This window comes from Chryseobacterium polytrichastri, from assembly GCF_900142445.1.
GTDB classification, from domain to species: Bacteria; Bacteroidota; Bacteroidia; order Flavobacteriales; family Weeksellaceae; genus Chryseobacterium; species Chryseobacterium polytrichastri.
Map to the genome: position 1 here is coordinate 1 of NZ_FRAV01000032.1, position 57,671 is coordinate 57,671.

Annotated in this window: 39 protein-coding genes (1 of these 39 running past the window's edge); 27 read left to right on the plus strand and 12 right to left on the minus strand. The window is 35.3% G+C overall.

Annotated features, from left to right (window positions below):
* Positions 1-430 precede the first annotated feature (430 nt).
* Together BUB80_RS17330 and BUB80_RS17335 are read left to right on the plus strand one after the other, a co-directional pair.
* Entirely contained in the window at positions 431-2,239 is a 1,809-nt protein-coding gene (locus tag BUB80_RS17330; protein ID WP_073295493.1) for a hypothetical protein, read from the plus strand.
* Positions 2,240-2,760: 521 nt separating this feature from the next.
* Entirely contained in the window at positions 2,761-3,291 is a 531-nt protein-coding gene (locus BUB80_RS17335) for a thermonuclease family protein (protein WP_228433876.1), read from the plus strand.
* Between the two features lie 66 nt (positions 3,292-3,357).
* Here BUB80_RS17335 and BUB80_RS17340 read toward each other — a convergent pair whose 3' ends face one another.
* From BUB80_RS17340 to BUB80_RS17370, 7 genes are all read right to left on the minus strand, one after another.
* Positions 3,358-4,395, minus strand: coding sequence for a heme-binding protein (locus BUB80_RS17340; protein ID WP_073295498.1), 1,038 nt, complete (start codon positions 4,393-4,395; stop codon positions 3,358-3,360).
* A gap of 18 nt (positions 4,396-4,413) precedes the next feature.
* Positions 4,414-5,940 (minus strand): GMC oxidoreductase, encoded by a 1,527-nt coding sequence (locus tag BUB80_RS17345; RefSeq protein ID WP_073295501.1) that lies wholly within the window; start codon positions 5,938-5,940, stop codon positions 4,414-4,416.
* Between the two features lie 11 nt (positions 5,941-5,951).
* A complete protein-coding gene (locus BUB80_RS17350) occupies positions 5,952-6,758 on the minus strand; it encodes a hypothetical protein (RefSeq protein ID WP_073295504.1) in 807 nt (268 codons plus the stop codon).
* Between the two features lie 387 nt (positions 6,759-7,145).
* Positions 7,146-8,696 carry a peroxidase, FMP-type gene (locus tag BUB80_RS17355; protein ID WP_073295508.1) on the minus strand — a complete coding sequence of 517 codons (1,551 nt, stop codon included), beginning with the start codon at positions 8,694-8,696 and terminating at the stop codon, positions 7,146-7,148.
* Between the two features lie 21 nt (positions 8,697-8,717).
* A complete protein-coding gene (locus tag BUB80_RS17360) occupies positions 8,718-10,208 on the minus strand; it encodes a ferritin-like domain-containing protein (protein WP_073295510.1) in 1,491 nt (496 codons plus the stop codon).
* Between the two features lie 4 nt (positions 10,209-10,212).
* Complete coding sequence (locus tag BUB80_RS17365) at positions 10,213-12,303, minus strand: GMC oxidoreductase (RefSeq protein ID WP_073295513.1); 2,091 nt, start codon at positions 12,301-12,303, stop codon at positions 10,213-10,215.
* The gene (locus BUB80_RS17370) at positions 12,300-12,743 is read right to left on the minus strand and encodes a hypothetical protein (protein ID WP_073295516.1); all 444 of its coding nucleotides are present in this window, start codon (positions 12,741-12,743) and stop codon (positions 12,300-12,302) included. Before BUB80_RS17370 ends, BUB80_RS17365 begins: the two co-directional genes overlap by 4 nt.
* A gap of 351 nt (positions 12,744-13,094) precedes the next feature.
* Between BUB80_RS17370 and BUB80_RS17375 the strand changes: the two genes are divergently transcribed.
* The 4 genes from BUB80_RS17375 (at position 13,095) to BUB80_RS17390 (ending at position 17,106) form a co-directional block, all read left to right on the plus strand.
* The gene (locus BUB80_RS17375; RefSeq protein WP_073295524.1) at positions 13,095-14,285 is read left to right on the plus strand and encodes a glycoside hydrolase family 88 protein; all 1,191 of its coding nucleotides are present in this window, start codon (positions 13,095-13,097) and stop codon (positions 14,283-14,285) included.
* Between the two features lie 324 nt (positions 14,286-14,609).
* Positions 14,610-15,209, plus strand: coding sequence for a TetR/AcrR family transcriptional regulator (locus BUB80_RS17380; protein WP_073295526.1), 600 nt, complete (start codon positions 14,610-14,612; stop codon positions 15,207-15,209).
* 54 nt (positions 15,210-15,263) lie between these two features.
* Positions 15,264-16,538, plus strand: coding sequence for an MFS transporter (locus BUB80_RS17385; protein WP_073295527.1), 1,275 nt, complete (start codon positions 15,264-15,266; stop codon positions 16,536-16,538).
* 7 nt (positions 16,539-16,545) lie between these two features.
* Complete coding sequence (locus BUB80_RS17390) at positions 16,546-17,106, plus strand: cysteine hydrolase family protein (protein ID WP_073295530.1); 561 nt, start codon at positions 16,546-16,548, stop codon at positions 17,104-17,106.
* A 93-nt stretch (positions 17,107-17,199) separates the two neighbouring features.
* Here BUB80_RS17390 and BUB80_RS17395 read toward each other — a convergent pair whose 3' ends face one another.
* The 3 genes from BUB80_RS17395 to BUB80_RS17405 form a co-directional block, all read right to left on the minus strand.
* Positions 17,200-17,943 carry a GLPGLI family protein gene (locus BUB80_RS17395; protein WP_073295533.1) on the minus strand — a complete coding sequence of 248 codons (744 nt, stop codon included), beginning with the start codon at positions 17,941-17,943 and terminating at the stop codon, positions 17,200-17,202.
* A gap of 164 nt (positions 17,944-18,107) precedes the next feature.
* Entirely contained in the window at positions 18,108-18,803 is a 696-nt protein-coding gene (locus tag BUB80_RS17400; RefSeq protein WP_073295536.1) for an AcvB/VirJ family lysyl-phosphatidylglycerol hydrolase, read from the minus strand.
* Positions 18,800-21,376 (minus strand): phosphatidylglycerol lysyltransferase domain-containing protein, encoded by a 2,577-nt coding sequence (locus BUB80_RS17405; RefSeq protein ID WP_073295539.1) that lies wholly within the window; start codon positions 21,374-21,376, stop codon positions 18,800-18,802. The genes BUB80_RS17400 and BUB80_RS17405 overlap by 4 nt, the downstream gene beginning before the upstream one ends.
* Before the next feature lie 103 nt (positions 21,377-21,479).
* On the opposite strand from BUB80_RS17405, the gene BUB80_RS17410 reads away from it, so the two are divergent.
* From BUB80_RS17410 to BUB80_RS17495, 18 genes are all read left to right on the plus strand, one after another.
* Positions 21,480-22,223: a polysaccharide deacetylase family protein gene (locus BUB80_RS17410; RefSeq protein ID WP_073295542.1), complete on the plus strand. Its 744-nt coding sequence runs from the start codon at positions 21,480-21,482 to the stop codon at positions 22,221-22,223.
* 558 nt (positions 22,224-22,781) lie between these two features.
* Entirely contained in the window at positions 22,782-23,507 is a 726-nt protein-coding gene (locus tag BUB80_RS17415; protein WP_073295545.1) for an NUDIX hydrolase, read from the plus strand.
* Between the two features lie 18 nt (positions 23,508-23,525).
* Positions 23,526-25,010 (plus strand): xylulokinase, encoded by a 1,485-nt coding sequence (locus tag BUB80_RS17420; protein ID WP_073295548.1) that lies wholly within the window; start codon positions 23,526-23,528, stop codon positions 25,008-25,010.
* Positions 25,011-25,121: 111 nt separating this feature from the next.
* The gene (gene xylA, locus BUB80_RS17425; protein WP_073295551.1) at positions 25,122-26,450 is read left to right on the plus strand and encodes a xylose isomerase; all 1,329 of its coding nucleotides are present in this window, start codon (positions 25,122-25,124) and stop codon (positions 26,448-26,450) included.
* A gap of 84 nt (positions 26,451-26,534) precedes the next feature.
* Positions 26,535-29,411, plus strand: coding sequence for a SusC/RagA family TonB-linked outer membrane protein (locus BUB80_RS17430; RefSeq protein WP_073295554.1), 2,877 nt, complete (start codon positions 26,535-26,537; stop codon positions 29,409-29,411).
* An 11-nt stretch (positions 29,412-29,422) separates the two neighbouring features.
* Positions 29,423-31,366, plus strand: a complete 1,944-nt coding sequence (locus BUB80_RS17435) for a RagB/SusD family nutrient uptake outer membrane protein (protein WP_073295557.1) — start codon at positions 29,423-29,425, stop codon at positions 31,364-31,366.
* 280 nt (positions 31,367-31,646) lie between these two features.
* Complete coding sequence (uxuA, locus tag BUB80_RS17440) at positions 31,647-32,822, plus strand: mannonate dehydratase (RefSeq protein ID WP_073295559.1); 1,176 nt, start codon at positions 31,647-31,649, stop codon at positions 32,820-32,822.
* Positions 32,823-32,858: 36 nt separating this feature from the next.
* Entirely contained in the window at positions 32,859-33,674 is an 816-nt protein-coding gene (locus tag BUB80_RS17445) for an SDR family oxidoreductase (RefSeq protein ID WP_073295562.1), read from the plus strand.
* Between the two features lie 378 nt (positions 33,675-34,052).
* Positions 34,053-35,342 (plus strand): MFS transporter, encoded by a 1,290-nt coding sequence (locus tag BUB80_RS17450; protein WP_073295564.1) that lies wholly within the window; start codon positions 34,053-34,055, stop codon positions 35,340-35,342.
* Between the two features lie 9 nt (positions 35,343-35,351).
* Entirely contained in the window at positions 35,352-37,061 is a 1,710-nt protein-coding gene (locus tag BUB80_RS17455) for a glycoside hydrolase family 43 protein (protein WP_073295569.1), read from the plus strand.
* A gap of 31 nt (positions 37,062-37,092) precedes the next feature.
* The gene (locus tag BUB80_RS17460; RefSeq protein ID WP_073295574.1) at positions 37,093-39,621 is read left to right on the plus strand and encodes a glycosyl hydrolase 115 family protein; all 2,529 of its coding nucleotides are present in this window, start codon (positions 37,093-37,095) and stop codon (positions 39,619-39,621) included.
* Between the two features lie 76 nt (positions 39,622-39,697).
* Entirely contained in the window at positions 39,698-40,750 is a 1,053-nt protein-coding gene (locus BUB80_RS17465) for an aldose epimerase family protein (RefSeq protein WP_073295578.1), read from the plus strand.
* Between the two features lie 685 nt (positions 40,751-41,435).
* Entirely contained in the window at positions 41,436-43,148 is a 1,713-nt protein-coding gene (locus BUB80_RS17470; protein ID WP_073295581.1) for a GH35 family beta-galactosidase, read from the plus strand.
* A 107-nt stretch (positions 43,149-43,255) separates the two neighbouring features.
* Positions 43,256-45,163, plus strand: a complete 1,908-nt coding sequence (locus tag BUB80_RS17475) for a sialate O-acetylesterase (RefSeq protein ID WP_083547230.1) — start codon at positions 43,256-43,258, stop codon at positions 45,161-45,163.
* Between the two features lie 145 nt (positions 45,164-45,308).
* Entirely contained in the window at positions 45,309-46,751 is a 1,443-nt protein-coding gene (locus tag BUB80_RS17480; protein ID WP_073295584.1) for an MFS transporter, read from the plus strand.
* A gap of 68 nt (positions 46,752-46,819) precedes the next feature.
* A complete protein-coding gene (locus tag BUB80_RS17485; protein WP_073295587.1) occupies positions 46,820-47,932 on the plus strand; it encodes an endo-1,4-beta-xylanase in 1,113 nt (370 codons plus the stop codon).
* A gap of 258 nt (positions 47,933-48,190) precedes the next feature.
* Positions 48,191-49,156 carry a glycoside hydrolase family 43 protein gene (locus BUB80_RS17490; protein ID WP_073295590.1) on the plus strand — a complete coding sequence of 322 codons (966 nt, stop codon included), beginning with the start codon at positions 48,191-48,193 and terminating at the stop codon, positions 49,154-49,156.
* 180 nt (positions 49,157-49,336) lie between these two features.
* On the plus strand, positions 49,337-51,373 hold the full coding sequence (locus tag BUB80_RS17495) for an alpha-glucuronidase (RefSeq protein ID WP_073295612.1): 2,037 nt from the start codon (positions 49,337-49,339) through the stop codon (positions 51,371-51,373).
* Between the two features lie 293 nt (positions 51,374-51,666).
* On the opposite strand, the gene BUB80_RS17500 is transcribed toward BUB80_RS17495, so the two are convergent.
* Positions 51,667-52,263, minus strand: a complete 597-nt coding sequence (locus BUB80_RS17500) for a hypothetical protein (RefSeq protein WP_073295593.1) — start codon at positions 52,261-52,263, stop codon at positions 51,667-51,669.
* A gap of 143 nt (positions 52,264-52,406) precedes the next feature.
* Here BUB80_RS17500 and BUB80_RS17505 point away from each other — a divergent pair, with 143 nt between their 5' ends.
* A complete protein-coding gene (locus tag BUB80_RS17505; RefSeq protein WP_073295596.1) occupies positions 52,407-53,279 on the plus strand; it encodes an AraC family transcriptional regulator in 873 nt (290 codons plus the stop codon).
* A 429-nt stretch (positions 53,280-53,708) separates the two neighbouring features.
* Complete coding sequence (locus tag BUB80_RS17510) at positions 53,709-54,509, plus strand: Cof-type HAD-IIB family hydrolase (protein ID WP_073295599.1); 801 nt, start codon at positions 53,709-53,711, stop codon at positions 54,507-54,509.
* 278 nt (positions 54,510-54,787) lie between these two features.
* Here the strand turns inward: BUB80_RS17510 and BUB80_RS17515 are convergent, their stop codons facing one another.
* On the minus strand, positions 54,788-55,651 hold the full coding sequence (locus BUB80_RS17515; protein WP_073295601.1) for an NAD(P)-dependent oxidoreductase: 864 nt from the start codon (positions 55,649-55,651) through the stop codon (positions 54,788-54,790).
* 546 nt (positions 55,652-56,197) lie between these two features.
* Between BUB80_RS17515 and BUB80_RS17520 the strand changes: the two genes are divergently transcribed.
* Positions 56,198-57,671, plus strand: partial view of an acyl-CoA dehydrogenase family protein gene (locus BUB80_RS17520; RefSeq protein WP_073295604.1) — the 5' portion only. 38 nt of this gene lie beyond the right edge of the window; only the first 1,474 of its 1,512 coding nucleotides appear in the window; the start codon lies at positions 56,198-56,200; its stop codon lies off the right edge, out of view.

The following is a 57,671-nucleotide window of genomic DNA, read 5'->3' on the forward strand; positions in this document are numbered from 1 at the left end:
TATATTTATAAAAATTACCTCTCACAAAATATTTCTGCTGCCTCATAGTTTTATTCTTTAAAGTAACTTATATTTATAAATACAAACATACGAGATACAAAAGCTATTATTGAATCATTTAAAGTTTAGCTCTTTTGAAAGCTTTGTTTTCAAAAGAATAATATTTCGACTCCGCTCAATATGCAAAGATTTCTTTAAGCTTATGGGTTCTTGTTTGCATTTCGTGATTAACCTAAATAAATAATATATCAATCTTTTGTCTCTTTTGTGGTTAAATTCTTAGTCTAAAAAATACTTATATCAATGATTTTAAGCATGTTTTAAAGAAAATTATATCCTATTTAGTGCATAATTAATCATAAACTGATACTTTTACAGTGAATTAGTTGATGGGAATTTAGAGGAACGAATTATTTTAATGAATATAAAAATGATCAAAAAGCCTTTACACAATTTCCATATTCCTGTAATGGGATTAGCGTATACGATAGATAGTCCTATCCGTGTCGCACAATACGGAATTTCTTCCGTTGTTTCTATAATTGATGATGAGATTATAGAGAAAATGAAAAACTTTTATAATGAGAAATTCAATTTGAATTATCTAAGTATTTCAACAAAAATAGAGGACTACCGAGCCAAAAGAATTACTGCTTATCTGGACATGGTAGATGATATCGTTAATGAAAAGTTTGATGCATTCAAAGAAGAGATTGCGAAGAATACCACCGCTTTGAAAAACTTTGCGGATATGCTTCCCAATACCTCAGAGCTGAAAAACGGGTTGCAAAATCTGCTGAATCAAAAGGAAAGTTTTGCGTCTTCCATTAAGCAATTTATTGAAAAAAATCTTGCTCCGGGGAGTATAGATGTCAATATCATGACGAAAGTGGATAAAGACAATTTCAAAAAAAATGAGCAATTACCTGTAATTTACAATGATGCTCATGCTTCTTTGCGTGGTTTTGCCAACAGTAAACTATCTTCCTCGGTTGTTCTTTCTGCTGGAATGAATCCTCGTTTATACAGTTATATCGAAGAGTTTAATGATTTTTTTCCTGATGAAAAAGGTTTTCTGAAAAAGAAGATTATTCTGAAAGTCAGTGATTTCCGTTCTGCGATGATTCAGGGTAATTTTTTGGCTAAAAAAGGACTTTGGGTTTCTGAATACAGAATAGAATCTGGTTTAAACTGTGGCGGTCACGCTTTTGCCACCGAAGGTTTATTGCTGGGCCCAATCATGGAAGAATTTAAACAGAAGAAAAACGAACTGATTGATTCTGCGCATTCTTTAATGACTAATTCCTTACAACAAAAAGGGAAAATGAATGTCTCTGAACCCTTGGAAATGAAAATTACCGTTCAGGGTGGAGTAGGTACCTCAGAAGAGCATGACTTTTTAGTGAAAACCTATAACGTAAACAGCGTGGGTTGGGGCTCTCCATTTTTACTGGTTCCGGAAGCTACTTCAGTAGATGATGAAACGAGAAATCTACTTTTACGTTCTAAAGAAAATGATTTTTATTTAAGTAATCTTTCGCCTTTGGGAGTGCCTTTTAACACCGTCAGAGGAACTTCTAACGATATTTTTAGACAAAACAAAAATAACAAAAACCGTTACGGAAGCTCGTGTCCTAAAAAATTATTGGCGTTGAGTAAAGAGTTTTCTGCTGAAGGAATTTGTACAGCTTCAAAAAAATATCAGGATATTAAACTTGAATATTTAGAAGCAGAGAAACAGGAGATTACACCAGAACAATTCCAAAAAAGAAAAGCAATCATCACAGAAAAAGCATGCTTATGTGTTGGATTGGTGAATGCTGCTTACATGGAACAAAAGTTGGAAATAAAAGGAGAAAAACAAGGCGTTGTGATTTGTCCGGGACCTAATCTAGCATTTTTCGATAAAGAAGTTTCTCTTTCGCAGATGGTACAGCATATTTATGGAAATGCAAATGTTCTTCCCAATAATGATCGCCCAAATATGTTCATTAATGAATTAAAAATGTATGTGGATCACCTGAAAAAAGAAATTGCTGATTTCTCGGGAACGCTCACCAAATCACAGGATAAGAAATGGAAAGCCTTTAAAGAAAATCTTTTCGAAGGGATTTCGTATTATGAAAATATGTTTGCTCAATCAAAATTCTTTCAATCAGAATTAAATACAATTAATAATCAGCTTCAACATTATAAAATGATGCTTTCAGGGATTGAAATTCCTGTATTTGAAAAATAAAACGACAAAAGAGTTTAATTTTCACATTGTCATTCTGAACGGAACAAAATGCAGTGAAGAATCTTTATTCACAAAAATAGATCAGACCATTTTTGGAGCATGTCAAAAATATAAACGACTTTATTAAGAGGCTGTGATAATTTCGCTCAGTAATCCTTATGTATTTGGTTATTAAGTATTTTTTTTGTTGACAAGACTCAATAGGTCATGTTTGAAATTATTTTTTGATTAAAAAGATTAATGCAAAGTTGATGAATAATTTTGCTTTATTCTATGTGAGCAAAGTGATGCGATTTCATCGCTGATAAAGCTGTGTGTTTATCCATACGCTTCGACGAATCAACTTTGTTGATTTTATTCTTTGCTCCCTGAAAATAGACATCATGAAGCTAAAGCTTTGCGTTAGAAAAACAAGCTATCAGTAGATTATCTTTTAAATCAAAAAATCCTTAAAGAATGTGATTTAGAAATTATCACAGGCTCTAAAAAGTAAAACCTTCAAATTAAAATCTGAAGGTTTTTTGAATTTTTCATTTAAAGTTCTTATCATTGCACCCATGAAAAAGATGATGTGTGTTGTACTGCTGTTTTTCACGTCTATGTGCGTGTTTTCTCAAATTAAAGCAAGAATTATTGGCATAAAAGACGGAGATACTGTTGTTGCTTTATTGGCAGATAAGACTCAGGAAACGTTACGTTTGGCGGAGGTAGATTGCCCCGAAAAGAAACAGCCTTTTGGCAACAACGCCAAACAATTTACAAGTTCACAAGTCTTTGGTAAAGAGGTTATATTTTACAGAGTGACTAAAGATCGATACCGAAGAACCATTGCCAAAATATTTTATGATGATAAATATCTTTCTGCGGAGATTATTAAATCCGGTTATGGATGGTGGTATTTTAAAGCGTCTAAAGATCTTCAGTTACAGGAATATGAAATGCTGGCAAAGAAAAAGAAACGAGGCTTATGGGCAGATAAAAACGCCATGTCTCCATGGGATTTCAGGAAAATGAAAAAAGAGGAATCAAAAGCTGCTAAATTAAAAGTATAAAACTTTTGCTTATCAAATTAAAAATAAAACCTCCGAAATAAATTCAGAGGTTTTGGTATTTTAAAATTAACTTTCTGTAAGCCCTTGCGTCACGTCTAAACCTTCCATGACATCTAAACTTTGGAACTTTTGTTGTAGTTGCATGGTTTCAGGTACTTTTACCATAGAATTGACCGTAACGTGAGGCCAGTTAATAGGTTGTGCAGATCCTGTAGCCGGGAAAACCAGATTGATCGTTTGTGAATATTGCAATATCTGACTTGGATTTCCTTCGCTGTCTACAATATCCTCAATCCAGAAGGTAGCATCCATTTTTGTGGCGTTTACATTGGTTTGGATGAATGGGATATTTAAGATTCCTCCGTTGGCATCGGGTGTGTCGGTAGACATTTGAATGACAGTCATATTACTTACACCGCCTGTTCCTACTAAACCTTGCAATGTAGATTCAAGGAAAGCATTGGGGTTGACCTGATTAAATGGTGCAAATTGCGGTTTTCCGGTAATCTGATCCGAATACCCCAACTGAACAATTCTTTCACCATTCAATAAAGTAGGAATTGAAGAAGCCGGACTAAAAAAATCTGTTCCCGGAGTACCCTTTTCAGATGAGCTTCCAAGGGCCAATAATGAATTTCCGTGAGGAATGGTAGACATTCGTGCAATGGTATATCCTCCGTTGGGCTGACCTAAATTTAAAAACAACCCGGTTTCCACATGAATCGTAGATCCTGCAGGAAAACCACGCTCATTGCAAAAACTACTCTCACATGCGCTTATAATTTGCTGTTCATACAAAAGACCGAAGATCATTTGTTCTACTTGCTGTCCTTTGACAACAGGACCACGATTTCCGGCCTGTATCACCACCGGATTAAAGGTCAATGTTTCGGTGTAAGGAATGACTTCAAAAACAAATCCTTTATCCTGTCCCGGAACTGAAATGGTATTCCAACCCGCTGATATATCCGATGCGGGAACGTCAACGTTTTTCCAGGTTCCTACAAGAGGTGCCAAAGCACCAAGATCCGAGGCAGAAACTCTTTCAAGAGGAAGGACTTGTGCGCCTAATGTTAATCCTCTCATTTTGCTTTCTAAATTCATGATTTTTAGTTTTTAGGGTTAAGAATTTTTAGAAAATTTTCTTGCTAGCCTGTAAGTCATTGCCATGGCGGTATACGTAGGATTCCAGCTACCACACGTTGGGAAAATAGCACCGCCTAAAACGTATAAATTGTCTGTCTCATGCATTTTTCCGTACGAATCTGTCACCGAATCTTTAGCGCTGTTGCCCATCCACATCACTCCGGCTTCATGAATGAGATTATAGTCTCTAATGCTTGCCATATCAGGCTTTTGAGAAGACCAGGTTTTATTGTCACTTTGTAAATATTCAGCTTCATTTCCATTGCCCATTACATCTGCTACCTGATAAATTACGCGGTCTACCTCATCCCAAACTTCGGATTCTACTTTGGGTAATGAAAAATTAATCTTGGTAATTCCTTTTTGTAAATCAATATAGTTGGTAGATGCAGCAGTTCTTTCGCCCTTAATTTCAGCCATACATTGTAAAAGGAAATAGACATAATGATCATCCATGTATAGATCAAGATTAGTAGGATCAGGAATTACTCGGTAAAGATCTTCTTCCTGCTCTTTGCCTTTCGGATTGTAAATACATGAAATATGGGTATGAAACTCTCTTCCCAACGTCATTCCTGAAAGATATAAAGCGGCAACCTGCAGCAGATCATTGCTTACTTCGGCTGCTTTTTTAGGAAAACGAACCAAGATCTGCGAACGCATATGTCCGATAAAGTTTCTTCCTAATAATTTATTTTCGGGGAAAGCAGGCTTCACTAAGGTTATAGGTTCTATTACTCCAAGGGACAAAATAACTTTTGCTTTTTTAGTGCTGATTTCTCCTTGCGTTGTGCCGATATGTGAGATTCCTTTCTTATCTCTTTTTAATGATGTTGCCTCACAATTAACAAGAACATCAATGTGATCTTCATGTTTTTGAATATCATCAACCAAAATATTAACAGGTGAAAAACGCTGCCATGATTTATTGGAATTTAAAGTGGCCATGGCTCCGTCCAAAGAAGAAGCTCTGTCGTAATAATCACTTGTTGGGATTTTATCTAAATTTTTAAACAATCGTTCACGCATTACTCTATGAAAATCTCCGGTATATCCATTGATCTCAATGGTAGTAGAACGGCCGATGAATTGATCTACAAGATTCCATTCCAGTTTTAATCCTTCAATCACGTCTTGAGGCCAATCAGGCATTTGTGCAGCAGAAGGTTGTGGAACCCAAGCATTCCAATACAAGGCTCTTCCACCTAAAAAAGGAATTTGCCCGTGAATATTGTATTTTTTATCAGACATCTCCCAAGGTTGGGCGGTGGTGTAGTTAAATACCGTTTGATAGGCTGGTGGTAAATTCTGATAATGCTCAGGAAGCAATAGGTTTCCCTTTTCCAATACAAGAATTTTACATTTTGGTTCTAGTTCCATCATACGATGAATAAAAGTTGTTCCGTAAGCACCGCCTCCTATGACAATATAATCATACGCTTTGCCTTTTATTTTTTCCAGATCAGTGAAATAAATGGCATCTAATTTTGATAAATAGCTCATTGCTTTTGTTTTTAAATGTAATAAGCTCTTGTTTGAATGGCTGCAGGAGCAGACATACTTGTACGTAAAGCAAAAGCTGGAGTATCTCCGATTAGGATTTCCATATCTTTTTTCATTTGGTGATCAGATTTTCCGTAGGTCATCTGCACCCGTTTTTTACTTTCCTTTTCATTTAAAAAGTGAAGGCAAGTCGGTTGTAAGATGTTCCAACGGCAACCAATTAATTTTCCTTCAAACTTTCCATATTCGGTGATAGGAGAGAAGGCTGCCATTTCAGGAATAAGATCTGCAACATCTGCCACACAAGTGAAAATTGATTCTTTAGCGTTTTTAGGATCGTTACAAGTTACTGTCCATTTATTTTGTCCGGGAACATTCAGTGAAGGAAGATTGGTGGTAAATGTTGTTTTGAATTTTGGTTCGCCAAACAATTCTATTCCGGCTTTAATGGCCATATCAGCATCACAAGGAACCCAAACGCGTTTGTGTCCCATTAATTTTGTTTGCTCTTCACCACGAAGATATTCTTCGGCTGTTACAAAGGCTACAGTATCTTTTTGAGATTCTGGATAAGAAACGATGTTGAGCTCGATTTCCTGTGTTGTACTTGCTCCGTCTGGAAACTGACCTGTATAGTTTTGGAAATTGAAACTAACCAAAGCTTTTCCTTTGAAATCAGCAGCAATCAGCCCAGTATTTTCAAGGTATTTTAATACTTTTTTTCGGTCTATAAGAAAGGCAACTTCAATGTTGAATAGGGTAGCGTAATAAAATGGTAATCCAAATCCTTTTGGAATTGGAGGTAATTGATTTTTCATGGGAATAAGTTTTTATGGTTTATTGTTATTTTTAACTTAATAATTCAGCTGTGTTTTCCAGTATGTTTGTCATGCTGGAAGCATCTAGGCTCGAATCTTTCTAAACTTTTCTAATACGATATTTAGATCCTTACAGGATGACAAGCTTCGTGGATATTCTTCAAATGTTTAAATGAAGGATTACAGCCCTAGCCCTGATTATAACGACATCCTTTTTGGTTGCGGCCGGAGCGAAGCGGAGGCCGTAACTAAAAAGATATAGTGGAAAGCAGGAATAAGCTTCTAATAAAAAAATAAAGTTTAATTTGTTGATTTAAAACCTTATAGGTTTCTGAAACCTATAAGGTTGAGTGTGTTTGTTTGAATTAATAAGATTAAATCAAAATTTTATTCTTTATGATAAGGACATCCAGAAGGCGGATTGGCAACGCGCTCAGAAACTGCAGCGGTTGTCGTCATATTCATTGCAGGAGGTGCATTGAAGAATTCCTGTTCAATTACTTTTCTCTGATCTGCAGGAATATCCTCTATTTTACGAAGCGTATTTACTTGAATATGAGGCCAGCTTGTGGTACCGCCATCATTTCCGAAATCAAATTCGAAAAATATAATTTGTTCGTATTGCAACTGAAGAATTTCTTTTCCATCTTCAATTACAGTTTCAATCCAAAGATTAAAATCTATTTCAACGGTGGGTACAAAACGATTAACAAAAGGAACGTTTAGAATTCCACCTTGCGCTCCAGTTTGCATTTTGGATGATAATTGAACAAGTACATAATTGGCAACATTTTGTCCGCTCAATGTGTCTCTTAATCTCATATCCGGTCTTACGCAATAAGGATATAGCTCATCTGCCAATATTCTCTGCGTATAGATTTTGTTTGAACCAGGGTCGTTTTTATCAGTTAAAGTCTCGTGTACCCAAGCCGGAGCCGGTTCGTCAAGGTTAATAGGACCTCCCGCACCTCCCATAGTTGGTGAGATAGCAAGATGAGGAGGATTCCAAGTTGCGATACCAGTAGGGAACTTTGGAGCACCGTTTCTAAGGTAATATACTTTATTATCTTTACTTTCAGGGGTAATATCTCCCAATACCGTAATCGTGCTTCCGTGAGGGATAACTCCACTTCTTGAGATCGAATAATCAGGAATAAAATAAGGACCTTTAATCCCATCCATTGGTTTTACTTCCTGTGCAGGAATGATTTCATAATATTGCTGTCCTTCTTTTAATTGACTCAAAAGAATGTATGAAGAGTTACCGTTTTCGTCTTTTACTTCAACCAAAGGTTCGTTTCTGTATTCTCCTTTGTATCCGTATTTTTCAAAATCCTCCTCAGAAAAAGCGTGAATTCCACGATCTCTTTTGATGGTTTCTTCAGTTGCAGCATAATTGTAGACATCACTCAGCCATAGATACATTCCGTTTTCTTCGTGAATTCCGGCGTATTGTAAATCTGGATTTCCTTCTACTTTATTTACACTTTTAATGGTTTGATCGTATTTTACAGCACCACAAAATAATTCCGTTGCACCACCACGATTACGAACACCACCAGGAACGATTTCAAATGTTAATTTTTCGATATATTCTTCAGTATCAAAACTGAATTTTCCTGGAATAGTACTTGGGTTTGTACCTGGAGAAGGCATAATAGTGGTATGGATACCGCTTCCTAATGATGGTCTGTCTATGTTTTTATTGTAATTGGCATTATAACTTACCCATGTTCCATTTAATGCTTCTAAAACACCGTAATCTACATTATTTGCTATTTCCTGTAATTTTTCTTCTCTAAAAGGTCTAACAGGATCATCGATCAAAAGTTTCGAGTAACCCTCCATAAGATTGGCGAGATAGCCTTTTTGACTTTCATCTGAACTCTTGCGGAATAATTGATTTCCTTCAAGACTTTCTTTTTTTCTTTTAAGCATGGTGTATTGTTTTTATGGTTATTAATTACTTGGATATTCGAACGTTGGACCTGCGTTGTATTGAGAGTCCAATGGCTGGCTCATCAGTCCCACAGCCTGCTCTTTCAGCGCATACATATACATGATCGATTTTTCTAATTCTTTTGCATCCCCTTCTACAGCTGCCTGAATGGCATCTAATAAATTTTTATAGGTTTGGTTAAATGCTTTTCCTTGCGCGTACAATTGCGGATTCAATTGATAATCTGCAATTTTAGGATTCGGCTTCATAGGATAAGCAGCGCTCCATTCTACAGGTAAAGCTTTTCCATTGGGTGGAGTAGTAACAGGCATCATTCCGTTTTCATCCATAAAGGGTTCGTATTTACCATTTAAATAATAATGTTCATGGAAGATTTCTTTAAATCTGAAATAATGGGCTAATTCCATTCCTTCTTCGAACTGAGAAGGATCTACATCAAAAATGGATTCATCTGCACCTTCTCCCTGGCCTTTAATTTCCTGGAAAACAGCAATTACGCCTGATAATGCCTCCACAGCGTGTAATTTTCCACCACTTCCGTAATATTGTTCCGGACGAATTTGTTTTGCTGGGTTTCCAGTAAAGATTCCTCCTGTATTCAATTCTTCAAATGTTTGTGGTAGTTTTCCGTTGGCTTTGTAATAAGCAATGATTTGGAAAACAACGATGTAAAAGAATAAAACATCATAATATTCACCAATCGTGTGAACATTTTCCATAATGAAAGCCTTCATATTCTCCAGCGTCCAGTGATTATTTTCCTGTACAGATGAACTTTTAAGGAATGATCTGTTTTCTTCAATATGATCATATACCGGCGCTTTTACGAAGGCACTGCTCGGACTTTCAATGGCAATAAATGTAGCAATGCTGTTCGTAGAAAATGTTTCTAAACCTACGAAGAAATCTACATTCATCGGTAATTTCATCGGGTAGGTAGGGTAGTTTTGAGGCTTGTTTACAGAAGGTTGAATACTTACTGCATTCATCACATTACAAACCATGATCATGTGAAGCATTTCTTCTACCGCAACACTTCTGATAATTTGTGAAGCCAATACATTCTTGCCATCTTTTATAGAATACAAAGCGGTAAGATAGGGTGGAATCGTTGAATGTTCAATAAGAATAGCGGTCTGCAAAAGATCTTGTAATGCAGTACGGTAATTCATATTTACTAATCCACCTTTTTTCGCTGAAGGAGCTTTTTTTGCCTCTAATTGGTCAACGCTTATTTCCTGAAAAGTAGGTGATCCAAACTGAGAACTTAGGTAATCATTAAATTCATTAATCTGATCATTCAGTAACAAGTTAGTAAGTGTTTTACTGTGGTATTTCAATCCTTCCAACCAATCTTCTTTATTTATTGTGGTGTCGAATAATAAAGTTTGTAAAGAAATGGCTTCTTCAACGATGGTGTTTTTGCTTAATAAAGAACCTTTTAATAGAGTTTGTTCAGGTTCTGCTTTAGTGATTAGTCTTTGTCTCATGGTTTCAGTTTTTAAATTTGTTTTCTAAATCACTCAAAATAGATTCTACCGAACGAATCGTGAATGCTGCTAAAGTTAAAGTTGGGTTTGATGTTCCCAGTGTCGTCATATTTCCTGCGCCAACGATGTATAAATTCGGGTGATCCCATGATTTACAATAGCTGTTGGTTACAGAGTCTTCTGCATTATCGCCCATTCTGTGAGTACCTACAATGTGGCCGGCTCCATTATAAGAATACCGTACGTTGTTGTACATAAAAGTATTTTTGTCTGCCTCAGTATACTTTGTGAAATCATCAATGCCTAATCTTTTAAACATCTGATCAGAAGCTAATTTAGCTTGCTCCATCGATTTCATTTCGTACTCCGTTAATTCATAATGAATAACAGGACGGGGAATTCCCAACGCATCCAGATACTGATCATTAATGGTCACTCTGTTGTTTGGGTTGGGTAATTGTTCAATCTCAAAATGAAATAAAACCTGTCTTGAAAGTCGGTACGCCAACGCTTCTTTTAATTCAGCTCCAAAAAGACCTTGTCCTAAAAATTCTGAAACATCTGATCCCGGAGAAAATGTAGGCCAGCTCCATCCCCAATTGTCTAGCGGAGAGATCCAGGCTGAAAACTCACTTCTGAAATTACCATCACGGAAAGACGAAATATTGGTGGTAGAACCTGGACCTCTGTACGAATAAATAGGTTCTGGGAATAGTCCCCAAGTCAACATTACCATGTGATCCATTAAGTTTCTTCCTACCTGATCGCTTCGGTTGGCAACGGTTTTTTCAACTTTTTGTCCGTTTTCGATAACGGTATATTTTGAATTCAATAAAATCTTTGGATTTTCAAAAGCATTGGCCGCAAGGATGACAATTGAATCTGATGTGTCAATTACTTCCTCAACAAAATCAGTCTTCTCTTTAGAAAAATATTTACGAAGGTGAATTTTTGAAATTTTCTCCTGATCGTTTTGGTCAACGCTTACTTTATATACAACACTTTGAGCCTGAACATCAATGTATTCGTGTTTTTTAAGATTTTCGTTTTTATTCACTTTATACAACGCTTTTTTCAATGTTTTCAACGCATTGTATTTTGCCTGAACCGGACAGATCGGAACACATGAAGCATTTCCTTCGCAACGCTCTCCCATGTAAGGATTCCAGACAGATCCTAACGCTTTATATTCTTCGTTTTCAATATTATTTAATGATAATTTGTATCCTGAATCTGTAGAATTAGCTTTAATGATTTTTGCTTTTCCATACGCCAGATTAGGAGTAGAATTTCTTCCCTGAGGAGACGGAACCATTGTTAAAGGAAAGTCTTCAAAATTTAACTGAACACTGGTTCCTTTAAGACCATTAATGATCTTCTGATCCATATAACTTTGAGGAATTTCATCCATCGGAAAAACATAGTCTTTGCCATAATAATCTTCCATGCTTTCTGAAATAGGATATTCCTGTGCCGCCACATTTCCTGAAACCCCGATCTCAAATTCAGCCATTTCATAATAAGGTTTTAAAGCATCATAATCAATGGGCCAGTTGATTCCCGTTTTTACATCAGAATCTGGTTTATTGATTTCGATACCATATTTTTCGGTAAGTCTGAAATCATTCGGAAGCATTCTTGGCGTGGTTCCCAACCAGTGAAGTGTTGTTCCACCACCAACTCTGATGGCATCACTTGCAAAAAGCATCGGACCAAACTGAACTAAATATCCATTCTTATCCGGAAATGGAAGCGTAATCTTTTCCATATCCAAAATGTCAGGTGATGGCGCCTGTTTTAAATTCGGGTAAGGAGAATTCGGAACTTTAGCCTCTTCCATATAAAACTTACGAATGTACTCGTTATAGGTGGTCAATGATGACGATGAATCCAGTTCTAATCCGGCTTCCAACCCAGCTTCATACATTAGAATAGATAGTTCTCTGGCATTATTAGGATTATCTATTTCTGCACGGTAAACCATTTTACCTTTTTCGGTATCAAAAACATGATCGGTCAAAAGTTTAGCGATCAATGATCCTGCGATCCCCGTTCCTACGATGATTACGTCTTTTTTGAATTCTATATTGCTCATGAGTTACTGTTTACAGGTTGAACGGCCCAAGATTTAAACCCAGGTTGTTTGGCTCCCGGCGGATGGGCATGCATGACATTCCAAACCAGACTTTCTTTATAGGATAAGTCATTCACATAAGCGCCTTCCCAAGTTCCCAAATACCACATCGTGATAATGCTGCTTGACATCTGCTGCATTCCCGGATCTGCCATGATTTCAGACTGAATAGCATTTCTTAATTGATCTTGACTGAAAGAATTTTCAAGGACAGATTTTGCAACATTCAGAAACTCTAAAAAGGTTGCGATTTCAATCTGCCCTAAGATATGTCTGTAATAAATTTCTGCTAAGCCGGTGGACTGCAACTCGTTCGCAGAAAATCCTGTGAGAGATCCTGAGATCGACATAAACACGTCATAATAGTAATCATCGACGTTAAGGATTTTGTTAATAATCATTTCGTTTAAATTTTGATGGTTGATGTTTTTTTAATGAGCAGCGTATCATTTTATAGCATGATATGTTGCTCATTGACTCTAGTTATCAATTTTTGTTTATTCAAAATTAGAATGTTCAAATCGTTTTAATTTCAGTATTTATACTTAATTTATATTTCAGAAATGTTATTTAAAATGAGTCTAGATAAGGCTTGTATTGAATTTTTAGAGTATTTATTAATGATAAATAACTGAGCAAAAAAGATGGTAAGAACTAACAAAAATTTTAGTCGTTGAAAGGTTTTTATGGCTGAGAATCTTTATTGTCTCATTTGTAGAAAATAAGTAAATTGGCTGAAAGAATATTTATATATGATTTTACAAAAACTAAGCATCATCATTATTACCACTTTTAGCTTTATTGCTACGGCACAGACAAGTAAAAAGGAAATGTCCAAATTGATTCATGATGAATTTCAGTTTGCAGACAAGCAGTATAAATATTTAATGAAAGCCATTCCACAAGATAAGATGCCGCAATCTTACAAAGCTTCAGAAGGAAAAGTTGTTACTAAAGATATCAGTTGGTGGTGCTCTGGTTTTTATCCGGGTTCTTTGTGGATGATCTATGAACAAACGAAAGATTTAGAGATTAAAAAAGAAGCAGAAAGAACGCTGTCATTAATAGAATCCAACAAAACATTTACTCGTGATCATGATCTTGGTTTTATGATGTTTTGCAGTTTTGGAAATGCTTACAGAATTACAAAAGATCCAAAATATAAAGAAATTATTTTAGCTTCAGCAGAGTCTCTCTCTACAAGATTTCGACCGGGAATGCAGGCAATTTTGTCTTGGGATAAAATGGCAGATTTCAAAGGTCCGGTTATTATTGATAATATGATGAATCTGGAAATGTTGGTTTGGGCATCCCAAAACGGAGGCAATAAAAAGACAGCAGAAATTGCGATTGCTCATGCCAATACTACGATGAAAAACCATTTTCGTCCCGATTATAGTTCATATCATGTAATTGATTATGATAAAAATTCAGGAAAGGTTTTAAGCAAAAAAACATTTCAAGGGTATTCAGATTCTTCGGCTTGGGCAAGAGGGCAAGGTTGGGCGTTGTATGGATATACGATGATGTACAGATTGACCAAAGATGAAAAATATTTAAGTCAGGCGCGAAATATCGCGAAATTTATTCTTAATAACCCCACCTTACCGGAAGACAAAATTCCATATTGGGATTTTAATGATCCTAAGATTCCAAACGTTCCGAGGGATGCTTCTGCGGCGGCTATTATTTCTTCTGCTTTACTTGAATTAGGACAATTTACGAAAGGAGAGGAAAAGAAAAATTATATTGGAGTTGCCAAAAAAATGCTGATCAATTTATCAAGCGAAAAGTATCATGCAAAATTAGGGGAAAACGGAGGCTTTTTATTAATGCACAGCACAGGCGGATTACCGCTAAACTCTGAGATTGATGTTCCGTTGATCTATGCAGATTATTATTTTCTTGAAGCACTGAAAAGATATAAGGATTGGTATTTGTAAGGTTTACTTGGTAATTTAGATTTAGCCACAGACTTCTTTTTAAAATAGCCTGCTAAAATATATTCACAAATACAGCTAACTTTTCTTTAACAGTATTTTTATCATTCCAGAGGAATCTAAACTTAGTTGTTAGAATGACAATCATGATAAGAACAAAACTAATTCCTAAAAGCAAAGCTTTACGATAAAAAAGACCTCCAATTTATTCTTTAATCTCTTCAGTAATTTGTCTTAAAAATTCTGAATAGTTAAAAATATATTAATTTTCGACTGTATTTTATTTTTAGTCTAAAAAAGTTGTAAATTTGCATCAGAAATTAATTAATGGCTAACGAAAATTTTAAAACTCAGGTAATTACCGCTGCACAAAAACTGTTTCAGGAACGTGGATTGGGAATGGTAACGATGGAAGATGTTGCTAAAGCTGTTGGAAAAGGGAAAAGTACGCTGTATTATTATTTTAAAAGTAAAGAAGAAATCTTTAATGCTGTATTAGATTCCGAAATTAATGATGTGGTAGTGGAAACATTAAAAAGACTGAGCCTACATGATATTTTGATAGATAAGCTCAAAGCTTTTGCTCATACAAAATTTGAGATGGTTCAAAAAAGAAAATCATTGTATAAAGCCATGGAAGCCGGAATGGATGCTGAAGCATTTTCTCAATATATGGAAGCGAAGAAGGAGATTCACCAAAAGTATTTGCAGAAAGAGATCCTGATTTTGCAACAAGTATTCTTTAATGCAATGCAGCGAGATGAGATTCCCGAAATGGATATAGATCAAACTGAAAAAAAGATATTCCTGTTTCTTTCATCCATAAGAGGGATCAATAGAGAGTTTGTTGTTCATGGAAATCCGGAAGATGACGGAAAAGATACGCTAGACCTGTTCTGTGAATTGTATTATCGGGGAATCCGATAATATTTTTTTTAATTTATTTTCGACCAATTTTTAATTTTAGTCTAAAAAAGTATTATGAATTTTGCGAATGCCTTCAGAGTTTTTAAATCCCGAGATTACCGTCTTTTTTTTACCGGACAACTAATTTCTAGAATAGGGATGTGGATGCAGCGTACCGCCGTGATCTGGGTGATTTATAGTATGACAAACTCTGTGTTGATGGTGGGTGTTGCCACTTTTGCAGAACAATTTCCTTCTTTTTTGCTGTCGCCGGCGGGAGGAATTACCGCAGACCGTTACAATCGATATAAAATTCTAATGGCTACTCAGCTTATTTCTGCATTGCAGGCGGTTTTACTAACAGCTTTTTACATGTATGGATATCATTCTGTTGCTTTGTTGTTGGGATTAAGCCTTATGCTGGGGATTGCCAATGCTTACGATATTCCGGCTCGGCAGGCTATGGTGAATGATTTGGTAAAATCTAAAGATGATCTGCCCGCTGCCATTGCCATGAATTCTTCACTTAATAATCTTACCCGATTACTAGGCCCCGCTTTAGCAGGAATTGTTATTGCCAACTATGGAGCAGCGATATGTTTTGGAAGTAATGCGATAAGTTTTATAGCCGTAATCATTTGTTTAAATATGATCCGTTTTCCGATATACAAAACTCCTTTGAAAAGGAAAAAACCATGGACAGATTTCAAGGAAGGGTTTTATTATATGAAAAAGGAGCCGGAGATTTCAAGAACGCTTTTGCTTTGTAGCTTGGTCAGTTTTTTTGTCATTACCTATAATACACTGCAGCCCTATTTTGCTAAGACTGTATTTCACGGAGATGCAGCAACATACGGATATATGAATGCAGCAGCAGGATTGGGGGCTTTTACCAGTACTTTATTCATTGCTTCACAGAAAAAAACGGGTAACTTGAAAACTATCCTTTTTTTCAATCTCCTGTTGTTAGGGTCGGGATTAATTGCGATGTCATTTGTGAAAGTTCTACCGGTTTTCATCCTCTTCTGCTTTATCTGTGGATTTGGAACAATGTCTATCATGCCCATCTGTAATACTATTATTCAAACGGTTTCTGTAGCAGAAATGCGTGGTCGTGTTATTGGTTTTTTTGCCATGGCAACGTTGGGAACATTACCATTGGGAAGTTTGGTTATTGGATGGCTTTCTAAGTATATAAGCGCCCAACACTGTCAATTAGGGCAGGGAATTTTATGTCTTATTATTGGTTTGTTTTTCTACCGATTTTTAATGGGTAAAAAGAAAATGGAGGTAAATGATGAGGTCATCAACAATCAAAATAAAGAAGAAATAGTATTAACCCATAAATAATATAAAAATGCAAAACAAAAATTCCACTGCATTATTGGTTCTCGATATGCAGGAGCATCTATTGGGAAGATTAGAAGAAAGTGATAAGCTTATCGGAGCAGTATCAAAATCTATACAGTATGCCCGAGAAAATAACATTCCCGTGATATATGCCGTCGTAGGTTTTAGAAAAGGTTTTCCGGAAATAAGTATCCATAACAAAACATTCAGCAATGTACCGCTTGCGTATGAGAAATTAGATATGCAAGATTTTATGAAAATTGTACCTCAATTGGCTCCTTTAGAAAACGAACCTGTTGTTATTAAGAAAAGATTCAGTGCTTTCGTAGGGAGTGATTTAGAAGTTATTTTAAGATCGCAAAATGTTAAACATCTTGTAATGTGTGGGGTGGTAACAAGCGGCGTTATTTTGTCTACGGCATTGGAAGCGGCTGACAAAGATTATCAAATCACCATTTTATCAGATGGCTGTTATGATCATCAACCTGACGTTCATCAAATGCTGATGGAGAAAATATTTCCAAGATATGCAGAGATTCAAACCTGTGAAGAATGGGTAAATGATTAAATGAAAATGCCTAATAGGCTTTATATTGGGCATTTTTATTTATTAATGTGAAATATATATTAATGATTTCTATTTAATAGGAAATTCAATATCTCACAAAGGTAGACTACTATATCTTTCTTCAAGTTTTTTTATCCAACTCTCTCTTTCTTTTCCATTATTAAAAATAACAACTCCATTATCAGCCGTTTGTATTTTAAATCTAGTTTTATTGAATGTGGCCTTAGAGATATTTTTATAGTTTTTTGAATTTGGAAGTTTAAAAGTTTTATTTTTCTTTTTGAATTTTTGAAGAGTAAATACAAAGTCTTTTTTTTCATCATAAAGAGAAACAATAAAACCAGGTAGGCCATTAAATTTATAAGGCCCAAAGTCAATTGGAATATCTTTACTAAACCAAGCATACCAAACTCTTCCGTAAGCATTAGTCTTAGCTAATTGCATTGTAACATTTTCTTCTTTTTTCATTTTATCTAAAATTATCCAATTTAACTTCTGATTTTCAGAATAAGATAATTTAGCATCAATTACTGATTCAAAGGTTTTAAACGAATTTTTATCAAATAAAACTTTTTCATTGAAATCACTTTCATAGCCTGCTAACTGCACAGGGTCTTTTATATCTATTGTGTCTTTTGCATAATTGATTGAGCTTTGAAAGAAAGATTTTTTATCAGTAGCATCAATGAACATAATGAATTGTTCATTACTTTTTTTTCCATTCATTGTATAATCTAGCTTATATGTACAGACATAATTAGATTTAAAATCTTGAGCGGAAAAAAAATTGATTGTATAGATTAGGAAGAAGAAGAAGAAGAACTTTTTTAAATTCATTTTAATATTGTGTAACTTATAAATAGGTTCGCCAAAATGACGAATGTATTGCTAGATTTGATTGCAATTATAAATAAAATATTTAGATAAGTATATAGGTATTTTCCCTCTATTTTAAATTAATGTTTTTCCTTTTACATAAAAATATTATAGACTCTAGGCTTTTATAGAGTTTTTTCATTTTTCAAAACCTCCTGAATATATCCTGACAGTATTTTCGTATTATTCCCATAATGATGGTCTCCCAGAATATGTTTCATTTGATAATTGGTGGTAAGAGTGATTTGCTGATAAGGGAAATGAGCAAATTCAAAATTGCTTAAAATTAAGGTGAGCGGAACATTTTTCATTTTATTGATTTCCGGAATTACAGGAAGACTGCCTTTAGGTTCCATTCCAAAATATTCTTTAAGATGGATTTTAAAATCAGTGGTTTTTGAAGGTCCGACGATGAAAACATGCTGAATTTTCTTTTTAAAATGATCTGTGAAATGATTATACACAAAAGACGTAACATCAGCTCCAAAGGAATATCCGATGAGGATCACATCTTGATTTTTTCGTCCATGAAGTTGTTTAACGATATATTTTTCGATGGCCTTAGAAGTTTGCTCAGGAGTTTTCTGCTCCCAAAAATAGATCTTTGTATTTAATGCAAAAACGTCATATCCCATCGCGTGAAAGTCTGCACCAAGCCCTTTTGAAAAAGAATTAAACCCCGCATCTCCGCTGATATAAAAGATAATGGGCTTATGGGTATGAGAATTCCATGAAGTGATTTGAAAATCATCTTTGTAAGTACAAGCGCACAGAAAGAGCATGGGCAAAACTCTCAAAATAAGTTTGAATGGATTTTTCATGGTTTCATCACTTTATTAAGCGAAGCCGGAATTTGTATTAAATCGAAATCACTGTTATAGACCAAGTATTTATTTTCCCATGTATCAGCATATTTTTCCTTAAAGTTTCTAAGAGTCTGATATGATTTAAAGCTGCCGATTCTCTGGTACGCAAACTGTAAAACATCCTCCGCTGTATTGCTTGGTTCCTGCATTCCTGCCATGGGAGTCATTCCCATATTAATATATTTAAGATCTTTTGCTTTGGCATATTCCACCAATTTTACAATAAGAAGATCCGTGCTGCCTCCAGGAGCATCTTCTGTTTTTCTAATCATATCATAGCTGCATTCATCAGGGGCGCAATGAGGAATGATGTTCAGAAAAGCAACGCAATTATGCTCGGAATCCAAGATAAGAATCAGATCTTGAAGTTTTACGGTTTCTGCGTCAAACATTCCTTCTGCGAACACAATTTCTTTTTTATCAGATTCTGTCAACCATAAATCAGATACTTTTTTAATTTTCTCAATAATTTCTTCTGAATGAGGAGCATGTAGTATTTCAGCTGAAAATCCTGATTTTTCTAATCCATTAATGCTGTTTCGTATAGATTTTCTGTCTTTTCCGGTAAGGGTGAATTTATCAGCATCCAATATCGCATCCTGTCCAATAAAAAGTTTTTGCTTTCTTAAGGGGTTAAAATAAATTAATCCGCTTTCTCCAACTCTATAATAGCAAGTCTTTAAATTATTTGCTAAACAGTAATCATCAAACTCGCGGATAAGATGGGTTTTATCTTTTTCAACACATACAGGTTCCTCAAGCACTACGGCGAATCCGTTGGCTGTTCTGAAGGAAACAAATCCTTGAACATCTTCCGAGAAATAGAACTGCTTTTCCTGAGTGAGTTTAAAATAATCTAACGACGAGTTTCCGTATTCCTGTACCAGATTTTGTGCATTGCTTAGGTTTTCATCATCATCCTGTTCAATATGAATATTCATCCTGTAAAAGGAGAAAATAAGAATAAGCCATGAAGCTATCCCTAAAATATAGTTAAGATCCTGAAAGTCTCTTGCAAAGTGAGTGTTGGGAGTAAGCCCCGAATCTCTAAACAGTAAAAAGGTATGTAAAGTATAATATACCGCCTGCTCTTTTGTGAAATCAATCCCAAAATGTTTGGCACTGATAAAATAAAAGGCAACACAATCAAAAATAAAGATGATGGTAAAAATTCCTAAAAATGAACTGAAGCCTCTATGGATGGATATTCTTTTCGCTTTTAAAATGTATTCTTTCCTGCTGTATATCAATAAAGCTAAGGTAAATACGGCGAATAAAGCTTCTTCATAATCCAATGCTTTTGTAAGATTAAATACTGCGGAAGTAATGGTAAGCATCAGAGCAAAGTACCAAGCTCTTTTAGAACCTCGGAAAAGATTAGCGGAGGTAACCAATAATAAAACACCGGAAATAAGCGTCAGTATTTTAGAAAGGTGAATAGCTTCCAGTGGCAAATAGTTTTTCAACAGATGAATCCTCTCTGCCAATGCGGGTGTGATCACAGAAAGGATATTAATGATTCCCAACAAGAAGATCATAAAAACAGGTAATACTCTGGCAAACAGCTTTCTTCCACTCCAGAGATAAGAAACAATTCCCAATACTAATGGAAGCCAGAACTCGAAAAAACGATAGAGGAGTGTTACGCCTAAACCATCAGAATGGCTGTATCCAAAATTAGCAAGGATAAATGTTAATGAAAATTCTACCGCTCCCAATCCACGAAGAAATGGCGAAACAATCATTAGTAATATGGAAACAACATAAGAAATTGCCGCTGCAGCAAATGAAGCAGGAACACCAAATGCATACATAGCGATTAACAAATGAAGAACACCACAGCATTCAATGGCTATTGAAACAAGAACGGTGTACCAAAATTGTTTTTGATCTACTTCGCTGTTAAATATTTCTTCAGCAGAACTGATAGCGCTTGGGAACTTTTTCTCAAAAAATTGATAGGCTGCGTTTTTCTTTCGGAATGAAATAAAAATAAAATAGCATAGGAGAAGAACTGCCGTCAGTGCCGAAATTCCAAACCAACTGTCATTGAAATTTTTATTAATAAAGATGGCATAACCAATTAACGGAATCCCAACCATTAAAACAGTTAGCAAACCTACAAAGCCATAAACGGCACTTGCCTGATGGATTTTAGAAGATTTATATCCTTTGGTTCGTATATTTCTTGGGAGATAAGCCAGAGAACTCACACCGCCGGCCGGAAGAAAGATGCTCAGAAAATTTCGCTTTAGAAATAAACCAATGGCATCTGGTAGTTTTATATCTAATCCGGTACTTTTAAAACTGGTTACATACATCAACCCTTGCAGTGCAACATATATAAATGTTAATGCTACACCGGATAATATCCACCAAAGATCAGCATTCTTAAGTTCGGGACCAATGGCTGCCATTTCGTGTCTTTCACTTCTGAAAAATACAAATGCCAACAGTAAAATAATAACGGCTAAAACTTCTTTCCAGCCTACTTGTTTAATAATTTTTGAAATTTTCGTGATCTTCATAGATGGATCTGCTTTACAGGATTAACAACAGTTAAAATCCTTGAATAAAAATAAATAAAAAATCTTTAGCAGTTGATTATATTTGCAAACAAATCACATCATTATGAATAAGCCAGTTACACTTATAATTTCTGTTTTCACGATGGTATTTAGTCTTGCAAATGCTCAAAAAAATACCACAAGTTCGGATAAATGCTATATCTATCTCACTTTTGATGACGGCCCTCTGAATGGAAGTGAAAATATCAATACAATCATTTTACAGGAAAAAATTAAAATAAGTGTTTTTATGGTGGGTGAGCACGTGATTAAAGATAAGCAAATGGATACCTACGCAAAATACTATGACGAAAATCCATACATTGATGAATATAACCATAGCTTTTCGCACGCCAACAATCATTATGAATCCTTTTACAGCAACGTTGATAAATCAGTGAATGATATTGTATATAATCAATCCTTATTAAAATTACTGTATAAGATTGTCCGTCTGCCGGGTCGTAATATGTGGCGTCTTGGAGAGAAGTCGAAGAATGATGGCGCTAGCGGAATACAAACTGCTGATCAGTTGGCCAAGCTAGGGTACAAGGTTGTAGGCTGGGATATAGAATGGCAGCATCGCCCTAGTGATGGTACGCCTATACAATCTGTAGATGAAATGTATAATTCGGTTAAAAATCTATGCTCATCAGATAAAACATTTACAAAGAATAATGTGGTAATGTTGATTCATGATGAAATGTTTCAAAAAACATGGGAAGAATCAGAGCTTAAACAGTTAATTGATCTTCTTCGCCCGGATTCTCATTATATTTTTGAGCAGATGAAATTTTATCCTCAATAAATGGCATATCATATGAGTTTCCTTTAAATAGGTTGAATATATTATTTTAATGATAATAGATTGTTATCCAGTTTTTTATCCTGTTTATTGGGTAAGCAAAATGTATATGTAAACGGTATATTTACCTATTAATTCTAAACAGGAGAATTTTCTGATCATTTTTCATTAATTATATTATCATTCTTATGAAATTGTGCGATTGATGTAAGAAATGGTTAAAATATTCATCTTATTTTTGGTTATTTTACACTTTAAATTGTGATTTTATGTCATATTTTGAAAAAAAATCAAAACAATTTACAATTTCTCTTATCATATTTTTACTTTTCTAAAAGATTCATTTTCTAGCCTGTTTTTTAAAAGGTAAATCACTCTTAATGAATTCCTTTTATATTTAATATCATTATTAAGATGATAACCTTATCATAAATTGTATGCTATTCTTATCATTGAAAATCGATATGTAAGCTGTTGATATGCAGTTGGTAGTGTTGATTTTATTTTTTTATTTCAATTGAATTTTTATATTTGTGATGTTACGTAAATGTTAACATAGAAATGATTCCAAACTTTATTCATACATATGTGTCTGTAGACTGTGTCGTTTTTGGTTTTGACTTTGAAAACCGACTGAACATATTATTGGTACAACGTCGCATGGAAGATGTGCCTGCAGAAAGACAAAGAAAATTGCCGGGTAGTTTAATACTCAGTGATGAAGATGTAGATGGGGCAGCAGAAAGAGTGCTTCACGAGCTTACAGGGATTAAAAAAATGGTTCTTAAACAGTTCAAATGTTTTGCAGATCCTTTGCGTGCCAGTAATCAGGATGATATAAAATGGATGGATACGGAATATAAACATCATATCGACAGGATTATTACAGTGGCCTATCTTTCACTTTGCAAGATTGATCATAAAATTAACAGCACAAAATACGATACGGTAGATTGGTTTCCGATAGATGAGGTTCCGTCATTGCCATTTGATCATAATAAAATCATTAGTGAGTCTTTAATTGAGATCAGGAAATGGATAGAATCCGACTTTTCTATTATTTTCGAATTGCTTCCAAAAAGGTTTACCATCAGACAATTATATCAGTTGTACAGCGCATTGAGTGAGAAACAGATCGATATTAAGAATTTCCATAAAAAAATATCCTCGTTCAACTATATCATTCCATTGGAGGAAATAGAAACCAATGTTTCGCATCGTGCTGCAAGGTATTACAGATTTGATGCTAAAATTTTTAAGAAGAATAATACTAAACTAATCAAATAAATCCCCCTTTTTGAAATCATGTATTTATTAGGATATGACATAGGCAGTTCTTCTGTAAAAGTTTGTCTCATTGAGGCATCCAGCGGAAAGATCGTTGCATCAGACTTTTCTCCGAAAAAAGAAATGAAAATTACTGCGGTAAATCCGGGATGGGCAGAGCAAAATCCTTCGGAATGGTGGCTGAATCTTAAGCTGGCACACGAATCGGTGATGCATAACTCAGGAATAGATCCTGAAGATATAAAAGCTATCGGGATCACGTGGCAAATGCATGGATTGATCTTGGTTGATAAAGACCAGAATCTGTTGCGTCCTTCAATTATTTGGTGTGACAGCCGCGCGGTTCCTTACGGTGAAAAGGCTTTTCAGGAAATCGGGCCGGAAAAATGTCTGTCTCAACTTTTAAATTCACCGGGGAATTTTACCGCTTCAAAATTAGCTTGGGTTAAAGAAAACGAGCCCGAAATTTTTGATAAAATTGATAAAATAATGTTGCCGGGAGATTACATCGCCATGAAGCTTTCGGGAGAAATCGGAATGACAATCGAAGGTCTTTCTGAGGGAATATTTTGGGATTTTAAAAACAATTGTATCTCAGAAGATGTGATTAACTATTATGGGATTCCTAAAAACTTTTTCCCTGAAATTATTCCGACGTTCGGAATTCAATCAACGGTTTCGGCAACTGCCGCTCAGGAATTAGGCTTAAAAGAAGGAACACCGATTTCTTACCGAGCAGGAGATCAACCCAATAATGCTTTGTCATTAAATGTTTTCAATCCGGGCGAAATCGCTTCAACGGCAGGAACTTCAGGAGTTGTATACGGAGTTTTAGATCAATTGGAATATGATCAATTATCGCGAGTAAACACTTTTGCTCATGTAAATCATACACAGGAATTAACAAGATTAGGGGTTCTGCTTTGTATCAACGGAACAGGGATTTTAAATTCTTGGCTAAAGCACAATTTTGCAACGTCACTTTCTTCGTATGGAGATATGAATGATTTAGCATCGCTTTCACCCATTGGTTCCAAAGGATTAAGCATCATTCCTTTCGGAAACGGAGCCGAAAGAGTATTGGAAAATAAAGATACGAGCTGTTCAATCCATGGAATTAATTTTAACATCCATTCAAAAGGAGATATTCTCCGTGCCGCACAGGAGGGAATTGTATTTTCCTATGAATACGGGATGAACATTATGAGAAATATGGGTATGGATATTCAGGTCATCCGTGCAGGAAATGCCAATATGTTTTTAAGTTCGATTTTCCGCCAGTCGCTGGCCAGTGTAAGCAACGCGGTGATTGAACTTTATGATACCGATGGAGCGGTGGGAGCTGCCAGAGCCGCAGGAATGGGAATTGGTTTTTATGCAGACTTTAAAGAAGCGTTTTCTTCGCTTGAAAAAATTGCAGTCATTGAACCGGAACACGAAAAAAGAGAACAATATCTAGAGGCCTATTCGAGATGGACAAGGCATCTTAACGAAATAGTATAATCCACATTACAAGGGAATTTTCCATTGTACTTACTGAAGTTTCAAAATCAGTGAGCAGGGTATTCTTATGCCAAATTGTAACGAATAAATTAAAAATAAAATCAAATACATATGAACATTTTAACAGAAACAAAAGAGTTTTTTCCAGGAGTTGAACAAATAAAATTTGAAGGTAAAGAAAGCAGAAATCCTATGGCATTTCGCTATTATGAAGCAGACAGAATGGTAATGGGAAAACCCATGAAAGAATGGATGCGTTTTGCAATGGCTTGGTGGCATACCTTATGTGCAGACGGGAACGATCCTTTCGGTGGAGCTACGATTCATCATCCTTGGAACAAAGGAAATGACGCGATTTCAAGAGCAAAACATAAAATGGATGCAGGTTTTGAATTCATGTCTAAAATAGGTTTCCAATACTATTGTTTCCACGATATAGATTTAATAGAACCAGGAAATAACTGGAAAGAGTACGAAAGTAATATGCAGGCAATTGTAGAATATGCCAAAGAAAAGCAAGCTGAGTCTGGCATCAAACTTTTGTGGGGAACAGCCAATGTTTTTACGCATGAAAGATACATGAACGGAGCGTCTACCAATCCAAATTTTGATGTAGTGGCTTGTGCAGGAACTCAGGTTAAAAATTCTATTGATGCTACAATCGCTTTAGGCGGAGAGAATTATGTTTTCTGGGGCGGAAGAGAAGGATATATGAGCTTGTTGAATACAGATATGAAACGCGAAAAAGACCACTTGGCCCGTTTCCTTTCCATATCTCGTGATTATGCCCGTCAACAAGGTTTTAAAGGAACTTTCCTGATCGAACCTAAACCAATGGAGCCTACAAAACACCAATACGACTACGATTCTGAAACAGTAATCGGGTTCCTGAGACATTACGGATTAGATAAAGATTTTAAATTAAATATCGAAGTCAACCACGCAACACTTGCCGGACATACATTTGAACACGAGCTTCAGGCTGCAGTTGATGCAGGATTATTGGGAAGTATTGATGCTAACCGCGGAGACAACCAAAACGGATGGGATACAGATCAGTTCCCTGTGGATTATCATGATTTAGCGCAGGCTTGGCTGGTATTGCTTCCAGCGGGAGGATTAGGAAATGGTGGGATTAATTTTGATGCAAAGATCAGAAGAAACTCTATTGATGCTGATGATTTATTCATCTCTCACATTTCAGGAATGGATGTTTTTGCGAAAGGATTATTAGTCGCTGCCGATATTCTTGAAAACTCTGATTACAAAAAACTTCGTACAGATCGCTACGCTTCTTTCGACAGTGGAAACGGAAAAGCTTTCGAACAGGGAGGTCTTACGTTGGAAGATCTTCAGAGAATTGCCCATGAAACTGGAGAACCTCAGCCAAAAAGCGGAAAACAGGAATTGTTTGAAGCCATCGTGAATATGTACATCTAAAAAGACTAAAAAGGCTGCTATAAAAACACTAAGGATGTCTCATTAATAGCCTTTTTATTTAACCTAATATTTAAAATAATAATTATGAACCGATTTTATTTTGCTAAAAGTAATAAAGCAGCATTGTTTTTTGCAATGGCTTTATTGCCGTCAAGCTTAGTGTATTCCCAGGTTAAAAAAGATACTATTGAAAAGGAGAAGAAGATAGATGAGGTGGTTATAATAGGATATGGAAAGCAGCGAAAAGAAGCCGTAACAGGATCAGTAGTCTCTGTGAAAGGAGATGTACTGAGAGAGGTGCCTTCAGCAAACGTTAGTCAGGCCTTACAGGGAAGAGTGGCCGGAGTAGATATTTCACAGGTTTCAAGTAAACCTGGTGCACCGATGCAAATCCGAATCAGAGGAACACGTTCTCTTACAGCAGATAATAACCCATTAATTGTACTAGACGGAATTCCTTTTCCAGGATCTATTGCAGATATAAGCCCAAATGATATTCAAAGTATGGATATCCTGAAAGATGCTTCTGCAACAGCAATTTACGGATCTCGTGGAGCAAATGGAGTCATTTTAATTACATCGAAAACAGGAAGGAAACGCCAGAAAGCTACATTTAGTTATAATACATATACAGGAATTTCAACGGTATTTTCTAAATATCCGATGATGAATGCTGAAAAATTTATTAAGCTTCGTCAGGATGCGAATATGTTTGTAAATAATGGAGATGAATCTAATAATGTAAGTACAGACTGGCAGGATTTATTATATAAAAACGGAATTGTTACCAATCATGATGTGGGTATTTCAGGGGGTACAGAAAAAAGTTCTTACAATTTCGGATTCAGCTATTATAATGAGCAGTCTGTATTACCGGGTCAGGGTTTTGAGAGATTTAATCTTAGAGGGAGTTTAGATCAGGATTTGGGTAAATATTTTAAAATAGGAATGTCTACCAACAATTCTTATACAGTGAATAAAGGCAGCAACTTAGGGATTTATAATGCATTAAGCAATACGCCTATTGCCAATGCTTATAATGCAGACGGAACGCCAAAACGTCTTATAAGAATGGCAGCTGACGATCAGTTTGCCGTAACCAGAGATGTTATTAATGGTTTGGGAGATGCGTGGGTAGATAAAGCAATTGGATTTAATTCTTATAATAATTTTTTTGGAGAGTTTAAAATTCCATGGGTACAGGGGTTGACTTTAAGAACAAACATTGGTTTAAATTTTAGGACATCCAATACAGGAACTTATACAGGAGAAGGGATTTTTAGCTCTAAAGAAGATACCCCGTCGGTAGCAACAATTGGTAATTCTTTGACAACACACTGGGTGAATGAGAATATTTTAACCTACGACAGAACCTTTGCCAGCAAGCATAAAGTGAATGTTGTTGCTTTGCAATCTCAGGAACAGACAAGATTTAACAGTTCTTTTATTAAAGCACTGGATATTCCAACGGACCAGTTCCAGTTTTATAATTTAGGAAATGCCAACGGGGAAATCACAATTGATCCTAATAATCAAGGGTATTATAAAAAGGGATTAAAATCTTGGATGGGACGTGTGATGTATGAGTATGACGGACGTTATATGTTTACTGCCACAATAAGAGGTGATGGTTCTTCAGTACTTGCTCCGGGGCATAAATGGAATATCTATAACGCATTTTCTGTGGGATGGAATATTGCAAAAGAAAAATTCCTAAGAGATTCTAAAACAATTAATAATCTGAAATTTCGATTTGGATATGGGGAAACTTCTAATCAGGCTGTAGCTCCTTATTCAACACTTGGTCTTTTATCAACTTCTCCATATAACTTTGGAAATGTAAATGCAACAGGATATTATGTCTCTCGTTCGCCTAATCCTACATTAGGATGGGAGTTTTCGGAAACGTTGAATTATGGGTTAGATTTCGGACTTTTAAATAATAGATTAACCGGTACAGTAGAATATTACACTACAAATACTAAAAATCTATTGTTAGATGTTAATCTTCCTGCAACAGCAGGGGTTAATGCATTTACAGGAAATGTAGGCTCTACATCAAATAAAGGATTTGAAATTTCATTAAACGGGGTCATTATTGATAATCCAAACGGGTTTTCATGGGATTTAGGATTTAATATTTATTCAAATAAAAATAAGATTACTTCTTTAGCTTCAGGTGCTACAAGGGATGTTGCTAACTGGTGGTTTGTTGGGCATTCTATCAACTCAATCTATGATTATCAATATACTGGTTTATGGCAGGCGGGAGATCCTTATATGAATATTTTGGAACCTAGCAATATTCCGGGAGAGGTAGTAGGTTCTATTAAAGTTTTATATACAGGAGGGTATAATGCAGACGGAAGCCCGGTAAGAGCCATTAATGCAGACGACCGACAGATTTTAAATACAGATCCTGATTTCCAGGGTGGCTTCAATACCAGATTGGCATACAAAAATTTTGATTTAAGTATTGTAGGAGCGTTCAAAAGTGGAGGTATCTTGATAAGCACATTGTATGGAAATACAAGTTATCTGAATATGCTAAGTGGAAGAAGAAACAACGTAGATGTTGATTATTGGACTCCAGAAAATACAGACGCTTATTATCCAAGACCAGGACATTATCAGAGTAATAATAACCCGAGATATGGAAGTACGTTGGCTTATTTCGATGCTTCTTATCTTAAAATCAGAACAATAACATTAGGGTATAATTTTACGCAGGGAATTTTCAAAAAAGCAGGAATCAGCAAAATGAGAGTGTATGCAACAGTTACCAATCCGTTTGTGTTTTTCTCTCCTTATCATAAAGCATCTGGAATGGATCCTGAAACAAATTCTTACGGAAACGAAAATCAGGCAGTGAATAACGAAATTCCAACGAGATTTTTAACCATAGGAACCAATACACCGTCATTGAGAAATTATATGATTGGTTTAAACTTAACATTCTAAAAATTACTCACATGAAAAAATTCAGAATAAATACAACAGCAAAAATTTTGCTATGTACTGTGGTCCTTTCAAGTTGTTCAGATATTTTGGAGGAAGAGCCGCGTAACATTTATACACCGGAATATTTCGAGACTGAAGGTGGGGTTTTAGGCGGAGTGACTTCCATGTATGCCCATTTACGATATATTTACGGAAACGGATATTGGTTAAATGCCTGCGAAACCGGGACAGATGAATATACTTACGGTCATGCTGGTGATGGTAATTTCAAAGATATGGATATGTCTGGAGCAGGAAATTTAACACCTTCATCCAGCCGTGCCGATGTGTTGTGGAATAATGCTTTCAGAAATATTAATACCACAAATGGCGTGATACAGAAGGGTTCTGGAGTTGGTGTTTCAGATGCCATTATTGCAGAAGCAAGATTCTTTAGAGCATTTGATTATTTTATGTTGGCTCAAACCTTCGGCGGGGTTCCCTTAGATTTAGGATCTGGAGAGTTGGCTTTCAATATCAGTACCTACAGAGGGTCAAAAAGAAATACAGTGCCTGAAGTATACAGCAAAGTCATCTTTCCAGACTTGGTAAAGGCTATAGCAGATTTACCTGCAAATCCTCGTGTTACAGGAGGGGTGACAAAAACGGTAGCAAGATTGTTTTTAGCGAAAGCTTATCTTACGTATGGTTGGTGGCTTCAAAATCCAAACGGAATTCCAACCTATCCTCAGGCAGATAGAGTAGATCCAAACGGTCATAATCCACAATGGTATTTCCAGCAGGCTTATGATATTGCGTTAGAAGGCATCAATGCACCGGGAGCTTATGGTTTACAGGCTACCTATTATGATGTTAATTTAGCGCAAAACGATAGGAATAAAGAAATGCTTCTCTATGCAGATCATACTGAATCCAGTGAATATTTTGACGGCTCCAGCCACTCGTATAATACCGGATCATCTCCTGGAAATTTTGCAGCTTGGATGACCACTTGGGATTATACCTTTCTTGAAAGTTCTCAAAATCCACAATGGACAGGTTCTCCTGTTAGAACCGTACAAAGAGAAGCAGCCCAAGCTTACGGACGACCTTGGAAAACAATGGCTCCAACCATTGAAGTGGTGAAAAATACATTTGCCAATAAAATTCAGGATTCACGATATGATGGAACGTTCGTAACAACTTTCCGTGGAAACTGGAATAAAGGAGGAATTTCAACTCCAACATTGTACAATGCTAATGGATTACCTGTACAGCCGGGAAGTGCTATTTTGACTTTTCTGAATGATGATCCTGCTCAGACGATAGATTACTCTAATACAACCTATAAAAGTAATGTAGGTGCAGGAGTTCTCCCGGGAAGAGCAGATTATGTAATTGCGCCAAGTGGAATCAGCAGATATGCATATCCAAACCTTTGGAAAATCGGAACCTACAGAACAGATAACGGAACAGGTCTTGGGCAACCAAACGGAGGAATTACACGTCCGTTCCCAGTAGCTAAATTTTCAGAATTTTACTTCATAGCAGCAGAAGCAGCAGTAAAAGGAGCTTCGGGTGCAATGAGCCCGAGAGATTTAATTAATGTCATCAGAGCAAGAGCCGGAAAATGGCGTTGGGATAACAACGGAAATGTTGCAAAAATTGAAGACAACAGTGGAGCAATGATTGCTGCTACACCTTCAGCCATCACTATTGACTATATTTTAGCAGAAAGATCAAGAGAATATTATGGCGAAGGATACAGATGGTTTGATCTGGTAAGAACTCAAAGATGGAGTGATATTGCAAAAACATATAGTATTGGAGGAACTGTGGCTGGAAATCATACGCCTCAAACCTACACAAGAAATATTCCTAATTATCTATATCTAAGACCAATTCCTCAAGGACAAATGGATGCTATGAATATGAGTTCTTCGGAATTAGCAGCGTATCAAAATCCTGGGTATTAATAGATTTTAAAATAAATTTTTTACATTCATATTAGCAACAAAGTAGGCGATTCGGCCCGCCTGCTTTGTTTAATGAATAATAAGTTTTTATGAACCGCAAAAGAAGCAAAAGCGTAGCGTAAGATTATCTCCCAAAAAGTTCAAAGAGTACAACTATTCATCTTTATCTGAGCTATTTCGGGTGAACAGGAGCCTTGTCAAGGTTCAAAACCTTGACAAGGCTTTTAAAAGTACTCACGAATTTTAAATAGAAAATATTAAAAGCAGAAAATCAAGAATTATGGAAAAAACATGGCGTTGGTTTGGTAAAAAAGATAAGATTAAATTAAATATGCTCCGTCAGATCGGTGTTCAGGGCATCGTTTCGGCTCTTCATGACGTTGCTAACGGAGAAGTTTGGTCTTTAGAAGCCATTAATGAATATAAAAACTATATCGAAAGTTTCGGACTTCGTTGGTCTGTGGTAGAAAGTCTTCCTGTGAGTGAATCCATCAAATACGGAGGGCAAGACAGAGATCAGCTCATAGACAGCTATATAAAAAGTCTCGAGAATTTAGGCAAAGCAGGCGTTACAACAGTTTGCTACAACTTTATGCCGGTCCTGGATTGGGCACGTACAGATCTTTACCATGAATGGGAAGACGGTTCATCGTCTCTCTATTTTGATAAAGCCAAATTTGCTTATTTTGAAATTCATATTTTGGAAAGAGAGGGTGCTGAAAAAGACTATACTCCTGAAATTCTTATCAAGGTTGAAGAATTAAAAAAGACCATCACAGAAGACGAAAAGAATGATTTAATTGATTCAATTATTGTTAAAACACAAGGTTTCGTTAACGGAAATATTAAAGAAGACGATCAAAATCCGGTTGCTATTTTTAAAAATTTATTGGCTTTATATGATGGAATCGACAAAGATCAGCTTCGTCAAAACATGAAATATTTCCTTGAAAAAATAATGCCTATCTGCGAAAAATGGAATATTCAAATGTGCGTACATCCCGATGATCCACCATTTTCATTATTAGGATTACCAAGAATCGTGACTTGTGAAGAAGATATTGATTGGTTTTTAAATGCAGTGGATAATCCCCACAACGGACTGACTTTCTGCACGGGATCTCTAAGTGCAGGATTGCAGAATGATGTTCCGAAGCTGGCTCAGAAATATGCTTCCCGTACAAAATTTGTTCACCTGAGAAGCACCAATGTTTTTGAAAACGGAGATTTTATCGAAGCCCATCATTTGGAAGGCAGAGGGAAAATTATTGATGTCATTCGAATATTTGAAAAGGAAAATCCAACCTTGCCCATGCGCATCGATCACGGACGTTTGCTAACCGATGATATAGATAAAGGCTATAATCCCGGATATTCATTTTTGGGAAGAATGCTTGCTCTTGGTCAAATTGAAGGTGTAATGGCTGCTGTACAATCGGAATTACAGAGAAATTGATTCTTTAGTTTGTAATAATTATTTTAAAAAGTAAAAATGAACGAAATATTCAGCATAAAAGATAAAGTAGCCGTCATCACAGGAGCCTCAGGGGTTTTGGGTGGAACTCTTGCTAAAAGTTTTATAAAAGCTGGTGCAAAAGTAGTGGCGTTAGGAAGAAATCAGGAGACGCTGGACGCTCGGGTGAAAGAATTAACAACATTTGGCGGTGATGCTTTTGCTGTTGAAGCCAATGTAATGAATATTGAAAGTCTGGAATCCGCATCAAAAAAAATTATTGAGAAATACGGAAAGATAGATATTCTACTCAACATTGCAGGAGGAAATATTCCTACAGCAACACTTTCTCCAGATCAATCGTTTTTCGATCAGAATATGGATGGATGGGATGAGGTAACCAATCTCAACATCAATGGAACCGTCTATCCAAGTTATGTTTTCGGAAAAGTAATGGCAGAACAGGGAAGTGGAAGTATTGTGAATATTTCTTCAATGGCGGCATATTCCGCAATCACGAGAGTAGCGGGATATTCCGCAGCAAAGTCGGCAATTACTAATTTCACGCAATGGCTGGCGTCAGATGTAGCATTGAAATTTGGAGATAAAATTAGGGTCAATGCCATCGCGCCGGGATTCTTTATAGGCGATCAAAACCGAGCAATCTTATTAAACCCAGACGGATCTTTAACGGATCGAAGTAAAAAAGTCATCGCCAAAACACCAATGGGACGTTTCGGCGATGCAGAAGAATTGAACGGAGCGGTACAATTCCTTTGTTCAGATGCTGCAAGTTTCATCACTGGTGCTTTATTGCCTATTGATGGAGGTTTCAGCGCATTCAGTGGCGTTTAAATAAATTACAATTATTTATATAGTTATCAAACGAGGTCATTCATTATTAGAGTGACATGACCTTGCTTTTGAAATAAGATAGCAATAAAAGTTACAAAGACTTTTAATAATCCATAAAGTTTGTCATTCCGTAGGAATCTAAACGATTAAGTTTAAATACTATGCATAGATTCTTACAGAATGACAAGATGGAAGTAAACAAAAATCAAAGATTTTTAAAAACTTATGTCCTCTTTTGGGTAGCTTAATGATGAACTTAAAATAACCCATGTGTTATTCTTTTGCATCTTTTGCGGTTAAAATGAAAGTTTAAACAAATTCTACACAAGCTTTTGCTCCTTTTATGGAACAAATAATGTCAATTAAATCAAACTCAAAATGCAAATTCCTAAAAATCAAAACCTAAGATGGTGGATGCTGTCATTAGTTTTTCTCGCCACCACGATCAATTATCTGGATCGGCAGGTAATGGGATTGCTAAAACCCACTTTGGAAGCCCAATTTCACTGGACGGAAAAAGACTACAGCTATATTGTAATGGCATTTACGGCAACGTATGCTTTTGGGTACCTTGCGATGGGTAGACTCATCGATAAGGTAGGAACAAAAATTGGATACGCAGTTTCTTTGATTGTTTGGAGTTTGGCTTCTATTGGTCATGGTTTTGTAAAAAGTACATTTGGTTTTATTGTTGCCAGAATGTCGTTGGGATTAAGCGAAGCCGGAAATTTTCCAGCCGCTATAAAATCGGTTGCAGAATGGTTTCCGAAAAAGGAAAGAGCCTTGGCAACAGGCGTTTTCAATTCGGGAGCTACGGTAGGAGCGATTCTGGCGCCGATTTTAGTTCCTTTCATTCTCGGACATTACGGATGGCAGCAAACTTTCGTGGTTATAGGAGCAGCAGGTTTATTTTGGATTATCCTCTGGTGGAAATTTTACAATACCCCCGAAAAATCAAAAAACCTTACTCAAGAAGAATATCAATATATAAAAAGTGATCAGGATATTCAGCCTGAGGAAGATTCGAAAGTTTCTCTTTCCGAATTGCTTAAATACAAAGTAACATGGTCATTTGCGATAGGTAAAATCATGACAGATCCCATCTGGTATTTCTTTATGTTTTGGCTTCCTGCCTATTTTGCAGATGTTTTCAAAATGGATCTTACCAAGCCTTCAATTCCGTTAATCATTATTTACAGTGGAACAACAATTGGTAGTATCGGAGGTGGATATTTATCTTCCTGGTTAATAAAAAAAGGTTGGAATATCAATAAAGCCCGAAATTTCACGATGTTACTTTTTGCCTTGATGGTGGTTCCTGTGATGTTTTCAAAATACCTGGACAATATGTGGGTGATTACGATTATCATAGCCTTTGCAACTGCTGCTCATCAAGGCTGGGGTGCTAATTTAATGACCACAGTGGGCGATAAATTACCCAATAAATATGTAAGTTCTGTCATTGGTTTTGGCGGAATGCTGGGTTCCGTTGCAGGAATTATTTTTCCTCTTTTTATAGGAATTATTTTAGACACATTTAAAAAATCAGGAAATATCAATGGAGGGTATAACATCATATTTTTTATCGCAGGTATTTCTTATATCGGAGCTTGGTTGCTGATTAAGTTGATCAACAGAAAACCCTCTCTTCATAATCAAATTAAATAAACTAAAACCATGAAAAATAGAATGATAAATCCATTTTTTGTAAAAAATAAAATAGGGCTGGCTGCTGTTATTTTATCTTCTTTTGGAAATATTTCCGCACAGGTTTTCTCTGATTTTGTGTACAAAGGAAACGATAAAATATACGCAGAAAACCCTCTTAGAACGAATGAATTTTATTCTCCCATTCTGCAGGGTTGCTATCCTGACCCGAGTATTACCAGAAAAGGGAATGATTATTATTTGGTCAATTCTTCTTTCTCGATGTTTCCGGGAGTTCCCATTTTTCATTCTAATGATTTGGTAAATTGGAAACAGATAGGTCATGTCCTGGATAGACCTTCTCAATTAAAAGTAGAAACAGCAGGGGTTTCGGAAGGAATCTATGCTCCCGATATCAAGTATAATAAATACAACGACACTTTTTACATGGTTACGACTCAGATTGCCAGCGGAATTGGAAATATGATCGTTAAAACAAAAGATCCTGCAAAAGGTTGGAGCGAAGTTCAAAAACTGAATTTTGATGGAATTGATCCTTCTATTTTCTTTGATGATGATGGAAAAGCGTATATCATTCACAATGATGCCCCACCAAAAGGAACAGAACAATACAGCGGTCATCGCGTAATCAAGATGTGGGATTATGATTTGGAAAAAGATCAGGTGGTTGCGGGAAGTGATAAAATTATTGTGAATGGTGGAGTTGATATCACCCAGAAACCGATTTGGATTGAAGGTCCGCATCTCTATAAAAAGAATGGGAAATATTATCTGATGTGCGCAGAAGGCGGAACAGGAGGGAATCACAGCGAAGTCATTTTTATGAGTGATAGCCCGAAAGGACCTTTTATTCCAGCGCTCAATAATCCGATTCTGACGCAACGGTATTTTCCAAAAGACAGAAGAGATAAAGTAGATTGGGCAGGCCATGCAGACTTGATAGAAACGCCGGACGGAAAGTATTATGGGGTGTTTTTAGCAATTCGGCCTAACGAAAAAAACAGAGTAAATACAGGTCGAGAAACTTTTATCCTTCCCGTAGATTGGAGCGGAACATATCCTGTTTTCGAAAACGGATTGGTTCCGATGAAACCCGTAATAAAAATGCCAAACGGAGTGAGTAACCAAACCGGAAAAACCGGATTTTTCCCCAATGGAAATTTTACTTTTTCCGATCATTTAAACAATACATTGGATAACCGATGGATCGCCATGCGAGGTCCAAAAGAAAATTTTATCAATGTGACTAAAAATGGAGTGAAAATCAATTCTTTTACAACCAATATTAAAGATAAAGCTCCTGTTTCAGCTTTATTTCACAGACAACAACATGCTTCTTTTGAAGCAACAGTGAACTTAGATTTTAAACCAAAATCTGAAAAAGAGCTGGCTGGAATAAGCTGCTATCAAAATGAAAAATTCAATTATGTTTTCGGATTGACTAAAAAAGGCAAAGATTTTTATTTGGTGTTGGAAAGAACAGAAAAAGGAAATTCGGTACTTCTCAAGAGCGAAAAAATTTCACTTAATAAAAATGTAAAGCTTCAGGTAGTTGCACAAGGAGATGATTATCAATTTAATTATTCTTTGGACGGAAATCATTTTATGAATGTTGGAGGAACCGTTTCTGGAGATATTCTGTCAACGGATGTTGCGGGAGGTTTTACAGGCGGTTTAATTGGTTTGTATTCAACTTCAGCCAATGATATTCAACCTTAATTTTTAGCTATTTATTTATAAATCAATTATTATGAAAGGATTATCAAAATCAGTACTATTAATGGTTTTCGTTTTGTTCTTTGGAAATAAGGTGAAATCTACACAACCATTTATTACCACAGAAAAAAGTTCTGATGCCATTGTTATTAAGGATAAATCGGTACAACTTTCATTTTATTCAGATAAAGGAATCGATAAAGGAATTTTGAGGGCAATACATAATTTACAGTCTGATTTTCAAAAAGTAACAGGTGGTTTTTCTAGTCTTTTAAACCAAATTCCGGCTCCTCAATCTCCGTTAATCATTATTGGAACTGTGGGGACTAATTCGATAATTGATGAATTGATCAAACAGAAAAAAATCGATGGAAATGAATTAAAAGGAAAACATGAAAAATTTATTATTCAAAATATAGAAAACCCTTTCAATGGAGTTTCTGAAGCCATTGTAATTGCAGGAAGCGATAAACTCGGAACGATTTACGGAATTTACGAGCTTTCAAAGCAAATCGGCATCTCACCTTGGTATTATTGGGCAGATGTTCCTGTGAAACAAAAAGAAAATATCTATTTCAAAAAAGGAATATATACCGATGGCGAGCCTGCGGTAGAGTATCGTGGAATTTTTCTAAACGATGAAGAGCCTTCGTTGGGGAGTTGGGCAAGAGCAACTTTTGGTGGCGTTAATGCTAAATTTTATGAAAAGGTTTTTGAACTGATTCTTCGCTTAAAAGGCAATTATATATGGCCTGCGATGTGGGGGAAAGCTTTCTATGACGATGATTCTTTGAGCGGACCTTTAGCTGATGAAATGGGAATTATTATGGGAACCTCGCATCATGAACCAATGGCGTTGGCACAAACCGATTGGCACCGATATGTCAAAAAAAATAATGTCCCGAATATTTGGGATTATACTAAAAATTCAGAAGTCCTTCAACAGTTTTGGAAGTCAGGAATGGAACGAAGTAAAAACTGGGAGAAATTAGTCACGGTGGGAATGCGTGGTGATGGCGATGAAGCGATGGGGGAAGCAACAAACATTTCTCTTCTTGAAAAAATTGTAAAAGATCAGCGAAAGATTATAGAAAAAGTGACAGGCAAGAGAGCTGAAAAAACGCCTCAGGTTTGGGCTTTGTATAAAGAAGTTCAGGAATATTATGATCAGGGAATGCGGGTTCCGGATGATGTTATTTTGCTGTTTTGTGATGATAATTGGGGAAATGTCCGTAAGCTTCCGAACTTGTCGAAACCTTTACATAAAGGCGGTTACGGGATGTATTATCATTTTGATTATGTGGGTGGACCGAGAAATTCAAAGTGGATTAATATCAGTCCGATTCAAAGGGTTTGGGAACAGATGAATCTAACCTATGAGCATAAGGTTGATAAAGCTTGGATTGTGAATGTAGGAGATTTAAAACCAATGGAATTCCCGATTAGCTTTTTCATGGATATGGCTTGGAATCCGAAACAATTTAATGCCGATAATCTTTTAGAATATACCGAAAAATGGACTTCAGAGCAGTTTGGAGAAAAGCATTCCAAAGAAATCGCAAGAATGATCAATTTATATGCAAAATACAACCGTCGTGTAACGCCCGAAACGCTAAATTCTGAAACATACAGCCTTGAAAATTATGATGAATTTGAAACGGTTATGAATGATTATCGAAAGCTAGCATTGGATGCCAACAGGTTGTATAATGAAATTCCAAAAGAGTATAAAGATGCTTATTTTCAATTGGTCCTTTACCCAATTGATGCCTGCAGTAATTTGTATGAAATGTATTTTGATGTGGCAAAAAATAAAGAATTGGCAGCTAGAAATGATCGTAAAGCCAATGAATATGCAGATCAGGTCAAGCAAAAATTCGAGTATGATGCTTTTCTCCAGAATAAATACAACAAGGAAATTGCTGGCGGAAAATGGCAACACATGATGGATCAGCCGAGAATAGGATACACAGGCTGGAATCAACCGGATCAGAATACAATGCCTGAAGTAGTTTATGTTTCAGAAAATAAAAAATCAGAGAAGATATTCCAGGAAAAAGATGGATATATCTCCATAGAAGCTGAAAATTTTTCAAGGCAAAATAATTCAAACAGAATTCAATGGAAAGTAATTCCTGATTTTGGAAAAACACAGTCCGGAATTACCTCATTTCCTCAAAATGCTTATCCCGCAGAAAATGAAAATATCTATCTTGAATATGATATAGATTTTACATCAATGGGAACTTTTGAAGTACAGTTATTATTGGCTCCGACTTTAAATTTCAATAACAATAAAGGCTTACGTTATGAGATTTCTTTTGATGGCGAAAAGCCTCAGATTATTAATTTTAACGGACATTATCGAGGTGAATTGGGACAATGGCAATCAGAGCATATTATAAAATCTTCTACTAAACATACGATAACAAAAGTTTGTAAACATACATTGCGATTCCGTGTTTTAGAGCCTGGAATTGTTCTTGAAAAAATTCTGATCAATACGGGAGGATTAAAATCTTCTTATTTAGGAGCGCCGGAAAGTAGAATTAACTTTAATTAATTGATGATTGTTTTTTTATTTTCATTATTTTTAATGGTGAAAGGAGAAAAATTAACCAGAATTGTTCAAAAAAAAGATGAAAAATATTGAGGTTTCAGAATATGGAGTAACACCGGAAGGAATCGTTGTCAAAAAATTTACAGTCACCAATAAAAACGGAATGCAGCTGGAGGTAATCAATTATGGAGGGATAATTACCTCGTTAACAGCGCCGGATAGAAACGGTCAATACAAAGATGTTGTGTTGGGTTTTACTAAGCCTGAAGATTATTTTACAGGAAATTCTTATTTTTTAGGAGCAATTGTCGGAAGGTTTGCCAATAGAATCGCAGGTGGAAAATTTAGTATTGAAGGCAAAACGTATGAACTTGAAACCAATAATTCACCGAATCATCTTCATGGTGGAAATGAGGGTTTTTCAAATAAGATATGGGAAATAGAAGCGGTCCCAAATTCTCAAACCATTAAGCTTTCATACACGAGTAAAGACCGCGAAGAAGGATATCCGGGAGAATTGAAAGTCACCGTATTATATACCCTGACCGATGACGATGCATTGGAAATTTCTTATGAAGCAACAACCGATAAACCAACTATTGTCAATCTTTCACAACATTCTTATTTTAACCTTTCAGGCGATTTCACGGAATTAATTACTGGGCATGAACTTCAATTATATGCCGATTATTTTATTCCTACTGATAATACCATGATTCCCACAGGTGAATTGAAAAACGTAGAAGGAACGCCGTTTGATTTCAGAATTCCAAAGTTAATAGGAAAGGACATCGAAATTGATGATGAACAATTGAAATTTGGGAGTGGCTATGATCATTGCTGGGTACCGAATGGAAAAGGGTTGAGATCAATTGCAGAAGTATATCATGCAGAAACAGAAAGAATGATGGAAGTGTTAACAGACCAGCCTGGAGTTCAGTTGTATTGCGGGAATTTTCTGGATGGAAAATACGAAACAAAAACAGGCGGTAGAAATGAACGAAGAACAGGATTATGCCTGGAAACTCAGCATTTTCCCGACGCTCCAAATCAATCTCATTTTCCTTCTGTAATGCTTATTCCCGGAGAGAAATATCAAAGTAAAACCATTTATAAGTTTTCAGTAAAATAAGAGTATAAAAGGAATTGTTTCATCACAGAATCTATCAATTATAATAGGCTTATAATTGATTTTTAATACCATAATTTTATAAACAGGATTTCATTTTGAGGTCCTTTTTTTGTTTAAAAAAGCTTTAAATTCTATATTTTTCATTAATGAATTTAAGATAATAGTGTATTTTGTTTGGTTAATTGATTTTTTGGGAGTTATTATTGTTAAATAATATCAAATTACAAGCGATAAATGATTGGTATTGCTATTAATTTAATGTTAAAATTGTGTTAAAGTTTATCGCTTGTATTTTTTGTATTCTTGAATGAAAATGCAAGATGGTTATTGTTAAAAATATGATAAGGTCCTTTTTGTATTTTATGACATCTTCTGTACAATATCGGTATTCTTTTTACCAGACTTTATAGCGTGGAAAATCGCTTAATTTTCAACAGATTTGATAATCTTATTTTTTATGATAAGTCAATCTCTTTTCTTGCGGTATCATTAAATTTTTATTGTTCAAATAGAGTATTTGAAACTTCTGTTTATTAAAATTCCTTTTGTATATAAATTCTTTCTTTTATTTTTAGAAATATTGAAAAAGATATTTAGCGATGAAAGTTGAAGAGGTAGATAAAATATCATCTGTTTTTCTGTAGAACGTTATCAGTTTTCATTAAAAAATCAAATTATCCCTATTATGAATGTAAATAAATTTTTGATTCTTTCTGGTATCGCTCTTTCGCTCTTTGCAAAGGCGCAGGAAACCATTCCTCATTTACAGAAAAAAGGGACGGCTACTCAGCTTGTAGTAGAGCAAAAACCATTTCTAATTCTAGGGGGCGAATTAGGAAATTCTTCCGCATCATCTTTTCAGGATATTGAAACATATTTTCCGAAACTTCAACAAATGGGACTGAATACGATTTTGGTTCCTGCGTATTGGGATATGATTGAGCAGGAAGAAGGAAAATTTGATTTTAGCTTAATTGATAAAACGATTGATCAGGCAAGGAAAAATAATTTAAAGGTTGTTTTCTTATGGTTTGGTTCTTATAAAAATTCAATGAGTTGTTATGCTCCGCTTTGGTTTAAAAAAGATGATAAAAAATATCCGAGAGCCTATTCAAAAGCAGGAAAGCCGATGGAGATTGCAAGTTCATTCTCTGAAAATGTTTTGAAAGCAGACAATACCATGTTCTCTGAATTAATGAAGCATATTGCTACCATTGATAAAACTCAGGGAACAGTAATGATGGTTCAGGTTGAAAATGAAATTGGAATGTTAGAGGACGCTCGTGATTATTCTAAAGAAGCGAATACAGCCTTCAACAAACAAGTTCCAGAAACGTTGATAAAATTTTTAATTAAAAATAAAAAACAACTTCATCCTTCATTGCTTGAAAAATGGGAAAAACAAGGTTTTAAAACCAAAGGAAACTGGCAGGAGATTTTCGGTAATGATGTGTATACAGATGAATTATTTACAGCTTATTCTTATGCTCAATATGTAGAAAAGTTAGCGAAAACGGCTCGTTCCATTCACAATATTCCGTTGTATGTAAATGCTGCGATGAACAGCAGAAACAGACTTCCGGGAGAATATCCGTCAGGTGGACCATTGGCTCATTTAATTGATATTTGGCATGCCGGAGCACCGAGTATAGATATGCTTTCACCAGATTTATATGACGGAGATTTTACGAGCTGGTCTGCAAAATATAGGCTTCACAACAATCCGTTATTTATTCCGGAGATTAAAATGACTCAAAATAATGGAGTACAGGCGTTTTATGCTTTTGGGGAACATGATGCGATTGGGTATAGTCCGTTTTCCATTGAAAATAATTCTGAAGCAGGAAGTAAGAGACTTTCTGAAGCCTATTCAAAATTAAAACAATTGATGCCAATTCTTACAAAATATCAAGGGCTATCACAATCAAAAGGTTTGCTGTTCGATCAAAAAAATACAGAACGTATGATCAATTATGATGATTTAAAAATTACAGCAAAACATTTCTTTAGTCTTCCTTGGGACCCTAGGGCAAAAGATGGAAGCATTTGGCCGGAAGGAGGTGGGTTAATTTTGAGACTGGCAAAAGATGAATACATTATCGCAGGAAGCGGAATTGTTGTAGAATTTGAGAAACAAAATGAGAAAAAAGAAATTCAGGCTAAAGATTTAGGAGAAGACGGTTTTGCAGCACAGGGAGGAAAAAATCAGGCTCAACATATTTGGTCAGGAACTTCCAGAGTAGGAATTGGTCCTGTAGATGAAATCAGTATTGATGAAAACGGAAAATTCATTCCGATAAGAAGGTTAAACGGTGATCAGACACACCAAGGAAGACACGTCCGTATTGGTGTTGATGATTTCCAAATTCTTCATGTAAAATTATACGAGTATCAATAAAGAGTCCCAAAAGGACGATTTAACAAAGAATAGGATAAAATCCTATTAAATGGGCACGTTTACAAAAAAATAAATATTCATTAAGGCTTTAGCCAAAACGGATTAAAATGAATAAAATTAAACTTTTTAACATTATATTTTTCTTCATCAGCATTTGCTTCGTTGATGCTAAAATCAAACTCCCCACTTTAGTTTCAGACGGAATGGTTTTACAGCGTGACCAAAAACTAAAGATTTGGGGGCAGGCGGATTCAGGAGAAAAGGTGGAAATTAATTTTCAACATAAAAAATACAATACCATTGCAGACAATTCAGGTAACTGGAAAATCATGCTTCCTGAAATGAAATCTGGCGGCCCTTTTACCATGACTATCAATGAAATTACATTGAAAAATATTTTAATTGGTGATGTGTATCTCTGCTCTGGCCAGTCTAATATGGAACTTCCGATGCGTAGGGTAAAAACGTTGTATCCTGAAGAATTAACGAACGCTAATAATAGCAATATTCGCTTTTTTACAGTTCCTCAAAAGTATGATTTTAAAATTGCTCAGAATAATTTAGACGGTGGGATTTGGGAAGAAACCAATCCTCAAAATATTCAGAATTTTTCTGCGGTTGCCTATTTTTTTGCGAAAGAGATGTATCTGTATAATAAAATTCCGGTGGGAATTATTAATTCAAGTTTGGGAGGTTCTCCAATTCAATCTTGGATGGATGAATCTTCTTTGAAAAAATATCCTGAATATCTTGCGGAAGCTCAAAAATGGAGAAATAATGAATTGATTTCTCAAACAGAATCTTCTGAAAGAGCTTTGGGTGATGCTTGGTCTGCAGAATTAGATCAATCGGATGCAGGAATCTCTAATCATTGGGAAAAACCAGAATTCAATGATTCCGAATGGAAAAAAATGAATGTCCCCGGTTCTTGGGAAGATATAGAAAAACCGTTTGATGGAAGTATTTGGTTTAGAAAAGAAATATTTCTTCCAAAAGGAGCTGAAAAAAACACCGCATTTCTGAATTTAGGAAGAATTAAAGATGCAGATGTTACCTATATTAATGGAAAAAAAGCAGGAAATGTTACCTATGAATATCCTCCACGCTGGTACGATATTCCTGCGGGAGTTTTAAAGGAAGGGAAAAACATCATCACGGTAAGAATCACCAACGGAAGTGGGAAAGGAGAATTTATAAAAGACAAAGATTATTTTTTACAAATAGGCTCAGAAAAAATTGATTTAAAAGGGGAGTGGAAATATAAAATCGGAGCCATCATGAACCGGCCAGCTCCAGGACAAACCTTCATCAGATGGAAACCAACGGGATTATACAATGCGATGTTGAATCCATTAATTCAATATTCAATAAAAGCAGTTTTATGGTACCAAGGTGAGAGCAATACAGGAAAACCTCAGGAATATCAGGATTTATTATCTACCATGATTTTAGATTGGAGAAGCAAATGGAGTCAGAAAAATCTACCTTTTTTCATTGTTCAATTAGCCAATTTTATGGAAGCAAAACCTGAACCTACAGAAAGCAATTGGGCAGAATTAAGGGAACAGCAAAGAAAAGTTTCCCAAACGATTCCAAAGACCGGACTTGCTGTTACCATCGATATTGGCGAATGGAATGACATTCATCCTTTAAACAAAAAAGAGGTTGGAAAAAGATTATCATTACAAGCTCAGAAAACACTTTTCGACAACAAAATTATCGCAGACGGTCCTGTTTATGAATCCATGAAAATTGATGGAGATAAAATCATTCTTTCATTTAAAAAGGGAACAGATGACTTTTCTAAAGTTTCAGAATTAAAAGGTTTTGCGATCAAAGGGAAAGACGGAGTTTTCAAATGGGCACAAGCAAAAATGGAAGGCAGCAAAATCATCGCTTGGAATGATGAAATTAAAGATCCAATTGCTGTTCGATATGCCTGGGCAGATAATCCTGATAAAGCAAATCTTAAAAACAAAACGGGTCTTCCAGCTTCACCATTTACCACAGAATAATTAAAAAGCATTTGTGCTCTTTGCTGAGTGAAATCGAAGATTCGACGGAGTCAAACGCCCTTGCGAACGTAAAATATTCTCAATAATTGAAAAAAAATCTTTGCGATCCTTGCGTTAAAATGAATTAAAAAAATTAAAACTACATATGAACAATTCACAAAAAATATCAGTCGCCGAAAAAATAGGATACAGCTTAGGGGATCTGGCTGCCAATTTGGTGTTTCAGACCTTGGTAACTTATCTGGCGTATTTTTATACTGATATTTATGGCTTAAAACCTGAAGATGCTTCGGTGATTACTTTGATTGTCGGATTAGTAGCAGGCTTTGGTTTCAATCCATTGATTGGTGCATTGGCAGACCGAACGCAGACAAAATGGGGGAAATTCCGTCCGTGGATTTTGTTTACGGCTGTTCCGCTTGGGGTGGCGGCTATGTTAGCTTTCAGTACACCCGATTTTACATATAAAGGGAAAATTATTTACGCTGCGGTTACCTATTCCGTCTTATTGCTTTTGTATGCTTCAAATAATTTGCCTTACTCGGCATTAAGTGGCGTTATTACAGGCGATATGAGCGAAAGAAACAGTATTTCTTCTTATCGTTTCGTCGCGGTGATGTTTTCACAGTTTTTTGTTCAGGTTTTCATGTTACCGATTATTTTATCAATTGGAAATGGCGACAAGGCAGCAGGAATTGAGGTTGTGATGACATGGTTGGCTATTATCGGAAGTGTGATGTTATTGATTACTTTTTTCACGACAAAAGAAAGAGTAGTTCCAAATGCTGATCAGAAATCAAACTTAAAAGACGATTTAAAAGATTTATCTAAAAATAAGCCGTGGATCATTATGTTAACGGTTACAGCTTTGATATTCATTACATTGGCGATGAAAGGAGGTTCGTATGTTTATTACTTTAATAATTATGTGGATGAAGCGAGCCTGAAAAGTTTTATTTCTCCGATTACTTCGTTTTTTGATTCTATTGGAATGAACTTTTTCGGTGAAAATGTAAAATCTGCAGGATTTGGTTTATTTAATGCGGGGGGAATTATTATGATGATCGTAGGGATTACATTTTCTAAAAGATTTGCTGATAAATATGGGAAAAGAGATGTGTTTATGACATCATTATTTATCTCTACATTATTTGTTCTGATCTTTATTTTATATCCACCAAAAGCGGTGGGAATGATGTTTTTATCACAAATCGCACACGGTTTTTTCTACGGAATCAGTACCCCAATTTTATGGGCAATGATTGCTGATGTAGCCGATTATTCGGAATGGAAAAATAAAAGAAGAGCAACTGCCATTATTTTCTCTGCAATGATGGTAGGTTTAAAAGTAGGGTTGAGTATCGGAAGCTCATTAGTCGCTTTAATTATTGGGAAATACGGTTATATTTCTACAAAAGGAAATCAAAATATCATTCAGCCTGAAACGGTTGCAGCAGGTGCTAAAATGCTGGTAAGTGTATTTCCTGCCATTCCTTTTTTCCTTGCATGTGGATTACTTTTCTTTTATAAAATCAATAAAAAAATGGAGGTTCAGATTGAACATGATTTGGCAGAGAGAAGAAAATAAATTTTAATTAAATCCAAATTAAACGTAACCTAAACCTATAAGGTTTGATAACAAAAAATATAAACATAATGAAACACATTATTATATTAGGATTAATAACGTTTGCGGCTTCCAGTTTTCATGCTCAAAAGGCTGACGCTTCTTTAAAAAAAGCATTCCAGGATAAATTCTATATCGGAACAGCCATGAATTTAAAACAGATTCACGGAACGGATCAAAAATCAGTAGATATTATCAAGAAGCAATTCAGCTCGATTGTTGCTGAAAACTGCATGAAAAGTATGTATTTACAACCTCAGGAAGGGAAGTTCTTCTTCGATGATGCAGATAAATTTGTTGAGTTTGGAGAAAAAAACAACATGTTTATTATCGGACATACGTTGATTTGGCATTCTCAGGTTCCTAATTGGTTTTTCGTTGATAAAAACGGTAAAAATGTTACACCAGAAGTACTGAAAAAGAGAATGAAAGAACACATTACAACCATTGTTTCCCGCTATAAAGGAAGAGTAAAAGGTTGGGATGTAGTGAATGAAGCCATCATGGAAGATGGTTCTTACCGAAAATCTAAGTTTTATGAAATTTTGGGTGAGGAATTTATTCCATTGGCTTTTAAATATGCTCAGGAAGCTGATCCAGAGGCAGAATTGTATTACAATGATTATAATGAATGGCATCCTGAAAAAGTAAAAGCAGTCACTCAATTGGTCAAAAATTTAAAATCAAAAGGAATCCGAATTGACGGCGTAGGAATGCAGGCGCATGTGGGAATGGATTCTCCTTCCATTGATGAATATGAAAAAGCAATTGTTGCCTATTCCGAAAGTGGCGTAAAAGTGAATATTACGGAGCTAGACATCAGTGCACTTCCTTCACCTTGGGGAACCTCTGCAAATATTGCGGATAAAGTTGAATACGACGAAAAAATGAATCCCTATAAAAAAGTTCTTCCTACTGAGGTACAGGCAAAATGGGAAAACCGATATCTGGATTTTTTCCAATTGTTTTTAAAACATAAAACGGATATCCGAAGAGTAACATTTTGGGGCGTAACAGATGCTCAATCCTGGAAAAATGATTTTCCAATTAAAGGAAGAACAGATTATCCACTGTTATTTGACCGTCAATACAAAGCAAAACCTATTGTTGAAAAAATTATAAAACTTACAGAAGTAAAGTAATTAATAAAACGAAGCAATTGTAAAACGACATAGGAAACTGAAGCGTTAAGAAAATGAAATTTGAGAACGTTAAGAAAATTCTACTGTTTGAAGCGCGCGACAAATTTAGAATCGAAGAACTAACATTGAAATCGCGCAAGTTTTAGAATTTTTAGAGAACAAATTTTATTTTTAGCTGAAGGTTCCAAGTCTTGAATTTTTGGTTCTTTTGCTTCAAGGCAAAACGAACATCTAAAAAAAAATAAATATTAAAATATAATGAACAAATCAAAATATCTATTCCCCAAAGACTTCATGGCAGACCCATCCGTTCATGTTTTTGAAGGAAAACTCTACATTTATCCATCTCACGACCGAGAAAGCGGAATTGAAGAAAACGACAATGGCGATCATTTCGATATGAATGATTATCATGTTTTTTCTTTGGATAATGTCGAGAATGGAGAAATCACAGATCATGGTGTTGTCCTTTCGGTAAAAGATATTCCTTGGTCGGGTAGGCAGTTATGGGATTGTGATGTGGCTTTTAAAAACGGGAAATATTATCTGTATTTTCCATTAAAAGATAAAAATGATATTTTCAGAATTGGTGTTGCGGTGAGCGATAAACCTTATGGCCCTTTCATTCCTGAAAAACATCCGATGATGGGAAGCTACAGCATTGATCCCTGTATTTTTGAAGAAGGCGGAAAACATTATATGTATTTTGGTGGAATCTGGGGCGGACAATTACAACGCTACAGAAATAACAAAGCATTAGAATCTGCGGTAATTCCGAATGATAATGAACCTGCACTTCCTTCAAAAGTTGCTTTATTAAGTGATGATATGTTGGAATTTGCGGAAGAACCAAAAGATGTTTTAATTCTTGATGAAAATGGAAACTCTTTACTTCACGGTGATAAAAATCGATTTTTTGAAGCGTCTTGGATGCATAAATACAATGACAAATATTACTTCTCTTATTCCACGGGAGATACTCATCTTTTGTGTTACGCGATTGGAGATAATCCTTATGGCCCATTTACGTACCAAGGGGTAATTTTGACTCCGGTTGTAGGCTGGACAACCCATCATAGCATTGTTGAGTTTAAAGAAAAGTGGTATTTATTTTTCCATGACTCTGTTCCAAGTGGTGGAAAAACATGGCTGCGAAGCATGAAAGTGGTAGAACTTGAATACAACGAAGACGGAACTTTCAAAACAATTGAAGGGCTGGAATAATTATCAGTTCTACAGAACCCGAAGGGTTCAATATCAATAGCCTTAGGTGAAACCTATGGCGTAAATATCAATATAAATGGGCTTTAGCTCGTTTAAACAAATCAAGACATTCAAATTGGCTTTAGCCAAAACTTAAACTTGATGCCCAATAATAATTCAACCAATTTCAAATATTCTGCAATGCAAAATTACCGTGTTTATATTATCATTTTTCTTTTATTTCCATTAAGTTTTTTTGCAGAAGATGGAAGTCAATTATGGCTTCGTTTTCCGAATGTTAAAAACGGAATTTCGGCGGATAAAATCATTTCAAAAGGTAAAAATCCAACGCTTGAAATTGCAAAAAAAGAACTAGCAACTTATTGGCAAGGTCAAGCGGTAGAATTGCGCACGGACAAATCTTTGAAATATTTGAAAGACGGCTATACCATTAAATCTAGTCTAGAAAAAGTCATTATTTCTGCGGGGAAAGAAAGTGGTTTATTGTACGGAGTATACCATATTCTCAGACTTCAGCAGACAAAATCTGATGTTAATCATTTAAACATAACCGAAAAACCATCTTATGATGTGCGAATTCTAAATCATTGGGATAATCTGGACGGAAGTGTAGAAAGAGGATACGCCGGAAAATCATTGTGGAAATGGGAAGATTTACCGAATACAATTTCACCACGATACGAAGAATATGCAAGAGCTAATGCTTCAATAGGAATTAATTCTGTTGTTTTAAACAATGTGAATGCTTCCCCAAATATGCTTCGAACAGATTATCTTCAAAAGGTAAAAGTGTTGGCAGATCTATTTAGGCCTTATGGAATTAAAGTGTATTTGTCAGTCAATTTTTCTTCTCCAAAAGTATTGGGTGGATTGGAAAATTCAGATCCTTTAAATAAAAATGTTCAAAATTGGTGGAAAGATAAAGCATCAGAAGTTTATAAATTAATTCCTGATTTTGGAGGTTTTTTAGTGAAAGCCAATTCAGAAGGACAACCTGGGCCACAGGATTACGGAAGAACCCATGCCGATGGCGCCAATATGATGGCCGACGTATTGAAACCTTTTGGAGGAATTGTGATGTGGCGGGCTTTTGTGTACAGTCCGAGCAAAGAAGATCGAGCAAAGCAAGCCTATTTGGAGTTCCTTCCTTTAGACGGAAAATTTAGGGATAATGTTATTGTTCAAATTAAAAACGGACCAATTGATTTTCAACCTCGTGAACCTTTTAATCCCTTATTTGGAGCATTGAAAAAGACTTCGGAAATGGCAGAATTTCAGATCACTCAGGAATATTTAGGATTTTCAAATCACTTGGTTTTTTTGGCTCCTTTATTTAAAGAAACATTGGAAAGTGATACGTATGCTGATGGAAAAGGTTCAACCGTAGCCAAAATTACAGATGGAAGTGTAAGAAATAATAATATAACAGCTCTTGCAGGCGTTGCCAACATTGGTGAAGATGCCAACTGGACGGGGAGTATTTTTGCACAGGCCAATTGGTATGCATTCGGAAGACTAGCCTGGAATCATGAATTAAGTTCAGAACAAATCGCTGATGAATGGATTAAAATGACTTTTACGGATAATCAGAAATTAGTGAATCCTGTCAAAGAGATGATGCTTTCGTCAAGAGAAACTGCGGTAGATTATATGATGCCGCTCGGTTTGCACCATATTTTTGCATTCGATCATCATTATGGGCCTGAACCTTGGGGAAATATTCCGGGAGGAAGACCAGATTGGATGCCTGTTTATTATCACAAAGCAGATGAAAATGGAGTAGGATTCGACAGAACAAAATCAGGAAGCGATGCCGTTTCACAATATTTTCATCCATTAAACACGACTTTCGGAAATATAGAAACCTGTCCGGAAAATCTTCTTCTTTGGTTTCATCATGTTCCGTGGAATTATAAAATGAAAGACGGGAAAACGTTGTGGGAAGAATTATGTTTTAAATATGATTCAGGCGTTAAGAATGTTAGAGAGTATCAGAAAATTTGGGATACAATGGAACCGTATGTTGATACTGAACGATTTAAGCATGTTCAGTCAAAACTAAAAATCCAGTCTAAGGATGCGGTTTGGTGGAAAGATGCCTGCTTGTTGTATTTCCAGACGTTTTCAAAAATGCCGATTCCTTATGATATTGAAAGACCGGTTCATGAATTGGATGATCTGAAAAAAATCAAACTAGATCTTAAACACCATAATTAGGAGAAGAATGATAAAATATAAAATCAGCGTCATCTGCAAAATCAGCGAGATATTTTAGACGCAAAGTTTTATTTCATACGTATCATATTGTGAGCGAGCAATGAATAATCAACAAGTTGATTTGATGAAGCTTGATGTTTTCAAATTTTGCGTTTAAAAATTGAACCGTTTATTAGAAAAAATTGAGGCAACTCATTCTTCGTGATTAAAAAAAGAAAAGCTGCCTCAAAAGATTGATTGTACGTAAAATTTTAATTCCAATATAAATATGGAAATATATGAATCTCTTAGTTTCAGTTAAGAGTAACTGTTTTATTAAAAACATTTCCCATTTCCTCAACGCTGATGATATATTTATCAGACGTTTGGGGATTAAGATCGAAGGTTATATCAAGCGCTCCATCCGTTGCATTCTTGGTTGCATTGTAATAAACATTTCCTGAAAAATCAGACACAGAAATAATAGCACTGTTTTTCAAACCTGAAAGATGAAGTTTTACTTTGTTGTCTGAAATGGTATATTCCGGTTTATTGATTTCTGAGAATGGTATTTTTTCAATCTCTAGCGTATTGTTATTGCTAATGTTTATTTTATATTTTTCGATTTTCTGATCAGATTCTGCGACCAAATAATAAGTTCCTGAATTCAGATCTTTTAGATCGTAAGTTTTCGTTGTATTACTTTCTGATTGTACGTTTTCTGAAAATAATTCTCCATAGGTATCATTATAAAGTACCAAAGAGGTATTGTGTCCATTTAATACATCGAAACTAATCGTTTTTGCTCTTGCTGTTTTAAAAGAAAGAGAAAAATCTTTGTCTTTACTCATCACGCTTGCTGAGATAAATAGTGACCCTATAATAAAAGCAGATTTTAAGAATGTGTTCATAATGATAAGTTTTGTACTGCAAATGTATAACAGATAATTCGCTTAATCTATAATACAATTTTCATATTTATGTTCTATATTAACCTTATGATTCTTTTATTTAATATTAATTGTTAATTTTGTACAGAAGTTAATTGTTTAAAATGAAACATTCACATCCTGCCTTTGAGGCTGTAAAGCCCAATATTGGAAGTAGTTTTACAAGTCTGAAGTTTTTTCAAAATGAAAATATCAAATCTCATGTATGGCATTATCATCCTGAGGTTGAATTAATTTTTGTTTGCGGAGGTTCAGGGAAAAGGCAGATCGGGAGTAATATTTCCTATTTTTCGGATGGAGATCTCGTCTTGATGGGAAGCAATTTGCCGCATTGTGGGATGACGAATGAAAATACCAATAATGAGTACGAAATGGTCATTCAGTTTAAGCCTGATTTTCTTGGGGAACCTATTTGGGAATTGCCTGAAATGCATAGAATTGCCCATTTACTGGAAAGGTCAAAAGCCGGAATTGTATTTGCTGAGAATGTAAAGAAAACCATTGGGAAAAAGATTGGAGAAATGCACGAATCTTCTTCTTTGGAAAGGCTTGTGAAGTTTTTAGAAATATTAGATGCATTGGCTTCTACGCAGGATTATAGAATTTTGAATGCCGGAAAATATTACTTACAAACGCAGGTTGAAGATAACGACAGGATCAATCTTATTTTCAATTATGTGAAAGATCATTTTAAGGAACAGATTACATTGGACGAAATTTCTGAATTGGCAAATATGAAAGTCCCGTCTTTCTGCCGTTATTTTAAAAAAATTACCAATAAAACCTTTACGCAGTTTGTTAATGAATATCGGATTACCCATTCATTAAAGTTGCTTGCTGAAAAACCAATGAGCATTACTGAGGTTTGTTTTGAGTCGGGTTTTAATAACTTTAGTTATTTTAATAAAACATTTAAAGAATATATTCAGAAAAGCCCGTCACAATATAGAAAAGAGTTTAATTATTTTATGGAATAGATTTTGGCTAGAGAATTACAAATTAGCAAAAGTTTTATTAGAGATGTAAAATCAAAAATCTATTGTAAAGCGATACAAATTTTATTGTAGATAAAATCTTTCCACCTTAAAATGTTAACTAATTGATAATTGCGCCTTTGAGAACCTCCAACAATTTATGTTTTACGGGATATTAAAATATTTTTTTAAGAGCTCATTCTCTATTATTTGTTAGATATTCGCGAAGGCGCAAAGGTTTAAATCTTTATACTGTTGCTAAGGCGCAAGAAAATCAAAGATTTTCAGCAAATGCTTTGCTTATACAACCTCTCTAATACCACTTATGTAATTGAAACTTTATCTTAAAAAAAGATTAAAAGCACTTAGAAATTAAAAATTTAAAAATGAATTCAGTAGTTTTATACCTGAAATCTGCGGATAGATAGCATTATGAAAGATATTAAATTAATTGTGACCGATATGGACGGAACTTTTCTGAACTCTTCACACGAAGTAAGCCCGGAATTTCCTGAAATTTATGAAGAACTGAAAAAAAGAAATATTTTATTCGTTCCTGCAAGTGGAAGACAGATGTTGGGAATTACCAAATATTTTGGAGACATCGAGAACGAAATGGCTTTTATTGCAGAAAATGGAGGCTATATGATCTACAAAAACCAAGAACTCTTTGCAGATAAGCTAGGACCGGAATATGTAGCTGAAATTATCCAAACGATACGTAATATTCCTGGTGCTACTGCTATATTGTCAGGTAAGAAAAAAGCATATTACGAAACAGATAATCAGGGTTTTATAGATTATATTTCTCAGTTTTATACTGGGAATGAAAGGGTAGAAGATCTAACGCAGGCATTGGACGACAGTATTTTTAAAATTGCCGTTTACCATCCTGAAGGTTCTGAAGAGCATTTATATCCTTTTTTAAAGCAATTTGAAAAGTATAATCTTGAAGTTGTAGTATCAGGCCAATATTGGTTGGATATTATGAATAAAAATATCAACAAGGGAAATGCTTTGGAACAACTTCAGAAAGTATTGAATATTACTCCTGAGCAAACAATGGTTTTTGGAGATTATATGAATGACATTGAGATGCTTAAGAAAGCCCATTATTCGTATGCAATGAAAAATGCGCATCCTTCTGTAAAAGCAGTGGCCAGTTTTGAAGCGTGTTCTAATGATAATTTTGGCGTTTTAAAAACAATAAAAGGATATTTGAATGCAGAGTAAATTGATTTTAAATTAAAAATAAAGAAAAAAACAGGATATGACAATCCTGTTTTTTCTTGAATGATAGTATATTTTTTAGAGCCTGTTTTTGAATTTTTTACCATTAAGATTCTCTTAAGATTTTTAGAATAGTAAGTTTGGGTTTTGCTTTAAGACGATTCGCTTAAGAAAATCAGTAGATTTTTTTCTTAATTATCCTTAACAACTAAAATTCTGCTTAATGGTTTAAAATTTTATACATTATTGATAGAATAAAATTTAAAGAGCATCTGAATAAATTATCCTAATTTATTGAAGTTTTGTAACGTTTCTATCACCCCTTTTGGGGTTTTATTTTCAAAGATATTTGATTGGTAAACTCTTTCAAATGTTTCGGCGGTTCCTGAAGCGATAACGTTGGGTAGATTTTCACTTTCCAGCATTTCAGTAAGTCCTTTCATCTCATCAATTCTTCTGAAAATATGTTGCGGATAAGTAGGCGTAGTTTTAATAAGATCCTGATACGTTCCGGGAAGGAAGTCCTGAAGGCTTTCATTCAATTCATCTAAGATTCCAAAATGAGCGGCAGCTGTCATGGTTTCAAAAAATAAGGCATTGATTCCTTTATTTACCATCGAAAAAAGGAGTTTATAAGCTGATGCAGCTTCTGTTTTTTCACCGGCATCTTTTATTTTAAAAACTTTTCCAAAAAGATCTGAGAAAAGATTTCTATGAATTCCGCTAATCACTAAAACTCCATTTTCAGGAATATCTTTGGAAGCTCCCATTACCGCACCATTCACAAATTGGATATTGATGGATAAAAGCAACTCTTCAATAGATGAAGCCATTGCAGGTGTATTGGAATTTAAATCAACATATAGCGGACGATTTGAGGTGTTTTTTAAGCACGAAACAATATTTTCAGTAAGTTTCAGACTTCCTTCCGGACTTGTAAGAGAAAGGATTACATCAGCCTGTTCAACCGTATGTTGTAATGAGCCTGTATTTTCAATTCCTGCATCCTGAATATTTTTAAGCGTTTTATGAGATCTTCCCTCTCCGGCAGTAATTACCTTAAAATTATTTTTTATAAGCGTTTTTGCTATTTGGGTTCCCATGTCTCCCGGGGAAAGTAGGGCAATCACTGGCTGAGTCTGCATTCTGGATATTTTTTTATGTGTTTGAAATTATTGAGAACAACAAATTTCCTCAATTTTTTTTACTTTTTAAAACGTTTTGTTTCGATGGTATTGATTGCTGAAACCGATTAATGAAAATGAAGAATGCATGTAAATCTAAAATTGTTCTGTCAAAGACTATGGAAATTTGGATGTTTTAGAGCGTTTTATAACTTTTTCTTTTTAATAATATATAGTGTAGCTTAATTTTATTAGTCTACCTTTAGCGCCGAAATAATGTTTTAATAAGCAACACCATTTCCTTATCATATTTATTCATATTTATAGCTTATTATAATTATTTTTATATTCCCCTGTTTTTGGGGAATTTTTATACATTCTATTCTCCAAATTTTTAACGAAAAATTTATTTACTATTTCAAATAAGCTATTTATTTAGTCGTATCTTAGGACCGTATTTAAATAAGTGGAGCTGCTGATTTTGATTATTAAGTTTTTGTTGCCATTCGCTTCGCTTTATTATATCGTTGTATAGATGGCATACAGCATTAAATTTTAATTCTCATTATGAATGGATCCGCATTTGATTTATCTGAAACATCGTACTCCGAGTTTCTTAACCATTTTACAACTTCACTTCACAATCTTTTCCAAAAAGAAGATATTGATAAGCTGAGCCTTTCCAGAGGCCTGCCTCCTCATGTTTGGAAAGAGATTATGAATCTGAAGCCTTTGTCTGTTGCCATACCTAAAGAATTTGGTGGGAGAGGAGTAAAGGTAAAGGAATGTTTGGGTATTCTATCGGCTGCTTCTTATGAATCTCTTCCGTTATCCTTAACTTTTGGAATTAATATTGCCCTTTTTCTTGAGCCGGTAGCTAAATATGGAAATGATTTGGTGAAAGCAGATATATTTAAGAATTTTCTTGATTATGGTGCCATGGGAGGTTTAATGATCACTGAGCCGGAATATGGAAGTGATGCTTTAAATATGAAAACCCAGAATGTATTAAAAGAAAATGAATACCATATAGAAGGAACAAAACATTGGCAAGGATTAACAGGATTGGCTAATTACTGGCTGATTACTTCAAGAAATGCAAGTGCTGACGGGAAACTGTCTAGAGATGTAGATTTCTTTATTGCCAATACCCACCGTCCTGAGCAGAATATTGAGGTTTTAGAATATTACGACAATCCAGGATTATATATGATTCCTTACGGATTAAATAAAATTGATATCAAAGTTCCGGAATACAATAAGTTAATCCCCGAAACTACAGGTCTTAAAATGATGCTCGATACGCTTCACCGAAGCCGACTACAATTTCCGGGAATGGGAATGGGTTTCCTGAAAAGAATGATGGATGAAGCTACCAAACACTGTCAGGAAAGAATAGTAGGTGCTTCTAATTTATATGCTTTAGATCAGGTTCAATATCAATTAACAAGAATGCAGGCGTTTTTCACGCTTTGTTCTGCAATGTGTGCGAAAAGCTGTAAAATAAGCGGAATTGATCATGATGTATCTGGAAGTGGAGTTCATGCGAATAGTATGAAAGCATTGGTGACTGATATGATGCAGGAATCTTCGCAAACACTGGTTCAACTTTCGGGTGGTAAGGGATACAGAATTTCTCATATCGGAGGACGTGGTATTATGGATAGCCGCCCTTTCCAGATCTTTGAAGGTTCCAATGAGATGCTTTATACACAAATTTCGGAAGGAATTTTAAAAGATATGAAAAAGAAAAAACTGGAAAATCTTGCAGAATATCTTTCAATCAATGAATTAACAAGTAATTCGGCTAAATTATATTCTAAAGAGTTGGATTTCAATATCAATACTTCACTTTCTCAAAGAAAAATGATTGACTTAGGAAAAGTATTGGCGAGAGTTGTTACGGTGAATGATTTATTAGAGTTAAATAATTCAGGATTTAGTCAGAGCCTTACAGATAATGCTGTAGAAGTTGTGAGACAGGATATTGTAACACTTTTGAGTTCAATGAATCATCATCAAAATATAAATAGAGTAGAAG

Excerpts from the sequence above, each read along its gene's own strand:
- BUB80_RS17330 (WP_073295493.1), top strand. The coding sequence starts at position 431 with ATGATCAAAAAGCCTTTACACAATTTCCATATTCCTGTAATGGGATTA.
- BUB80_RS17340 (WP_073295498.1), bottom strand. The coding sequence starts at position 4,395 with ATGAATTTAGAAAGCAAAATGAGAGGATTAACATTAGGCGCACAAGTC.
- BUB80_RS17345 (WP_073295501.1), bottom strand. The coding sequence starts at position 5,940 with ATGAGCTATTTATCAAAATTAGATGCCATTTATTTCACTGATCTGGAA.
- BUB80_RS17350 (WP_073295504.1), bottom strand. The coding sequence starts at position 6,758 with ATGAAAAATCAATTACCTCCAATTCCAAAAGGATTTGGATTACCATTT.
- BUB80_RS17355 (WP_073295508.1), bottom strand. The coding sequence starts at position 8,696 with ATGCTTAAAAGAAAAAAAGAAAGTCTTGAAGGAAATCAATTATTCCGC.
- BUB80_RS17360 (WP_073295510.1), bottom strand. The coding sequence starts at position 10,208 with ATGAGACAAAGACTAATCACTAAAGCAGAACCTGAACAAACTCTATTA.
- BUB80_RS17365 (WP_073295513.1), bottom strand. The coding sequence starts at position 12,303 with ATGAGCAATATAGAATTCAAAAAAGACGTAATCATCGTAGGAACGGGG.
- BUB80_RS17370 (WP_073295516.1), bottom strand. The coding sequence starts at position 12,743 with ATGATTATTAACAAAATCCTTAACGTCGATGATTACTATTATGACGTG.
- BUB80_RS17375 (WP_073295524.1), top strand. The coding sequence starts at position 13,095 with ATGATTTTACAAAAACTAAGCATCATCATTATTACCACTTTTAGCTTT.
- BUB80_RS17380 (WP_073295526.1), top strand. The coding sequence starts at position 14,610 with ATGGCTAACGAAAATTTTAAAACTCAGGTAATTACCGCTGCACAAAAA.
- BUB80_RS17385 (WP_073295527.1), top strand. The coding sequence starts at position 15,264 with ATGAATTTTGCGAATGCCTTCAGAGTTTTTAAATCCCGAGATTACCGT.
- BUB80_RS17390 (WP_073295530.1), top strand. The coding sequence starts at position 16,546 with ATGCAAAACAAAAATTCCACTGCATTATTGGTTCTCGATATGCAGGAG.
- BUB80_RS17395 (WP_073295533.1), bottom strand. The coding sequence starts at position 17,943 with ATGAATTTAAAAAAGTTCTTCTTCTTCTTCTTCCTAATCTATACAATC.
- BUB80_RS17400 (WP_073295536.1), bottom strand. The coding sequence starts at position 18,803 with ATGAAAAATCCATTCAAACTTATTTTGAGAGTTTTGCCCATGCTCTTT.
- BUB80_RS17405 (WP_073295539.1), bottom strand. The coding sequence starts at position 21,376 with ATGAAGATCACGAAAATTTCAAAAATTATTAAACAAGTAGGCTGGAAA.
- BUB80_RS17410 (WP_073295542.1), top strand. The coding sequence starts at position 21,480 with ATGAATAAGCCAGTTACACTTATAATTTCTGTTTTCACGATGGTATTT.
- BUB80_RS17415 (WP_073295545.1), top strand. The coding sequence starts at position 22,782 with ATGATTCCAAACTTTATTCATACATATGTGTCTGTAGACTGTGTCGTT.
- BUB80_RS17420 (WP_073295548.1), top strand. The coding sequence starts at position 23,526 with ATGTATTTATTAGGATATGACATAGGCAGTTCTTCTGTAAAAGTTTGT.
- xylA (WP_073295551.1), top strand. The coding sequence starts at position 25,122 with ATGAACATTTTAACAGAAACAAAAGAGTTTTTTCCAGGAGTTGAACAA.
- BUB80_RS17430 (WP_073295554.1), top strand. The coding sequence starts at position 26,535 with ATGAACCGATTTTATTTTGCTAAAAGTAATAAAGCAGCATTGTTTTTT.
- BUB80_RS17435 (WP_073295557.1), top strand. The coding sequence starts at position 29,423 with ATGAAAAAATTCAGAATAAATACAACAGCAAAAATTTTGCTATGTACT.
- uxuA (WP_073295559.1), top strand. The coding sequence starts at position 31,647 with ATGGAAAAAACATGGCGTTGGTTTGGTAAAAAAGATAAGATTAAATTA.
- BUB80_RS17445 (WP_073295562.1), top strand. The coding sequence starts at position 32,859 with ATGAACGAAATATTCAGCATAAAAGATAAAGTAGCCGTCATCACAGGA.
- BUB80_RS17450 (WP_073295564.1), top strand. The coding sequence starts at position 34,053 with ATGCAAATTCCTAAAAATCAAAACCTAAGATGGTGGATGCTGTCATTA.
- BUB80_RS17455 (WP_073295569.1), top strand. The coding sequence starts at position 35,352 with ATGAAAAATAGAATGATAAATCCATTTTTTGTAAAAAATAAAATAGGG.
- BUB80_RS17460 (WP_073295574.1), top strand. The coding sequence starts at position 37,093 with ATGAAAGGATTATCAAAATCAGTACTATTAATGGTTTTCGTTTTGTTC.
- BUB80_RS17465 (WP_073295578.1), top strand. The coding sequence starts at position 39,698 with ATGAAAAATATTGAGGTTTCAGAATATGGAGTAACACCGGAAGGAATC.
- BUB80_RS17470 (WP_073295581.1), top strand. The coding sequence starts at position 41,436 with ATGAATGTAAATAAATTTTTGATTCTTTCTGGTATCGCTCTTTCGCTC.
- BUB80_RS17475 (WP_083547230.1), top strand. The coding sequence starts at position 43,256 with ATGAATAAAATTAAACTTTTTAACATTATATTTTTCTTCATCAGCATT.
- BUB80_RS17480 (WP_073295584.1), top strand. The coding sequence starts at position 45,309 with ATGAACAATTCACAAAAAATATCAGTCGCCGAAAAAATAGGATACAGC.
- BUB80_RS17485 (WP_073295587.1), top strand. The coding sequence starts at position 46,820 with ATGAAACACATTATTATATTAGGATTAATAACGTTTGCGGCTTCCAGT.
- BUB80_RS17490 (WP_073295590.1), top strand. The coding sequence starts at position 48,191 with ATGAACAAATCAAAATATCTATTCCCCAAAGACTTCATGGCAGACCCA.
- BUB80_RS17495 (WP_073295612.1), top strand. The coding sequence starts at position 49,337 with ATGCAAAATTACCGTGTTTATATTATCATTTTTCTTTTATTTCCATTA.
- BUB80_RS17500 (WP_073295593.1), bottom strand. The coding sequence starts at position 52,263 with ATGAACACATTCTTAAAATCTGCTTTTATTATAGGGTCACTATTTATC.
- BUB80_RS17505 (WP_073295596.1), top strand. The coding sequence starts at position 52,407 with ATGAAACATTCACATCCTGCCTTTGAGGCTGTAAAGCCCAATATTGGA.
- BUB80_RS17510 (WP_073295599.1), top strand. The coding sequence starts at position 53,709 with ATGAAAGATATTAAATTAATTGTGACCGATATGGACGGAACTTTTCTG.
- BUB80_RS17515 (WP_073295601.1), bottom strand. The coding sequence starts at position 55,651 with ATGCAGACTCAGCCAGTGATTGCCCTACTTTCCCCGGGAGACATGGGA.